General features: G+C 73.8%; 54 protein-coding genes and 1 pseudogene (2 of these 55 only partly in view). 30 read left to right on the top strand and 25 right to left on the bottom strand.

From position 1 onward, the window contains the following. Positions 1-104: the start of an LPXTG cell wall anchor domain-containing protein gene (locus tag Phou_RS36045; RefSeq protein ID WP_173065585.1), read on the bottom strand. Its footprint begins 601 nt before the window's first position; only the first 104 of its 705 coding nucleotides appear in the window; its start codon is at positions 102-104; its stop codon lies off the left edge, out of view. A gap of 278 nt (positions 105-382) precedes the next feature. Here Phou_RS36045 and Phou_RS36040 point away from each other — a divergent pair, with 278 nt between their 5' ends. Genes Phou_RS36040 through Phou_RS36020 form a run of 5 tightly spaced genes read left to right on the top strand, consistent with a single transcriptional unit; the run spans position 383 to position 5042 of the window. After that, complete coding sequence (locus Phou_RS36040) at positions 383-961, top strand: RNA polymerase sigma factor (RefSeq protein WP_173065583.1); 579 nt, start codon at positions 383-385, stop codon at positions 959-961. 34 nt (positions 962-995) lie between these two features. Further along, positions 996-1703, top strand: coding sequence for a hypothetical protein (locus tag Phou_RS36035; RefSeq protein ID WP_173065581.1), 708 nt, complete (start codon positions 996-998; stop codon positions 1701-1703). A 2-nt stretch (positions 1704-1705) separates the two neighbouring features. Further along, positions 1706-2080 carry a hypothetical protein gene (locus tag Phou_RS36030; RefSeq protein WP_173065579.1) on the top strand — a complete coding sequence of 125 codons (375 nt, stop codon included), beginning with the start codon at positions 1706-1708 and terminating at the stop codon, positions 2078-2080. A gap of 12 nt (positions 2081-2092) precedes the next feature. Then, positions 2093-4234 (top strand): bifunctional polysaccharide deacetylase/glycosyltransferase family 2 protein, encoded by a 2142-nt coding sequence (locus Phou_RS36025; protein WP_246274125.1) that lies wholly within the window; start codon positions 2093-2095, stop codon positions 4232-4234. A 10-nt stretch (positions 4235-4244) separates the two neighbouring features. After that, a complete protein-coding gene (locus tag Phou_RS36020) occupies positions 4245-5042 on the top strand; it encodes a class I SAM-dependent methyltransferase (protein ID WP_173065577.1) in 798 nt (265 codons plus the stop codon). A gap of 52 nt (positions 5043-5094) precedes the next feature. Here the strand turns inward: Phou_RS36020 and chrA are convergent, their stop codons facing one another. The 4 genes from chrA to Phou_RS36000 are packed head-to-tail and all read right to left on the bottom strand — an operon-like array spanning position 5095 to position 10790. After that, positions 5095-6246 (bottom strand): chromate efflux transporter, encoded by a 1152-nt coding sequence (chrA, locus tag Phou_RS36015; protein WP_246274124.1) that lies wholly within the window; start codon positions 6244-6246, stop codon positions 5095-5097. A gap of 49 nt (positions 6247-6295) precedes the next feature. Then, positions 6296-6679 (bottom strand): VOC family protein, encoded by a 384-nt coding sequence (locus tag Phou_RS36010; RefSeq protein WP_173065574.1) that lies wholly within the window; start codon positions 6677-6679, stop codon positions 6296-6298. Position 6680: 1 nt separating this feature from the next. Continuing rightward, a complete protein-coding gene (locus Phou_RS36005) occupies positions 6681-7403 on the bottom strand; it encodes an arsenate reductase/protein-tyrosine-phosphatase family protein (RefSeq protein WP_173065571.1) in 723 nt (240 codons plus the stop codon). Between the two features lie 45 nt (positions 7404-7448). After that, positions 7449-10790 (bottom strand): SCO7613 C-terminal domain-containing membrane protein, encoded by a 3342-nt coding sequence (locus tag Phou_RS36000; protein ID WP_173065568.1) that lies wholly within the window; start codon positions 10788-10790, stop codon positions 7449-7451. Between the two features lie 205 nt (positions 10791-10995). On the opposite strand from Phou_RS36000, the gene Phou_RS35995 reads away from it, so the two are divergent. Then, the gene (locus Phou_RS35995; RefSeq protein ID WP_173065565.1) at positions 10996-12075 is read left to right on the top strand and encodes a cellulose-binding domain-containing protein; all 1080 of its coding nucleotides are present in this window, start codon (positions 10996-10998) and stop codon (positions 12073-12075) included. A gap of 50 nt (positions 12076-12125) precedes the next feature. Here Phou_RS35995 and Phou_RS35990 read toward each other — a convergent pair whose 3' ends face one another. Then, positions 12126-12509: a PPOX class F420-dependent oxidoreductase gene (locus Phou_RS35990; RefSeq protein ID WP_173065562.1), complete on the bottom strand. Its 384-nt coding sequence runs from the start codon at positions 12507-12509 to the stop codon at positions 12126-12128. 71 nt (positions 12510-12580) lie between these two features. On the opposite strand from Phou_RS35990, the gene Phou_RS35985 reads away from it, so the two are divergent. Beyond that, a complete protein-coding gene (locus Phou_RS35985) occupies positions 12581-12949 on the top strand; it encodes a tetratricopeptide repeat protein (protein ID WP_173068791.1) in 369 nt (122 codons plus the stop codon). Here Phou_RS35985 and Phou_RS35980 read toward each other — a convergent pair. Continuing rightward, complete coding sequence (locus tag Phou_RS35980; RefSeq protein ID WP_173065559.1) at positions 12918-13970, bottom strand: S66 peptidase family protein; 1053 nt, start codon at positions 13968-13970, stop codon at positions 12918-12920. The genes Phou_RS35985 and Phou_RS35980 overlap by 32 nt on opposite strands. Before the next feature lie 145 nt (positions 13971-14115). Between Phou_RS35980 and Phou_RS35975 the strand changes: the two genes are divergently transcribed. The 4 genes from Phou_RS35975 to Phou_RS35960 all read left to right on the top strand — a co-directional run bounded on the left by Phou_RS35975 (position 14116) and on the right by Phou_RS35960 (position 18635). After that, a complete protein-coding gene (locus Phou_RS35975; protein ID WP_173065556.1) occupies positions 14116-15732 on the top strand; it encodes an alpha/beta fold hydrolase in 1617 nt (538 codons plus the stop codon). 101 nt (positions 15733-15833) lie between these two features. Continuing rightward, positions 15834-16502 (top strand): S1 family peptidase, encoded by a 669-nt coding sequence (locus tag Phou_RS35970; protein ID WP_246274123.1) that lies wholly within the window; start codon positions 15834-15836, stop codon positions 16500-16502. Between the two features lie 75 nt (positions 16503-16577). Continuing rightward, complete coding sequence (locus Phou_RS35965) at positions 16578-16829, top strand: DUF4242 domain-containing protein (protein ID WP_173065550.1); 252 nt, start codon at positions 16578-16580, stop codon at positions 16827-16829. Positions 16830-16838: 9 nt separating this feature from the next. Beyond that, a complete protein-coding gene (locus Phou_RS35960; protein WP_173065547.1) occupies positions 16839-18635 on the top strand; it encodes an AfsR/SARP family transcriptional regulator in 1797 nt (598 codons plus the stop codon). Positions 18636-18642: 7 nt separating this feature from the next. Here the strand turns inward: Phou_RS35960 and Phou_RS35955 are convergent, their stop codons facing one another. Then, a complete protein-coding gene (locus tag Phou_RS35955) occupies positions 18643-19341 on the bottom strand; it encodes a hypothetical protein (protein WP_173065545.1) in 699 nt (232 codons plus the stop codon). 124 nt (positions 19342-19465) lie between these two features. Between Phou_RS35955 and Phou_RS35950 the strand changes: the two genes are divergently transcribed. Next, complete coding sequence (locus tag Phou_RS35950) at positions 19466-20149, top strand: hypothetical protein (RefSeq protein ID WP_173065542.1); 684 nt, start codon at positions 19466-19468, stop codon at positions 20147-20149. A 30-nt stretch (positions 20150-20179) separates the two neighbouring features. On the opposite strand, the gene Phou_RS35945 is transcribed toward Phou_RS35950, so the two are convergent. The 4 genes from Phou_RS35945 to Phou_RS35930 all read right to left on the bottom strand — a co-directional run bounded on the left by Phou_RS35945 (position 20180) and on the right by Phou_RS35930 (position 21970). Beyond that, entirely contained in the window at positions 20180-20572 is a 393-nt protein-coding gene (locus Phou_RS35945; RefSeq protein WP_173065539.1) for a PLD nuclease N-terminal domain-containing protein, read from the bottom strand. A gap of 56 nt (positions 20573-20628) precedes the next feature. Next, positions 20629-21072, bottom strand: a complete 444-nt coding sequence (locus Phou_RS35940; protein WP_173065535.1) for an SRPBCC family protein — start codon at positions 21070-21072, stop codon at positions 20629-20631. Between the two features lie 95 nt (positions 21073-21167). Continuing rightward, on the bottom strand, positions 21168-21509 hold the full coding sequence (locus Phou_RS35935; RefSeq protein WP_173065532.1) for an ArsR/SmtB family transcription factor: 342 nt from the start codon (positions 21507-21509) through the stop codon (positions 21168-21170). Next, positions 21506-21970 (bottom strand): SRPBCC domain-containing protein, encoded by a 465-nt coding sequence (locus Phou_RS35930; RefSeq protein WP_173065529.1) that lies wholly within the window; start codon positions 21968-21970, stop codon positions 21506-21508. The genes Phou_RS35935 and Phou_RS35930 overlap by 4 nt, the downstream gene beginning before the upstream one ends. A 107-nt stretch (positions 21971-22077) precedes the next feature. Here Phou_RS35930 and Phou_RS35925 point away from each other — a divergent pair, with 107 nt between their 5' ends. Further along, positions 22078-23151, top strand: coding sequence for an SAM-dependent methyltransferase (locus Phou_RS35925; protein WP_173065526.1), 1074 nt, complete (start codon positions 22078-22080; stop codon positions 23149-23151). 623 nt (positions 23152-23774) lie between these two features. Here the strand turns inward: Phou_RS35925 and Phou_RS35920 are convergent. Next, the gene (locus Phou_RS35920; RefSeq protein WP_218579422.1) at positions 23775-25049 is read right to left on the bottom strand and encodes a M20 family metallo-hydrolase; all 1275 of its coding nucleotides are present in this window, start codon (positions 25047-25049) and stop codon (positions 23775-23777) included. A 226-nt stretch (positions 25050-25275) separates the two neighbouring features. Here Phou_RS35920 and Phou_RS35915 point away from each other — a divergent pair, with 226 nt between their 5' ends. After that, entirely contained in the window at positions 25276-25803 is a 528-nt protein-coding gene (locus Phou_RS35915) for a hypothetical protein (RefSeq protein WP_173065523.1), read from the top strand. Positions 25804-25857: 54 nt separating this feature from the next. Here the strand turns inward: Phou_RS35915 and Phou_RS35910 are convergent, their stop codons facing one another. After that, entirely contained in the window at positions 25858-27117 is a 1260-nt protein-coding gene (locus Phou_RS35910) for an exo-beta-N-acetylmuramidase NamZ family protein (protein ID WP_173065520.1), read from the bottom strand. A gap of 86 nt (positions 27118-27203) precedes the next feature. Between Phou_RS35910 and Phou_RS35905 the strand changes: the two genes are divergently transcribed. The 6 genes from Phou_RS35905 to Phou_RS35880 all read left to right on the top strand — a co-directional run bounded on the left by Phou_RS35905 (position 27204) and on the right by Phou_RS35880 (position 33636). Continuing rightward, positions 27204-28928 (top strand): serine hydrolase domain-containing protein, encoded by a 1725-nt coding sequence (locus tag Phou_RS35905; protein ID WP_173065517.1) that lies wholly within the window; start codon positions 27204-27206, stop codon positions 28926-28928. Between the two features lie 120 nt (positions 28929-29048). Beyond that, positions 29049-29270, top strand: a complete 222-nt coding sequence (locus Phou_RS35900; RefSeq protein ID WP_173065514.1) for a heavy-metal-associated domain-containing protein — start codon at positions 29049-29051, stop codon at positions 29268-29270. 138 nt (positions 29271-29408) lie between these two features. Continuing rightward, complete coding sequence (locus Phou_RS35895; RefSeq protein ID WP_173065511.1) at positions 29409-31424, top strand: AfsR/SARP family transcriptional regulator; 2016 nt, start codon at positions 29409-29411, stop codon at positions 31422-31424. A 3-nt stretch (positions 31425-31427) separates the two neighbouring features. Then, positions 31428-32159, top strand: a complete 732-nt coding sequence (locus Phou_RS35890; RefSeq protein WP_308784937.1) for a tetratricopeptide repeat protein — start codon at positions 31428-31430, stop codon at positions 32157-32159. Positions 32160-32174: 15 nt separating this feature from the next. Next, complete coding sequence (locus tag Phou_RS35885; RefSeq protein ID WP_173065505.1) at positions 32175-33026, top strand: DUF3626 domain-containing protein; 852 nt, start codon at positions 32175-32177, stop codon at positions 33024-33026. A gap of 55 nt (positions 33027-33081) precedes the next feature. After that, positions 33082-33636: a cellulose binding domain-containing protein gene (locus Phou_RS35880; protein ID WP_173065502.1), complete on the top strand. Its 555-nt coding sequence runs from the start codon at positions 33082-33084 to the stop codon at positions 33634-33636. On the opposite strand, the gene Phou_RS35875 is transcribed toward Phou_RS35880, so the two are convergent. Next, a complete protein-coding gene (locus Phou_RS35875) occupies positions 33620-34363 on the bottom strand; it encodes an AbfB domain-containing protein (RefSeq protein ID WP_218579421.1) in 744 nt (247 codons plus the stop codon). The two genes, Phou_RS35880 and Phou_RS35875, sit on opposite strands and share 17 nt — an antisense overlap. Before the next feature lie 116 nt (positions 34364-34479). Between Phou_RS35875 and soxR the strand changes: the two genes are divergently transcribed. Both soxR and Phou_RS35865 read left to right on the top strand, forming a co-directional pair. Next, positions 34480-34974: a redox-sensitive transcriptional activator SoxR gene (gene soxR / locus Phou_RS35870; RefSeq protein WP_173065499.1), complete on the top strand. Its 495-nt coding sequence runs from the start codon at positions 34480-34482 to the stop codon at positions 34972-34974. Next, positions 34971-36062: a calcium:cation antiporter gene (locus Phou_RS35865; RefSeq protein WP_218579420.1), complete on the top strand. Its 1092-nt coding sequence runs from the start codon at positions 34971-34973 to the stop codon at positions 36060-36062. Before soxR ends, Phou_RS35865 begins: the two co-directional genes overlap by 4 nt. A 20-nt stretch (positions 36063-36082) precedes the next feature. Here Phou_RS35865 and Phou_RS35860 read toward each other — a convergent pair whose 3' ends face one another. The 4 genes from Phou_RS35860 to Phou_RS35845 all read right to left on the bottom strand — a co-directional run bounded on the left by Phou_RS35860 (position 36083) and on the right by Phou_RS35845 (position 40460). After that, positions 36083-36856 carry an SDR family oxidoreductase gene (locus Phou_RS35860; protein ID WP_173065496.1) on the bottom strand — a complete coding sequence of 258 codons (774 nt, stop codon included), beginning with the start codon at positions 36854-36856 and terminating at the stop codon, positions 36083-36085. A gap of 6 nt (positions 36857-36862) precedes the next feature. Continuing rightward, the gene (locus Phou_RS35855) at positions 36863-39196 is read right to left on the bottom strand and encodes an FdhF/YdeP family oxidoreductase (protein ID WP_218579419.1); all 2334 of its coding nucleotides are present in this window, start codon (positions 39194-39196) and stop codon (positions 36863-36865) included. A gap of 170 nt (positions 39197-39366) precedes the next feature. Continuing rightward, complete coding sequence (gene cpt / locus Phou_RS35850) at positions 39367-39900, bottom strand: chloramphenicol phosphotransferase CPT (protein WP_173065493.1); 534 nt, start codon at positions 39898-39900, stop codon at positions 39367-39369. Positions 39901-39920: 20 nt separating this feature from the next. Continuing rightward, entirely contained in the window at positions 39921-40460 is a 540-nt protein-coding gene (locus Phou_RS35845; protein WP_173065490.1) for an acyltransferase family protein, read from the bottom strand. A gap of 150 nt (positions 40461-40610) precedes the next feature. Here Phou_RS35845 and Phou_RS35840 point away from each other — a divergent pair, with 150 nt between their 5' ends. From Phou_RS35840 to Phou_RS35825, 4 genes are all read left to right on the top strand, one after another. Continuing rightward, a complete protein-coding gene (locus Phou_RS35840) occupies positions 40611-41087 on the top strand; it encodes a MarR family winged helix-turn-helix transcriptional regulator (protein ID WP_173065487.1) in 477 nt (158 codons plus the stop codon). Beyond that, positions 41023-41511 carry an aspartate carbamoyltransferase gene (locus Phou_RS35835; protein ID WP_173065484.1) on the top strand — a complete coding sequence of 163 codons (489 nt, stop codon included), beginning with the start codon at positions 41023-41025 and terminating at the stop codon, positions 41509-41511. Before Phou_RS35840 ends, Phou_RS35835 begins: the two co-directional genes overlap by 65 nt. A gap of 40 nt (positions 41512-41551) precedes the next feature. Continuing rightward, on the top strand, positions 41552-42448 hold the full coding sequence (locus tag Phou_RS35830; RefSeq protein ID WP_173065481.1) for a hypothetical protein: 897 nt from the start codon (positions 41552-41554) through the stop codon (positions 42446-42448). A 147-nt stretch (positions 42449-42595) separates the two neighbouring features. Further along, on the top strand, positions 42596-43069 hold the full coding sequence (locus tag Phou_RS35825; protein WP_173065478.1) for a DUF6924 domain-containing protein: 474 nt from the start codon (positions 42596-42598) through the stop codon (positions 43067-43069). A 235-nt stretch (positions 43070-43304) separates the two neighbouring features. Here the strand turns inward: Phou_RS35825 and Phou_RS35820 are convergent. Beyond that, a pseudogene (locus Phou_RS35820) lies at positions 43305-44629 on the bottom strand (UDP-glucose dehydrogenase family protein); the annotation flags it as partial. Positions 44630-44763: 134 nt separating this feature from the next. Between Phou_RS35820 and Phou_RS35815 the strand changes: the two are divergent. After that, complete coding sequence (locus Phou_RS35815) at positions 44764-45894, top strand: 2-dehydropantoate 2-reductase (protein WP_173065475.1); 1131 nt, start codon at positions 44764-44766, stop codon at positions 45892-45894. On the opposite strand, the gene Phou_RS35810 is transcribed toward Phou_RS35815, so the two are convergent. From Phou_RS35810 to Phou_RS35795, 4 genes are all read right to left on the bottom strand, one after another. After that, positions 45878-47233: a GH1 family beta-glucosidase gene (locus Phou_RS35810; RefSeq protein WP_173065472.1), complete on the bottom strand. Its 1356-nt coding sequence runs from the start codon at positions 47231-47233 to the stop codon at positions 45878-45880. The two genes, Phou_RS35815 and Phou_RS35810, sit on opposite strands and share 17 nt — an antisense overlap. 26 nt (positions 47234-47259) lie before the next feature. Continuing rightward, a complete protein-coding gene (locus Phou_RS35805) occupies positions 47260-48099 on the bottom strand; it encodes a carbohydrate ABC transporter permease (protein ID WP_173065469.1) in 840 nt (279 codons plus the stop codon). Beyond that, on the bottom strand, positions 48092-49063 hold the full coding sequence (locus tag Phou_RS35800) for a carbohydrate ABC transporter permease (protein WP_173065466.1): 972 nt from the start codon (positions 49061-49063) through the stop codon (positions 48092-48094). The genes Phou_RS35805 and Phou_RS35800 overlap by 8 nt, the downstream gene beginning before the upstream one ends. 131 nt (positions 49064-49194) lie before the next feature. After that, positions 49195-50478 (bottom strand): ABC transporter substrate-binding protein, encoded by a 1284-nt coding sequence (locus Phou_RS35795; RefSeq protein ID WP_173065463.1) that lies wholly within the window; start codon positions 50476-50478, stop codon positions 49195-49197. Between the two features lie 402 nt (positions 50479-50880). Between Phou_RS35795 and Phou_RS35790 the strand changes: the two genes are divergently transcribed. The 3 genes from Phou_RS35790 (at position 50881) to Phou_RS35780 (ending at position 55597) form a co-directional block, all read left to right on the top strand. Further along, positions 50881-52173, top strand: a complete 1293-nt coding sequence (locus Phou_RS35790; protein WP_173065460.1) for an ROK family transcriptional regulator — start codon at positions 50881-50883, stop codon at positions 52171-52173. 169 nt (positions 52174-52342) lie between these two features. Then, a complete protein-coding gene (locus Phou_RS35785; protein ID WP_178134996.1) occupies positions 52343-55000 on the top strand; it encodes a discoidin domain-containing protein in 2658 nt (885 codons plus the stop codon). Between the two features lie 96 nt (positions 55001-55096). Continuing rightward, positions 55097-55597 (top strand): class I SAM-dependent methyltransferase, encoded by a 501-nt coding sequence (locus Phou_RS35780; protein ID WP_173065454.1) that lies wholly within the window; start codon positions 55097-55099, stop codon positions 55595-55597. 14 nt (positions 55598-55611) lie between these two features. Here the strand turns inward: Phou_RS35780 and Phou_RS35775 are convergent, their stop codons facing one another. Beyond that, positions 55612-55970 carry the 3' portion of a YunG family protein gene (locus Phou_RS35775; protein WP_173065451.1) on the bottom strand. Its footprint extends 46 nt past the window's final position, so only the last 359 of its 405 coding nucleotides appear in the window; its start codon lies off the right edge, out of view; the stop codon is at positions 55612-55614.

Raw genomic sequence — 55970 nt, 5'->3', positions numbered from 1 at the left:
ATGCCGACCGCCGTATCCGCCCACGCGGGCGCCGCCGTCGCCAGCGCGACCGCCGCCACTGTCCCGGCCACCGCGGCCAGCCGCCCCACCCACTGCGATCCCATCGCGGATCCCTCCACACCAGACAGCGCCCACCCGGCGCCTCGACGCCCGATCGGAACAGACCGGGGGCCGCCCGCGCGACCGGTCGATCAGGCCGACGCCGAAGGCGAAGGGACGCACGTCCCCGACGTCCGGGCACACTCCGCCTGCGGCCCTGAAATCGAGTAACACGGCACCCGCGAACCTGCGCCGACCGCACTCAAGTACGCGCTCTCCGCCCCAGGTCAGCACCGTTGTAGCCTGCTGCCTCGGCACATCGGGGACGCGACGGGACGGTGCTTTGGAGGACCAGGAACTCGCGGTGACGCTCGCCGCGGCGGTGCGCGGAGACGCCTCGGCCTTCGCCGTGCTGTGGCGGGCGCACCAGCCGGCGCTGCTGCGCTACCTGCGGGTGATCGTAGGCGAGAACGCCGAGGACGTGGCGTCGGAGACGTGGCTGCAGACGGCACGCGACCTGCGCGGCTTCAGCGGGTCGGCGGCGGGGTTCCGGGTGTGGCTGTTCACGATCGCCCGCAACCGCGCGATCGACGAGCGGCGTCGGGCGCGGCGCCGGCCGGAGGAGCCGCACGACCTGTCCGAAAAGGACCTACCCGGCCGCCGGCCCGATGTCGCCGACGAGGTGGTACGGCAGTCCGAAACTGATTGGGCGCTCAGCGTGATCGCCACCCTGCCGAAGGACCAGGCGGAGGCCGTGACGCTGCGCATCGTGGCCGGGCTCGACGTGGCGCAGACGGCGCAGGTGCTGGGCAAGCGCGCCGGCGCGGTGCGGGTCGCGGCGATGCGCGGGCTGCGCCGCCTCGCCGAGCACGCCGAGGTGCGGGCCCGCTGGCAGGAGTCCCGGCGTGGAGAGGGGGTGTAACGCGGTGCGACCTTGGAACGCATTTTCAAGCGCCATGCGTACGTCACGGAAGAACCGGCTCGGGCCGGACACGGCCGAGCGGCTGCTCACCACCGGCCGCGATCCAGCGTTTCCGCAGCTGAGCCGGCTGCACGCCGCCGCCTCCGCCCCACCCCGGCCACACGAGCTGGTCGGGCTGGACGCGGCTCTGGCCGCCTTCGAGGAGGCGGGCCGGGTGAGGCATCCGGCACCGGCGAAGCCGCGCCGCCGGCTGTCCCGCCCATTCGCGGTGTCCGTCGCGGTGGCGACGGCACTCGTCGGTGGTGTCGCCGTGGCCGCCGAGACCGGCAGCCTGCCGGTGGGCCGGGCCCCCCGCGGCGACCACGCCACGACCGCGGGGGCGTCCCCGGACGGCACGCGGGCCACGCCGGGCGGCAGCGCCACCCCGGCCACCCCGCCGGCGTCCGGTCCCGCCGGCCGGACCTTGAGCCCGACAAGTCCGGCCGTGACCGCGCTTTGCGTGGCCTGGGACCGCCACCGCCGCAACGGCGGCGGTCCACCGGTGAAGGCGGAGCAGATGCGCGAACTCGCCACGGCGGCGGGCGGCGCGGACCGGATACCGGCGTTCTGCGCCCCGGTGCTCCCGGCGACCTCGGCTCCGGCCACCACGCGCCCGGGCACGGTCCCGCCGACACCGAGCCACCCCGCCGGCAAGAGTCCCACCAAGCCACCACCACCGAGCGCCGGCAGGAAGGGCCAGTAGCGTTGAAGCCGGTCTTCGTTGACCGTTCCGGACGGCGGCGCCGCCTCGTCCGGGCCGCCGGCACCGCAGCCGGACTGGCGCTCGCCCTGGCCTCGGCGCTGCTCGTCGCGGGCTTCACCGGCGCCGGGCCGGACCACCTGCCGCTGCTGCCGGATCCCGCCGGCGGCCGGATCGGAAACGTGCCGGCCTCCGCGCGCCCCTCGGTCACCCCGGCGCCCGCGCCGCCGTCGCGCTCCGCGCCGCCCAGCGGGCAGCCGACCTCGCGCGCGCCGTCGTCAGCCGTGCCGGCCACGACCGCGGCACCCACGCCGAGCCGGACCAACCACCGCCGGGTGCCGACCCACACTCCCGGCAACAAGCCGTCCAAGCCGAGCTGAGCGGGTCGAAGGGTGTCCCTGCACGTACGGCGGCGCGCGCCACGGGCCCACTGGGTCCTGCTGACGCTGCTGATGCTGGTGCTGCTCGGCGGCCTGTGCCTCAACGGGTACGTCTCGCACGCCGGCGCGGAGGGCGACGGCCCCGACCTCACCGGCGACACCAGCGGGCCAGCCGCTGACACGGTGACCGGTGCGGGACCGGTCCTGCGCATCGACGCCGCCGGCACCGTCGCCAGCCGCACGATGCCCCGCAGGACGATCGCGCTGACCTTCGACGACGGCCCCGATCCACAGTGGACGCCGAAGATCCTGGAGGTGCTCGCCCGGCACCGCGCGCACGCCACCTTCTTCCAGGTCGGCTCCCAGGTCAACGCCCACCCCGAGCTGGCCCGCCGGGTCGTGGCGGAGGGGCACGAGATCGGTTCGCACACGTTCAGCCACGCGTGGCTGACGGACACCCCCGGCTGGCGGCGGGGCCTGGAGCTGACCCTCACCCGCAACGCCATCGCCGCCGCCACCGGCCGCACGCCCGTCCTGGTGCGGCCGCCGTACTCCTCGACGCCCGACGCCGTGACCGCCGCCGAGTACACCGCGCTGCGCCAGGCGGCCGGCGCCGGCCACCTGGTCGTGCTGACCGACCTCGACACCGAGGACTGGCGCCGCCCGGGCGTCGAGGCGATCGTGGCCAAGGCCCGCCCGGCCAAGGACGCCGGCGCGGTGGTGATGCTGCACGACTCCGGCGGCGACCGCGCCCAGACCGTGGCCGCGCTCGACGTGCTGATCCCGCAGCTACAGGCGCGCGGGTACCGCTTCACCACCGTCTCGGCGGCGCTCGCCCTGCCACCGGCCGCGGAGGCGAGCGCGGCGCAGCGGATCCGCGGCCACGCCCTGCGCTGGGCGCAGGCCGGCAGCGCGGGGATGAGCCGCGCGCTGACCGCGCTCATGGTGGCCGCGGTCGCCCTCTCGGCCGTACGGCTGGCTGTCCAGCTCGTCTGCGCCCGCGTGCACGTGCGCCGGGTCCGCCGCCGCGCCCGCCGGCCGCTGCGCTACCTGGGCCCCGTCTCCGTCGTCGTACCCGCCTACAACGAGTCGGCCAACATCGCCGCCACCGTCCGTTCGCTGGTCGCCAGCGACTACCCGTGGGTGGAGGTGATCGTCGTCGACGACGGCTCGACCGACGGCACCGCCGGTATCGTCGAGCGCCTGCGCCTGCGCGGGGTGCGGGTGGTCCGCCAGGCCAACGCCGGCAAGCCGGCCGCGCTCAACACCGGCATCGCCCACGCCCGCGGCGACATCCTCGTGCTCGTCGACGGCGACACCGTCTTCGAGCCGGACGCCGTCGGCCGCCTGGTACAGCCGCTGCAGGACCCCGACGTCGGCGCGGTCTCCGGCAACGCCAAGGTCGCCAACCGGCGCGGGCTGCTCGGCCGCTGGCAGCACCTGGAGTACGTGATCGGCTTCAACCTCGACCGGCGCATGTTCGACGTGCTGCGCTGCATGCCCACCGTGCCCGGCGCCATCGGCGCCTTCCGGCGGGCGGCGGTGGTCGACGTGGGCGGCGTGTCCAGCCAGACGCTCGCCGAGGACACCGACTTCACGATGGCCCTGATCCGCGCCGGCTGGCGGGTCGTGTACGCGCCGGACGCCGTCGCCTGGACCGAGGCGCCCGCCTCCCTCAAGCAGCTGTGGCGGCAGCGTTACCGCTGGTGCTACGGCACGATGCAGGCGATGTGGAAGCACCGGCGCTCCCTTGTCGAGCCGCGCGCCGCCGGTCGCCTGGGCCGGCGCGGCCTGTCGTACCTGCTGCTGTTTCAGGTGGCGCTGCCGCTGTGCGCCTGCGTGGTCGACGTGTACGGCATCTACGGCCTGCTCTTCCTGCCCCCGGCCAAGGTCGCCGCGGTGTGGATCGGCTTCACGCTGCTGCAGGTGGCCACCGCCGCGTACGCGCTGCGCCTCGACGGCGAGCGCTACGGACCACTGTGGAGCCTGCCGTTCCAGCAGGTGGTCTACCGCCAGCTGATGTACCTGGTCGTCATCCAGTCCACCGTCATGGCGCTGGTCGGCGACCGGCTGCGCTGGCACCGCATGGTCCGCACCGGCGCGGTCGCCGCCATCCCACACAAACCGCTCGATGGGCGGTTGACGCGCGGCTAGCATTCGGCGCATGAGCGAGATCGACGACCCCGTCGCCCACAACCGCCGCGCCTGGGACCGCGAGGTGGAAAGGGACAACGAGTGGTCGCGGCCCGTTTCCCCCGAGGTCGTCGCGAAGGCGCGGGCCGGTGAGTGGTCGATCGTGCTCATCGGGTACCAGCCGGTCGACCCGACCTGGTTTCCGCCGGACATCGCCGCCTGCGACGTGCTCTGCCTCGCCTCCGGCGGCGGGCAGCAGGGTCCCACGCTCGCGGCCGCCGGCGCGCGGGTGACGGTCTTCGACAACTCGCCCCGCCAGCTCGCGCAGGACCGGATGGTCGCCGAGCGCGAGGGGCTCGACCTGCGCACGGTGCTCGGCGACGCCCGCGACCTCAGCGCGTTCGAGGACGCCTCGTTCGACCTGATCGTCCACCCGGTCTCCAACCTCTTCATCCCCGAGCTCGCCCCGGTGTGGCGCGAGTGCCACCGCGTGCTGCGGCCCGGCTGCACGCTGCTGTCCGGCTTCCTCAACCCGGACGTGTACCTCTTCGACGGCCACGTGCTGGACACCCGCGGCGAGCTGGTGGTGCGGCATCGCCTGCCGTACAGCGACCTCACCCACCTCGAGCCGGGCGAGCGGGAGCGCAACTGGGGTGTGGACGCGCCGGTCGAGTACAGCCACACGCTCACCGAACAAATTGGCGGCCAAACCGCGGCCGGGTTCGCGATCACCGGCTTCGCGGAGGCCCCACACCACTCCGACGCGACGGCCGGCTGGATGTCCGGCTACTTCGCCACCCGGGCGCTAAAACCCCCTCAAGCCGGTTGATCAGGGAGTTGGCGGGCGTGCCGGCTGGCGTGTCCACCCACGAAGTCCCTGATCAACCGCCCGCGAGGGTGAACACCACGCCGGCCACCGCCGCGCACAGCAGGGTGGTCACCACGCCGCGGCGGGCGGCCAGGAGCAAAACGGCGGCGCCGGCCATCACCGCGTACTGCCACCAGTCGGTCAGCGCGGCCGCGAGCGGGATGACCGAGCCGAGGATCGAGCCGATCGCGGCCGGCCCGGCACCGTCGAGAAACGCGCGCACCGTCGGGTTGCCGCGCAGCCGGTCGAAGCGGTGCGCGCCGAGCAGCACGAACGCGAACGACGGGCTGAACGCCACTGCCGCCGCGAGCAGGCCCCCGCCCACCCCGGCGGCCGCGTACCCGACCGCGGCGACGGTGTGCACGACCGGCCCCGGCGTGATCTGGCCGAGCGCGACCGCGTTGAGGAACTGCGCGTCGGTCATCCACCCGTACCTGTCCACCGCGTCCGACTGCATCAGCGGGATGATGACGAAGCCGCCGCCGTACGAGAGGGCGCCGACCTTCAACGCCACCCACGCCAGCGGCAGCAGCGCCGCACCGCCGAACGCGCCCGCCGCCAGCAGCGGGGACAGGTGCGCGCCCGCCGTCGTGCCGCTGCGCCGGCGTACCCGCTGCGCGGCCACCTCGACCAGCCCGCAGGCGAGCAGCAGCAGGACAAGCCACGGTCCGACGAGCGCCACGCCGGCGAACCCGACCGCGAGGTAGGCCACCCAGCGCCAGCGGTGCGTGCTGCGCCGCCAGCTCGGCTGGATCAGGCCGGCACCCGCGTGCAGCGCAACGGCCGCGACCGCCGCGCCGGCACCGGCTCCCGCACCGTCGACCCAGAGCGGCGGCGAGCCGGCGAGAAAGAGCGCGGAGAGCGCGAGGATCGCCACAAGGCCCGGCGCGATGAACGCGAACCCGCCCACCACCGCGCCGAGCCGCCCCCGCACGTGCCACGCGCAGAAGATGGCCAGCTGCGTGGAGGCCGGGCCGGGCAGCAGGTTGCAGGCGGCCACCGCGTCCTCGAACGCCTTGTCGTCCAGCCACTTTCGCCGCTGCACGCACAGCTCGCGCAGCATGGCGATGTGCGTAGGCGGCCCGCCGAACCCGATGCAGCCGATCCGCCCCCACTCCTTCAGGACGGTGCCGACACCGACCCCGGAAGGCCGCACATCACTCACCGGGCCACCGCGCCCGCCCGAGAGCACTCACGCCGGAAGAACGCCGCGCTCACGCCGGCTGGAACAGCTCGACCGGGTTGCCGGACGGGTCGTCGAAGACGATCTGCTGCCCGCCCGGCCCGCTGATCACCTCGCTGCGGAAGGTCAGCCCCGCCGCGCGGAGCCGGGCCACCTCGGCGGCGATGTCGGGCACCCGCAAATGGATCCTGTTCCACCCGCCGGGCCCGGGCTGGCTGCCGTCCGGCAGCGCGCGCCCGGCCGAGCTGGCCGGCCCGGACAGCAGCAGCCGCAGGTGCCCCCGGGACACGTCGGCGAACGGCGGGAAGCTCGCCCGCACCGTGAAACCCAGGTGCTTGGTGTAGAAGTCGACCGCGGCGGGCACGTCGTCGACGAGGTAGCGGACGTAGACGTCGTCGTCGATGGGCGTGGACATCTCAGGCCTCCATGCGATGCAGCAGGTAGTGGATCCGGACGCTCAGCTCGTCGGCCGTGCGCGCGAACGCGGCCGCCCCGTCCCCGGCGCCGGCCGGGTCCGGGATGCTCCAGTGGACGCGCTCCGGGTCGCCCGGGAAGTCGGGCGCGACGAGGCGGACCTTGTCGCAGAGCGTGACCACGTGTCCGAGCCGCCGCCCGGCGAACTCGTCGAGGTGCTTGCTCCGCAGCCCCGAGGTGTCCAGCCCTCGCTCGGACATCACCCGCACCGCCTGCGGGTGCAGCGGCTTGGGGTGGCTGCCCGCGCTGAACACGGCCAGCCGCGGCCGGGCCCGCCGCAGCAGCGCCTCGGCGATCTGGGAGCGGGCGCTGTTGCCGGTACACAGGAAAAGGACCGCGTCCCCCGGGCCGTCACCCGGCGGCGGCGGTGGCGGGACCAGCGCGAGCGCCGGGTGCAGCGCGGCGCCCGCCGCGGAGAGCAGCTCGCCGCAGCGGGCCAGGTCGAGCGCGTAGAACACCACCCGGCCGTCGGCGGCGCTGCGCCGCACAGACACCAGCCCCGCGGTGCGCAGCCGCGCCAGATGGTACGAGACGAGGTTTTGCGGCTCGCCGACCAGATCGGACAGCTCGTGCACCTGCCGGTCGCTGCGGGCCAGCGCGGTCAGCAGTCGCCACCGCACCGGATGCCCCGCCAACCCGAGAAACTCCGGCGGCACCTCGTCCACACCCCGGACGATACATCAAACCGGTTTGATAGATCTACCAGGGTCCTACGTCATGCGCGCGATCGCCCCGCGCAGCCGGCGCAGGTCGCGCAGCCGCCGTTCGTAGGTCATCGCGACCGCGATCAGCACGAGGCCGCCGATCGCCAGGTACGCCCAGCGCGGCAGCAGGTCCCACACCAGCACCTCGTGCAGCGCCACCACGACCAGCACCGCCCCGCCCACGACGAGCGGCGCCTGCCGCTTCTCGTACGCGCCGCCCAGCACCGCCAGCAGCGCGCCGAGCCCGAGCAGCAGGCGGCGTACCCCCTGACCCTCGGCGACGAGGATCGACGCGAGGCTGGGCAGCAGCGCGACGCCCAGCCCCGGCGCGTACGCCACCCAGCTGCCGATTCCCGGCCGGCCGCGCAGGGCGAGGTGGCCGGCGGCGAGCGCGAGGACGGCGGCCGGCAGCGTGTACGCCTCGGTCAGCGCCACCCGCTCCGCACCCAGCAGCAGCCACCAGGCCAGCAGCACGCTCGCACCAGCGACCAGCGCGAGCGGCCGGCGGGCGGTCTCGCCGGGTGCGACGGCCCGCGCCGCGACCGCGGCCGCCCACAGCGTGCAGAGGGCGGCGGCGTGCCGCGCGTCGCCGATGGTGAGCAGCAGCGCGACGGCGGCGGTCGCGTACGCGGCGGCGTCGACAGCCACCCGCTCGACGGCCTTCGCGGGCCGGCGCCGCAGCAGCGCGGCAAGGCCCAGGGCGGCGGCCGCCACCGCGAGCACGGGGTACGCGGCGCGCCCCAACGGCAGCCCGGCCGCCAGCGTCGAGGTCACCGCGAGCGCGCCGCCCGACACCGCGGCGGCGAGCCAGCCGCCGATGCGCACGGCCGAGGTCGCGCCGGCCGCCCCCACGACCGCCGCGGCCACGACCACGAATCCCAGGCCACCGAGCGTGGCGGCCTCCGTCGGCAGCAGGCCGGCGAGTCCGGGCGCGGCCATCAGGCATCCGACGGGTACGCCCCACACGCGGCCGCCGTCCCGGACCGTGACCGCCAGGACGAGCGCGGTGCCGAGCGCGAGCAGCGCGGCCGGCACCAGCGGCCACGGCACCTGCGCGGCGGCGGCCACCGCGACGAGGCCGGCAAGCCCGGTGACGGCGGACGCGGCGTACCGGCCGACCATCGCGAGCGCGGCGGCGAGCAGCAGCACGGCGACCGGCCCGCCGCCCGGCAGCGCGTACGCCTCGCCGGGCACCCCGGTCCACGCCTCGCCCAGCCACCGGTACGGCTTGACGAAGAGCACATAGGACAGTGGAATGAGGACGACCAGCAACACCACCCCGTGCAGCGCTGTCGCGGCGGCCAGCGACACCCGGCCGGACGGGCGCACCGCCCGGTACCCGGCGGCCAGCACCAGCAGCCCCAGCGCCGGGTAGAGACCTGTCGGGTCGCCCACGCCCGCCCGGTCCGGCCACAGCGTGGCACCGGTGACCGCGACAGCCAGCGCGGCGACCGCGTAGGGACGCACCGGCCGGGCGCCGAGCACCGCGACCGGCAGCAGGAGCAGCGCGGCGGCGACCAGCCCGGCGCGCGCCGGCCACGGCTGGTCCACACCGGACGCGAACACCGCGCACGCGGCCGCGGCCGGCCAGGCGGCGAGCCCGGCGGCGAACGCGACCCGCCGTACGACGTCCGCGCCGGTGGCCGTCGCGGGTTCGCCGGCCGCGGTCCGTTCCCCGGTGGCGAGGGCGGCCACACCGATCGCGGCGAGCGCGCCCAGCGCGGCGGTGGCCGGCCACGGCCGGATCAGGCTCACCGCCACCGCGTGGGCGGCGAGCACCGCGGCGGCCGGCCCGGCGACCGCCGCCACGCGGCGGGACAGCGCGGCACCGTGGCCCGGGGCGAGCACGAGCAACGCCGCGGCGGACAGCTCCAGCGGCACCAGCGCCCACCACGGCACCGGCAGCCCGAGCAGCGTGACCGTCCCGCCCGCGACGGCGAGCCCCCGCCGCCAGCCGGCCGGTGCCGCGAGCGCCAAAGCCGCCGTGCCGAGCGCCACCGCGACCGGCACCTGCCAGTCGAACGGCGCGCCGGTCCCCGACCCGCCCCGCCAGGCCGGCAGCGACGCGGCCAGGCTGCCGACCGCGTTGGCGGCGGCCATCCCCACTGCGAACGGCGCCAGCAGCGCGGCCGCGACCACCGCACCGATCCGCGCACCGACCGCCTCCGGCTCGGCGGCGATCCGGGAGCCCACCACGGCCGCGGCGGCGCCCAGCGCGAGCACGGTCGCGGCCGCCACCGCCAGAAAGACCGAGGGCGTGAGCTGGGCGAACGGCCGCACGACCGCGCCGCCGACCGCGAGCGCGGCAAGCGCCGCACCTACCGCTCGCAGCGGCACCCGGCCGGTGAGCCGCCCGGCCGCCAGCAGCGTGGCCGCGGACAGCAGCGCCGGCACGCCGACGACCGCCACCCACGCCACCGGCCCCGGCGTGAGCAGCGCGTAGAGGGCGCACACCCCCGAGAGCACCTGCGCGCACCCGTACACGACCCAGGCCGCCACCCGCAGCTGCCGGCCGGCGAGGCGGACGACCGCGAGGTTCGCGACCGCCGCCACCGTGAAGGCCAGCGACCAGCCGCGCATGCCCGCCTCCCACTCGGCGGCCAGCAGGGGCGCCGCCGGCTGGATCGCGACGAGCGCGGCGAACCGGGGCGCGGACAGCCCGGTCGCCAGCCCGTACCCCACGCCGGCGGCCGCGGTGACCGCGCAGACCCCGGCCGCGTAGCCGGCGCCCGGCACCGCGCCGAGCCCGAACAGGTCGACGTACCAGGCGCCGTACCCGTCCAGCACCACGAGCAGCATCGCGATCGCCGCGAACGTCTCCGCCGTGCCGCGCAGCCCCCGCCGCACGGCCAGCGGCGGCACGGCGAGCGCGAGCAGCGTCACCACACCGAGGGCGAGCGAGCGGCCGACCGCGCCGTACGTCGCCCACGCCACTCCGGTGAACACGACCGCCGCCGCGCCCACCAGCAGGCCACCGAGCACGAAGAGCAGGTTTTGCACGGTGACCGGACGCGCCTCGGGCCCGGCCGCGCGCTCCCGCGGCGGGACGGCCGCGGGCGCCTCAGGTGGCGCTCCGGGTGGCACTCCGGCCGTACCGGCCCGCGCGTACGCCGCCGCCTGCCGCACCCGCACGGCCAGCACGTCGCGGCGCCGCTGGGCGGCGTGGAACTCTGCGGCGAGCGCCTGGTACCCGGCCAGCGCCTCCCGCACCCGCGGCCCGAGCGCACCCAGCTCCGCGTTCAGGCGCATCACCTCGGCGGCGTCCGGGTCGGGCGCCCGACCGCAGCCGCCACAGCCCGCGGTGAGGTCCGCGGGTGCTCCGCACACCGGACACGGGTACGTCGTCATACGCGCATCCTGCCAACGCGGTCCCACCCCGGCCCAGAGTGCCCGTACTCAGCCCCGATACTCAGCCACCGCCCCACGGATTGACAGTCATCTACTCGTGAGGGATCATCGGCCCTGGTCACTTCGCGTCACCGGGCGGGGCGTGAGGCATTCCCGCCGCGCCGGCGGCCTCCCCGCGCCGGCCGTTCCCCCGGAGGAGACGCGCATGCACCGACGACCACCCCGAACCCGGCTGTTCGCCGCCGCCCTGGCCGCCACGCTCGCGGTTGTCGCGGCGGCCACCACGACGGCCGGCTACGCGGCCGCGGCGGGCTGCCGTGTCGCGTACACGATCGGCTCGCAGTGGTCCGGCGGCTTCACCGCCAACGTCAACGTCACGAACATCGGCGACCCCGTATCCGGCTGGACGCTGCGGTGGTCGTTCACGGCCGGGCAGAGCGTGTCCCAGGCCTGGAACGCCACCGTGACGCAGAGCGGAAGCACGGTCACCGCGGTCAACGCCGGCTGGAACGGGAGCCTGCCGACAAACGGCAGCGCCGGGTTCGGCTTCAACGGCGGCTGGAACAACTCCGCGAACCCGGTGCCCACGAGCTTCACGCTCAACGGCGTCACCTGCACCGGCTCGGTCGGACCCACCACCTCGCCGACCGTCGCGCCGACCACCGCCGCGCCGACCACGCCGCCGCCGGGCGGGGTGCCGCCGCAGCGCACCGTCCGCGTGTACTGGCTCAAGCCCACGGACGTCGCCTACGACCAGCGGTACCCGGACGGCATCGCGAACGTGATGCGCGAGGCGCAGCGCTACTACCGGCAGGAGCTGGGACGGACGTTCACGCTGAACAACCCGGTGGTGGAGGTGGTCAACGGCGACCACCCGCGCGCCTGGTACGAGAACACCCCGAACGGCAACGAGTGCTACTGGTGGGTGGTCTTCAACATGCAACAGGAGCTGATGCGCAAGCTCTCCCTGCGCGCGCCGGACACCCGCTGGATCAACGTGGGTGAGATCAGCGCCGAGGCGTCCTGCTCCGGCGGCGGTGGCGGCGGCGGCTGGGTGATCCTGAGCGGTCACGACGCCGACGGCGCGGCCGGCATCGGCGGCACCATGAACCGCTGGTACGGCGGCATGGTGCACGAGCTCGGCCACGCGTTCGGCCTGCCGGACTCCACCTCGACGGACGGCACACCGATGTCCGCCTCGTTCTACAACTACCCCAACACCCACTTCAGCCAGGCGCAGAAGGACCGCATCCTGAGCGGACCGTACGGCAGCTTCCTGTCCTGAGTGGACCCACGCACCGGCTCGTGGGCCGCCCGCTGGCCCACGAGCCGGGCCTAGGCCTCGAACGTGATCCGGATGCCCACCGTGCCGTCGCGGCCCCGGCGGATGCGGCTGCCCAGCATGGTGATCCGGCCGACCAGCCCGTACTTGCGGGCCATCAGCCGGCGGATGTGCTCGTCCGCGTGTGCCGAACCGGTCAGCGTGGCGTGCCCGGACACCGCGTCACCGCGCGGGTTGCCCCGGAAGTCACACGGCGCGACGGTCACCGCCCCGCTGCGCCGGATGCGCTTGACCTTGCCGGCGTCCGCGACGCTCCACACCGCGAGGGCGTCACCGTCGCGGACGGACCAGACCGGGGTGGCCACCGCCCGCCCATCCTTGCGGAACGTCGTCAGCAACACGTAGCTCTCGTCCGCGAGGCGGTCCAGGGCGCTCATGTCCAGCCAGGCTACCCGCCGCGGCGGACCGGGCCGGAATGCCGGCGGTCGCCCGCGCGTTGACCCACCTCGTGAACATGCTCGAGCAGTACCGGCAGGCCCTCCTGTACCTGGAGATGGGCCTCCCGGGCGACGCCGCCCGCCTCCTGGCACCCATCGTGACGGCCGAGCCGGCCAACGCCGAGGCGCGGCTGCAGCTGGCCCTGGCCTACTACGCGTCGGCTCAGCTCAACCGTGCCCAGGCGGAGCTGCGCGTGCTTGTCGAGCGCGACCCCACCGACCACTACAGCCACCACCTGCTCGGCCGCACCCTGGAGCGCCTCAACCGCCCCACCGAGGCGCTCCCCCACCTCCGGCTCGCCGCCGCGATGGCCCAGGTCCCCGAGTACGGCACCGCCGTCGACCGGGTCAGCTCCCACCTGGGCCGGGCCCGCCCGTAACGACCGCCGGCTCCTCGAACAGCAGCTCATCTCCGTCGACTGTGGACCGCACGCCGAGCGGAAACGTCGGCAGCGGGTCGGTGTGGCCGCCCTCGACCCGCGCCAGCACCGGGTAGTCGTGGCCGGCCACGTGCTCCAGCACGAGCTGGTGCAGGCGGTCGGTGTCGGCGGCGGTGAACCGGTACGGCCGGCACAGCACCAGCGCGGCGAGGCTGTCCAGGCCGCCGGCGTTGCGCAGGTGGGTGAGGTCGGCGTCGGCCTGCGCCAGGTCGTACGGCGGCTCGGGCGTCTCCAGCACCAGGACCCGCCCGCGGTAGTCCGGCTGCCACGGCGTGCCCAGCAGGTGGCGGGCGCTGGGCAGGCAGGCGGCCAGCAGCGGGCCGGTGCCCCGGCCGGCGCGCAGCACCTCGCGGGGTCGTGACGGGCTGCGGCGCAGGGGCGTGCCGGTGGCCTCCGCGGCGTCGAAGTCGCCGTCGTGCACCTCGACGTCCGCGCGGGGCAGCGCACCGGCCGCCTCGGCCCGGCCGGCGACCGCCTGGAAATGATCCACCGTGTACCCGAACGGGCCGCCGACCGCGCCCCACTGCGGGATCAGCGCCGGGCCGTAGAACGTCACCAGGCCGGTCGCGCGGTGGATGCCGTGGTGCAGCGACGTGATGTCGGAGTAGCCGCAGAAGACCGTCGGGTTGGCGGCGATCAAATCCATGTCCAGCAGCGGCAGCAGCTGCGCGGAATGGTCACCGCCGATGCCGCAGACGATCCCGCGCACCTCCGGGTCGGCGAACGCGGCCAGCAGGTCCTCGGCCCGCTCCTCGGCGCTGCCGGAGACCCACTCCCACTGTGAGCGGCCGGCGGCGTGCGGCATCACGCGCACCTTGTAGCCGAGTCCTTCGAGCACCGCCACGCCGCGCCCGGTCGCCGCCGGCAGCTCGCCGACCCCGCCCCACGCGGGCGAGACGACGGCGATGACGTCGCCGGGCCGCAGCGCCGGCGCCAGCAGCGGATTCACGTTGTCCCCCATGCCAAGGCAGGGTACCGGCGGTGGTGTTTTGCGGCGATGTCATTTGCGCGTCACCGTTTCCGCTTACGCCGCGCGTACACGCGGGTCGATGTAATTCAGCGCGTCCATCTCCGGTCCTTTTCGCAGGAGAGTTGGAGGTCCCTGAATGACTCGACACGAGTCGCCGACCGGCCGCGCGTCCCGCCTCTGCGCGGCCGCGGTGGCGGTGGTCACCGGGCTCGGGCTGGTCCCGGCCGCGCCGGCCGCCGCCGCGCAGCGCACACCCTCGACGGCCGACTGGAAGCCCTGCCCCGCCTACTCCGACGAGGCGCTCGAGGCGATGGCGCCGCCGCGGGCGCTGGAGCGGTTCAAGCAGCTGCTGGCCCGGCTGGAGTGCGGCACGGTCAGCGTCCCGCTCGATTACCGCCGGCCGAAGGGCCGCCAGATCACGGTCGCCGTCACCCGGCTCAAGGCACAGGACCAGGCGCGCCGGCTGGGCAGCCTCGCGCTCAACCCGGGTGGGCCGGGCGGCAGCGGGTACCTGATGCCGGTCGAGCTGCTGACCATGAGCGACGCCATCGCGGGCCTCAACGAGCGGTACGACCTGATCGGCTTCGACCCGCGCGGCGTCGGCTACAGCACCACAGTGGACTGCCCACCGCCGGACGGAGGTCCCGGCGAGCGCCCGGTCGGCCCGATCACCGAGGCCGCGGCCCGGCAGCTCTACGACCTGGAGGTGGCCGCCAACGCCGCCTGCGGCCGGTCGGATACCGCCTTCCTCGGCCAGCTCACCACCGCGAACGTGGCACACGACCTCGACCGCGTCCGCGCCGCGCTGGGCGAGCGGAAGCTGAGCTTCCTGGGCGTCTCGTGGGGTACCTGGCTCGGCGTCGTGTACCGCAGCCTGCACCCCGACCGCGTCGACCGCATGTTCCTGGACAGCGTCGCGATCCCCCGCTTCAGCATCCCCGCGTTCGAGGACGGGCGCGCCGCGGCGGCCGAGCGCAACGCGCTGCGGATGGCCGCGTGGATCGCGCGGCACCACGGCACGTACGGGTTCGGCACCACGGCCGACCAGGTACGGGCCGCGATCATCGCGCTCCGCGCCGACTACGACGCCAACCCGCGCCGCTTCACCGACCTCGACCTGCCGGTCGACGGCTCGATCGTGGCCCTCTCCGCGGCACAGGGCGCTGAGATCTGGCCGGTGGCCGCCACGGTGCTGGCCGAGCTGCGCGACGCGACCGGACCGACCGCGCCGCCGACGGTCAAGGAGGTGCTCGGCGGCGGGCCGGCCGAGCCGCCGCCGTCCGAGCCGCCGGCCGACCTGCCGGAGCGGTTCAACCCGACGATGAACCGCGCGGCCTTCTGCAACGAGGACCCGAGCCGCCTCGACTTCGCCGCGGCGTGGGAGTCGTACCAGCGGCGCCTCGCCGACAACCCGCTGACCGGGCGGTCGGGCGGCTTCTCCGGCGGCTGCGCCGGCTGGCCGCTGCCGGTGCAGACCGTCCAGCTCCGCCCCGGCGGCGGCTCGCTGGTGCTGTCCGGGCACCGCTACGAGACCCCGTCGCCGTACGAGTGGACGCTGCAGACCAGGTCCATCGTCGGCGGCCGGGTGTACACAGTGGACGACGACGTGCACGGCTCGGCCCCGCTGGAGCCGGCCTGCGCCGCCGACGTCGTGGCGTTCTTCGACACCGGCCGCATCGACGGCGGCTGCCCGGGCGCCCCGGTGCCGTCCGGCCCGGACGACCGGTCCCCGCGGGCCTCGTTCCGGGCGTGAGCCACGCGGTGCCGGGGCGGCCGCCCGCCGTCCCGGCACCGCACGCGTGATACCCCAAATGCTATTTATCCAGCTCGATGTCGCCCGCCTATCCTTGGGTGATGCCGCGCCGGATCGCCCACCTCGCCGCCGCCTCCCTGCTGGTCGCCGCCGGACTGCTCGGCGTGGCCAGCCCTTCGCACGCCGCACCGCTCGGGACCGTCTACGGCGGTGACCCGTTCCGGAGCACGGCGGGCGGGCGGTGCACGGTCTCGTTCACGGTGGTCGGCGGCTTCCTCACCACACGGCAGTGCGCCAGCCGGGTCGGCGACGTGGTGTACACGCCCGGCGGCGAGCGGTTGGGCCAGGTCGCGGCGGTCGGTCCGGCCACGGCCGACTACGCGTTCGTGCGGCTGGACGCCGGCTGGACACCGGTCGGCAGGATCCGCGCCGGCGGGACGCTGATCGCGGTGACCGGCGCGACCCCGGCCGCTGTCGGCGCGGCCGTCTGCCGGTACGGCAGCACGACCGGGTGGCGCTGCGGCACGCTGCTGGCCAAAAACGTGACCGTCCACTTCGCCGGCGGCGTCGTGTACGGGCTGACCAGGACAAACGTCTGTTCCGAGCCGGGCGACGCGGGCGGCCCGTTCATGGCCGGCGGCCAAGCGCAGGGCATGACCTCCGGCGGATCCGGCAACTGCACCACCGGCGGCGCCACGTACTTCCAGCCGGTCGCGGTACCCCTCGCCGCGCTCGGCCTGACCCTGCTCACGTCGCCCGCGCCCGCCTGACGCCCGTCAAACCCCCTGTCAAACGCGGCCGTGGTTGCCTGCGGTCCTCAGGCAACGACGAGATGGGGAGCGGTCATGGGGCTGTTCATGGACGTGCACACGGTCGAGGGCGGGGTGTCGCGGGACGACGTCGCCGCCGCGCACGAGAAGGACCTGGCCACCCAGGGCGCGCACGGGGTGAGCTACCTGCGCTACTGGGTGGACGAGCAGGCGGGAAAGGTCTTCTGCCTTGTCGAGGCGCCCAGCGCCGAGGCGGCCAACACCGTGCACCGCGAGGCGCACGGGCTCGTCGCCGACGAGATCTACCCGGTCAGCGAGCACTCGTAGGCTGAGCACGTGCTCGCCGTCCACCTGCTCGGTCGGCCCCGCGTCGACCGCGGTGGCGGCCCGGCGGCGTACCAGTTCCGCAGCCGCAAGAGCTGGGCGCTGCTGGCGTACCTGCTGCTCAGCGAGAGACCGCCGACGCGCGGCCAGCTCGCGACCCTGCTGTTCGCCGGCGCCGACGACCCGCTGCGCGCCCTGCGGTGGAGCCTCACCGAGATCCGCCGCGCCCTGGGCGACGACGGGACGGTCGACGGCGATCCGGTGACGCTGGTGTTGAACGGGGACGTGCTGGTCGACGCCGCGGTGCTGGCGCGCGGCGCGTGGGGGGAGGCCGTCGAGCTGCCCGGCCTCGGTGCCGAGCTGCTCGACGGCATCACGATCCGGGGCGCCGAGGGTTTCGAGACGTGGCTGCTGTCCGAGCGGCGGCGCCTGGCCGCGGCCACCGAGGCGGTCCTGCACGAGGCGGCGCTGGGCTGGCTCTCCCGCGGTGATCCGGAGACCGCGCGCGGCTTCGCGGTGCGGGCGGCGGCGCTCAACCCGTTCGACGAAAACCACCAGGCTTTGCTGATCCGCCTGTACCGGCTGGTCGGCGACGACGCGCGGGCCCGCGCGCAGTACGCGAGCTTCGCCGAGCTGCTCGCTGCCGAGGTCGGCACCGCGCCCGGCGCCGCGGTGGAGGCCGCCCTGCGGGAGGAGCCCGACCGGGGTGAGCCGGTGGCCGACGCGGTCTCCATCGAGGCGGTGGTGGAGGCCGGCACGGCGGCGATCTCGGCCGGCGCTGTGCCGGCGGGGATGCGGTCGGTCCGGACCGCCATCCGCCTCGCCGACGGCGCCGGCCACGCACGGCTGCGCGTGGCATCGCGCCTCGCCCTCGCCGAAGCGCTCATCCACTCCGTCGGCGGCTTCGACGAGGAGGGGCAGGCCATCCTGCACGAGGCCGACCGCATCGCGAGCGCCGGCGGCGACCTGGCGGCCGCGGCGCAGGCGCGCGCCGAGCTCGGCTACGTCGACTTCCTGCGCGCCCGCTACGACCGCGCCGAGCTGTGGCTGACCGACGCGCTGCGGACGGCGCCGGACTCACCGTCCATCGTGGCCAAAGCCACCACGTACCTCGGCGTGGTCGAGTCCGACCGGGCCAGCTACCCGCGCGCCGAAAGCCTCCTCGCGGACGCGGTCACCCTGTCGCGGGCGGCGGGCGAACCGCGGCGCGAGTCGTATGCCCTGTCCGGGCTCGGCCGCATCAGCCTGCTCCGCGGTGACCTCGACCGGGCGCGGGACGCGCTCACGGTCTCGATCGAGCTGGCGCAGCGCCATCACTGGCTCGCGTTCCTGCCGTGGCCGCAGTCGCTGCTCGGCGAGGTGCACCTGCTGCGCGGCGACATCGCGGCCGCCGCGGAGGCGTCGCGGCAGGCGTTCGCCCGCGCCTGCCAGATCGGCGACCCGTGCTGGGAGGGCATAGCCACCCGCGGGCTGGCCCTTGTCGCGGTGCACGCGGGCGAGCCGGAGCGGGCGTTCGCGCTGCTGACCGACGCGCGTGCCCGCTGCAACCGGCTGGCCGACCCGTACGTGTGGCTCGACGCCTACATCCTCGACGCGATGTGCACGCTCGGCCGCCGGTACCAGCATCCGTCCACTGAGGACTGGATCGCCGCGATGTGCGAGCTGGCGTCCCGTACCGACATGCGCGAGCTCGTCGTGCGGTCGCTGCTGCACCGCGCCGCGCTGGGCGACCACGGCGCCACGGAGGCCGCCGCCCTGCTCGCGGCGGCGATCGACAACCCGCGGCTGCGACCGCTGCTGCCGTCGTGAGCGCCGGTCAGCCGTTCGTGCGCAGCCGCTCGACGGCCTTGGCGGCCAGCTGCCGCACGTACTCCTCGTCGCCGCTGGCCGACTCCCAGCCAAGGTCCGCCACGACGGTGATGTAGTCGCCGACGCGGGCCACCACGACCGGCGTGGTGGTGGTGACCTCGCTGCCGCCGTACTCGAACCGGTCGGAGACCCGCAGCAGCATCGACTCGTCGCCGGCGACGTCCGTGCCGGCCGCCCGCCACTCGTGCTGTCCGGCCTTCAGGCTGCCGGGGCAGCTGCTCACCGCGGCGGCGATCTCGGCGAACGCGGCCGCGGCGTTCCCGGGGTGCAGCCCGACGTACTGCAACACGATCAGCGGCGTCTGCCCGGCGCCCGGGCTGACCTGCGCGCGCATGGCCACCGCCGCGGTCCGGGTGGCGTCGCTGGGGTACCGCGCGCCGCACGGCCGGGCCGGGCGCAGGTGCGCGCTCTGCCCGGCGCCAAGGGGCTCGAGTGCGGCGCCGGACAGGTCGTCCGGCTGGAGCAGGGCCGACGAGGCGATCACCCGTTCCTTCAGCGGGGACGGTGACCCGGTCGGTGCCGGTGTGGCCGGTGCCGCCGTGACCTGCCCCGCCGTCGCGGCCGGCTCAGCCGGATCGGCGGTGGAACAGCCGGCCACCGCGAAGACGGTCGCGCCGGCGAGTGCCAGCAGCCGGGTGCCGCGCATGGCATCCCCTCCCCAGTCCTGCGCACCGACTGCCCCGCACGCGCCACCGACAAACCTCGCGGGCACCGCGGCGCAGGAACCCAGCACCCGGCGCACGCCTCGTCATCAGCGGAGGTGACGCACGATGCCTATCGCGATCCGCCGCGTACTCGCGGTGACCCTGGCCAGCCTCGTGGCGCTGGTCCTCGCCCCGGCGCCGAGCCAGGCCGGCGGCTGGGCGCTCACGGTGCTCGACCCGCTGCCCGACCGGGTGGAGGCGGGCCGGACGTACACCGTGGGGATGTGGCTGCTGCAGCACGGATTCCACCCGTACACGGGCGGCGACCTCGGCGCGGTCGAACTGCACCTCGTCGGCGCCGACGGGAAGAGCAGCGGCTACCCGGCCGTCGCGCTCAAGGACCCCGCGCACTTCGCCGCCACGGTGGTGGTGCCGCGCGACGGCCGGTACACGGTGGTCGCCAAGCAGGGCTGGTTCGCCGACTACCGCATCGGCACGCTCACCGTGCCCGGCACGCTCGCCGTGCTGCCGGTGCCGGTCGAGCTCACCGCGGAGCACATCGCCAAGTACTGGACGGGCGCCGCCCACCCGCCGATCCTGCCGGTCGACACGAGCCGGGACGTCTTCAACGAGCCGGCGGCCGCGCCGCCGCGGGCCGAGCCGCCGGTGCAGGCGGCCGCCGCGCAGGCGGAGCCGATCTCGCCCAGCACCTCGCGGCTGACCGTGCTCGCCGGGGTGGCCGCGCTGCTGGTGGTGGGCACGGTGCTGCTCAGCCGGCGCCGCCTGATGGCCCGCCGCCGCCCCACCTGAGCCGCAGGTCAGCCGGCCGCCGCGGCCCGGTCAGGTCGACGGGTCGCGGCGGCGCAGCTCCTCCTCGCGGCGGCGCAGGTCGGCCTCCCACGTGCGCAGCAGCTCCTCGTCCTCGCGCCGCTCACGGGCCTTGCTCCGCAGAAACTCCGGGTCGTCGTCGGGCGCGAGCGGGCGGGGCCGTTCGTACTCGGGGAAGCCGCTGCCGGGACGCCACGCGCCGGCGCGGCCCACCCGCTGGCCCTGCGGCCGGCCGGCGACGAACCACACGATCGGGCCGATCGGCGGAAACAGCAGGATGATGAACACCCAGGCGACCTTCGGCAGGTTGCGCACCGCGGCGTCCTCGCTGGACAGACAGTCGATCAGCGCAATGACGACGAGCACCAGGTCGACCAGGAACAACAGGCCGTAGAGACGAATCACGCCGGACATCATGCCGTGCGGGCGTGCGGCCGTGTGTCCCGTACGGCGCCGCTGACTCAGTGCCAGTCGCTGATCCGCACGTCGTCCGGGTCCGGCGAGCCCTTGCCGGTCTCCACCAGCTGCTTGAGGCTGAGCAGGAAGGTCGCCCACTTGGTGCTGCAGTGGTACATGAACTCGACCGGCTCGGCCCAGCCCCGGTGCTCGAAGAGCACGATCGTGTAGTCGCCCTCCTGGCGCAGGTCGAAGTTGACCTGCGTACCGATCCACTCGGCCGGCCCTTCGACGACCTCCCAGAGCACGCGCTTGCCGGGCGCCAGCTCGACGACCTTCATGTCGAAGCCGCCGGCCACGAAGCGGAAGGCGATCACGCCGCCGACCTCGGTGTTGCCCGTCGTGTCGCGGGTCCACCACCCGGAGAGGCCGTCGAGCGTGGTCAGAGCGGCGTATACGGCGTCCGGCGACGCCTTCTCGACGCCGATCCGGTGCAGGATGTTCACCATTTTCCTTGTCCTTTCACGGGTGCGCGCGGGGCGCACGGATCCCTCCCACCGCGAGTACGCGGCGGGCTGTGCGATATCTGGCGGCGAGCGGGCGGTCAGGCCTCGCGCTCGCGCTGGATGGCTTCGGCGATCCGCTTGATGCGGTGCAGTCGGGCGTCCCAGCTGGCCCCGACCGAGGCCAGCTGCGCGGCGGCGCGGGCGAGCTGCGCCCGGTCGACGTGGTAGCGGCGCTCCCGCCCGGCGGTGGTGCCGTGCACGAGCCCGACCTGGTCGAGCACCTGCAGGTGCTTGGCCACCGCCTGCCGGGTCACCGGCAGCTGTTCACTCAGCGACGTGGCGGTGCCGGAGCCGGTGGCGAGCAGCACGTCGAGCATGCGCCGCCGGGTGGGGTCGCCGATCGCCGACCAGAGGTCGTCGTCGACCGCTGTGGCGCTCACCGCGCGGCCACCCGCTGCCCGGCGTACCGCGCGAGCCGCGGCAGGAACCGGTCCCACGACGTGGCGTGCTCGCGGTACGCGGCCTCCAGCGTGGCGACCTCCCACCCGCGCTCGCGGAAGCCGGTCTCGGTCAGCCGCAGCGTGGTGCCGGCGCCGGAGGGCACCAGCTCGAGCGTGACGAGGAACGAGTTCGAGGGGTCGGGCACGTCGTCCGGCTCGTACGCCCAGCGGAAGGAGAACAGCCTCGGCGGCACGGCCTCGACGACCGTCATCGGCACCACCATGGCCCGCTCGGGGCCGTCGCCGTGCCACACCAGCTCCCCCACGCCCCCGGGCGTCGGGTCGAGCGTCGCGTCGTCCGGCCACCACTCGCGCAGGTGCTCGGGGCGGCTGACCACCTCGTACACGACCTCGGGCGAGGCGTCCACGTGGATCTCGCGCTCGATCTTGCCGTACTCCATGTGCTCCACCTTGATCACGCAACGTTCGGTTGCACATCAGCCTATGCCGCCCTTCGGCGAAGTGCAACCAGTGGTTGCATCACATGACGTGATGAGATCATCTCTTCATGGACGACCCGACCGAGGCGCTGGCCGACCGCCTCTTCCGCGACGCCCTCGGCGCCCTCGAGCTCTTCACCGTCTACCTGGGCGAGCGGCTCGGCCTCTACCGCGCGCTGCACGACGGCGGTCCCGCGACCTCGACCGAGCTGGCGGCACGCACCGGCACCGCGGAGCGGTACGTGCGCGAGTGGCTCGAACACCACGCCGCGAGCGGGCTCGTCGAGGTCGACGACGCCACCGCCGCTCCGCTCGAACGCCGGTACCTGCTGCCCGCCGCGCACGTCCCGGTCCTCGCCGACCATGACGACGTACGGTTCGCCGCGTTCCGCGCCATCGACATCGCCCGCGCGGCCCGCACGCTGCCCGACCTTGTCGACGCCTTCCGCACCGGCACCGCTCCCCCGCCGTTGCCGTGGGAGCCGGAGGGCCGCGCCGCCGAAAACCGCGTCGTCTACCTCACCCACCTGGGCACCGACTGGCTGCCCGCGATCCCCGACGTGGACCGCCGGCTGCGCGCCCAGCCGCCCGCGCGCGTGGCCGACCTCGCCTGCGGCATGGGCTGGTCGAGCATCGCCATCGCGCGCGCCTACCCACTGGCCACAGTGGACGGCTTCGACCTCGACGCCGCCGCGATCGCCGACGCCCGCCGCAACGCCACGTCCGAGGGCCTCGCCGACCGCGTGTCCTTCGAGGTGGCCGACGTCGCCGCCCCCGGGCTGTCCGGCCGCTACGACCTGGTCACGATCCTGGAGGGCTTCCACGACATGGCCCGCCCCGTCGACGCCCTGCGCGCCGTCCGCACCATGCTCACCGACGGCGGCTCTGTCGTGATCATCGACGAAAACGCCCTCGACGACTTCACCGCACCCGCCCCCGACATGGAGCGCTACCACTACGGCTGGAGCGTCGTCTCCTGTCTGCCCGGCGCCATGGGCGACCCCCGCACCGCCGCCACCGGCGCCGTGATGCGCACCGCCACGCTGCGCCGCTACGCCGAGGAGGCCGGCTTCGGCACCGTCGAGGTGCTCCCGATCGAAACCCCGGCCTGGCGGTTCTACCGCCTCCACCCCACCAGATAGCTCTACCCCCGCCCGCCTCACCTGCGGACCGCACGCTCCCGCGGGCACCGCTCCGGCCGGCGCCCCGCGATCCTCGCCGAGCCGACCGTCGCCCCGCGACGAGACCTCATTCCTCCGTGACCATGGCTTACGCGGCGCAAATCACCCAAAACCGCTGGCCAGACCATGGTCAACGCAGCCGACGCCATGATCACGTCATGCGGGACGCGGGATCCGGCGTGTTGTGGCCCCGGCGGCGGCCGCGGTCGGGCCACAACTGGCATCGCGATGGCCCATCTGTCTGCGCTGTGGGGCGCAATGTGCAGCGCCGGGTCGAGCATTGTCCCGAAAACCGCGCTCCGGCCGGCGTGTCGCGCAGGTTTCGGGACAATGCTGAAGCACTGGCGCGAGGCGGTCAGCCGCAGACGGCGAGATCGCAACACGAGTGGGTCAGCCGCAGGGCGAGATTGCGCCTCAGGCCCCGCGCGCGGCGGGGCTGGTTCGGGTTGTGCGGCGGGTTCGTTTGCGTGCTGGGTGAGGGTCGTGGGTTTTGGGGTGAGCTGGGCGAACGCGGAGGGTGAGGCCGCGGGAGCAACGGTCTGGACCACGGCGGGCGTCGCGGTAGCTCGCTGTCTATTGTGGAGCTACTTGGGTGACCGGCCCTCCCTCGGTGATCGGCTCGGCGAGGGTGAGGACGGCGTTGGCGAGGATGTCGATGCCGTTGCCGCAGGCGTCGGGGCGGGAGTACTCGCGGGGGTGTGGCTGATCCCGCCGTACTCGCCGGCGACGAAGACCATCGCCGTGGGGCAGGTCGCGGCGATCTCCTGGGCGTCGTGCCCGGCGCCGGACATGGCGCGCACGTAGCGGAGGCCGAGCCGGTCGGCGCTGGCGGCGATGACCTCCTGGATGCTCTCGTGGAACGGGACCATCGCGGTCTTGGCCATCCGCTCCCAGGTGGCGGTCACGCCGTGCCGCCGCCGCAGGTCGTCGACGAAGCCGGCCAGGTGCTTTTCCGCCTTGGTCATCAGGGCGTCGTCCGGGTTGCGCAGGTCGACGGTCAGCACGGCCTCGGCGGGGATCACGTTGGTCTGTGCGGGCCGCACCGCGAAGTTGCCAACGGTGCCGCGCAGCTGCCCGAAGTGCCCGCTGTCGCACATGCGGCGCACCTCGACCACGACCTCGGCCGCGGCGAGGCCGGCGTCGTGGCGGGCCGCGATCGGCGTGGTGCCGGCGTGCGCCGCCTCGCCGCGCACGGTCAGGCGCTGCCACGAGATGGCCTGTACGCCGGTCACGATGCCCACGTCGACGCCCGCCTCGGCGAGGATCGGGCCCTGCTCGATGTGGCACTCGATGTACGCGTGCGGGATCGGCCGGATCTCCGGCGTGGGGCCGTCGAAGCCGATGCGCACCAGCTCGCCCTGGACGGTGGCGCCGGTGGCGTCGGTGAGGTTGTGCGCGTACTCCAGCGTGAGGCGGCCGGCCGTGACCGCCGACCCCAGCATGTCGGTGCCGAAGCGGACGCCCTCCTCCTCGGTGAAGAAGCCCACCTCGATCGGGCGGCGGGTGCGGATGCCGGCCTCGTTGAGCGAGCGCATGACCTCGATGCCGCCGAGCACGCCCAGCGTGCCGTCGAACGCGCCGCCGGTGGCCACCGTGTCGATGTGGCTGCCCATCAGCACGCAGGGCAGCGACGGCTCGGTGCCGGCCCGCTCGGCGTAGACGTTGCCGATCCGGTCGACCCGCACGGCCAGCCCCGCCTCGCGCATCCAGGAGACGACCAGGCGGCGCGCCTCGGCGTCCTCGTCGGTCAGCGCCAGCCGCCGCACGCCGCGCAGCCCGGTGGCGTCGTCGTCGTAGCCGCCGATCTCCTTGAGCCGCATGAGGTCGGCCCACAGCCGCTCCCGGTTGATCCGCACCACGGTCCGGTCTCCTCTCAGCGTCGGCCGGTCGCATCCACCGTAGACGCGGCGTCGGCGCACGTCGATGTCGCGCACCCCCCAGTGTGGGTAGATCGCCACAGGTCCCGCGCCCGCCTGGGTATCCCGCTTGCTCACGACCGCCGGCCGCGCCGGCCGTACGTTCCAAGCGTCGGCCGGCCGTGGCGGGTACCGCCCCGGCCGGGACATCGCCAGAACGGAGTCCACAGTGGACAAGTTGACCGAGCAGCGCGCGCCTCGCCGGGGCGCCACGATCACTCGCCGCGCCGGGCTGACGCTCGGCATGGCCGCGGCGCTGGCGGGCGCGGGCGTGGTGGCCGCGGCCAGCCCCGCCCTGGCCGGCCCGCCGGTGTGCGGCCAGGAGCGCGCCTACGTGTACCAGACCAACTCGGGCGGCACCTGGAACGGCCCGAGCATCGACAGCCTTTACAACCCGGGCGAGTTCAACATCAGCCAGACCGCCGAGGACGTGCGCTACGTGTTCGCCGCCGGCGTGCACCGGCCGCGCCGCACGATCAAGTTCACGTTCCGCAACCAGGACGACGCGGTCGTGAAGAGCTACGAGACCACGGCGTCGGACAACGGCGGGGTCGTCCGCCAGGAGTCGAACGTGTTCAAGTACGACTTCACCACGGTCGGCTCGCGCGTGCGGGTGTACGCGGAGATCCGCACCCGCTGCGGCGGCGACGACGTCCCGCGGACCGTCTACGTCGGAGCGATCAACACCACGCCCTGACCCCGGACGGCACGGCCTGGCCCGCCAGCCTCCCCGGCGGGCCAGGCCGCGGGGCTACCGCGGGTAGAGCAGGTACGGCCGGCGGCGCGCGGTGAACGCGGCCAGCTCGGCACGCCACGCGCCCACCGCTTCGTCCACTGTGGCGCCCGCGTCCAGCATCGTGCGCAGGCGGGGTGAGCCGGTGAGCTTGTCGATCCAGTACGGCCGCTGCGGGTCCCACGCGTCCGCCCGCCACACGAACGACGGGTACCTGCGGGCCTCCACCAGCATGGCCACGCCGGTGCGGACCGCGTCGTACGAGCGGGGATCGGTGACCTTCACCTCGACGCCGGCGCAGAGCACGCCGGTGAACTTGTTGAACGTCGGCGTGAAGTACGCCTCGCGGAACTCCACACCGGACAGTCCGAGCGCGTTGAGGCGGTCGCTCCAGTGGTGGTCCATCTCGGGGCCGCCGACCAGCTCGAAGGGGCGGGTGGTGCCGCGGCCCTCCGAGATGGAGGCGACGCCCTCGAACATGCCGGTGCCCGGGTAGACCAGCGCGGTGTCCGGCGTCGGCATGTTGGGGCTGGGCAGCACCCACGGCACGCCGGTGTCGGCGGCCACCTCGCGGCCGTGCCAGCCGCGGCAGGCGATCACCTCCAGCTCGACCCGCGCGCCGGCCTCGGTGGGCAGGAACTCGCCGTTGTAGAAACGGGCCAGCTCACCCACCGTCATGCCGTGCTGCTGGACGATCTCCTTCTTGCCGACGCCCGAGGTGTAGCCGGCGGTCATCATCGGCCCGTACGCCGTGCCGCCGATGGGGTTGGGCCGGTCCAGCACCACGAAGCGCCGCCCGCTGCGCGCGGCGGCCACCATCGCGTCGTAGAGCGTCCAGATGTACGTGTAGAAGCGGGCGCCGACGTCCTGGATGTCGAAGACGACGGTGTCGACGGCGGCGGTCGCGTAGAGCTGCTCCCACTTGGCCTGGCTGGCGCCGTAAGCGTCGTAGACCGTCAGCCCGGTGCGGGCGTCGACGCCGGTCCCCTCGCTGCCGCCGGCCTGCGCGGAGCCGCGGAAGCCGTGCTCCGGGCCGAACACGCCGCCGATCTCCACCCGCCCGCTGGCGTGCATGAGGTCGACGAGATGCCGGTATCGCCGGTCGACGCCGGTGGGGTTGGAGATCACCCCGACCCGCTGGCCCTCCAGTGCCGCCCAGCGGCTCTCCACGAGGCGGTCGAACCCGGTGCGCACACCGGAGCGGGCCGCCGCCGGCTCGGCGGTGGCGAGCACGCCGGCCGCACCCAGGCCACCGGCGAGAAGATGGCGACGTCGCATCCTCGCAACGTAGTCCCACGTCTCGATGGATGGCAAGAACCTCCTGGGTACTTGATGTGTACGAAAATTAGTTCCATGCTGGGCGCATGTGGAGAGCGCTGGCGCTGGTCCCGTTGTTGGTCGGAACCCCACCGACCGTGACCCCCGAGGACGTCCACTTCGCGCACGACGCGCTGCGCCGTGGCACGCCGGCCCAGGTCGGGCTCGACGCCGAGCCGATCGCGCGGATGGTCACCGACGCCGCGGCGTACCTGGTGCCCACGCCGGACCACCCCACCTGGCCCACGTACGCCGGCGCGGTCGTGCTCGCCGCCAAGGACGGCGTGATCGTCCAGCACGCGGCGGTCGGCGACGCCGTGCGGTACACCGCGGTGGGTCCGCCGCCCACCCGCACCGGCGAGGAGCTGCCGCCGGCCGAGCGGATCCCGATGCGCCCGGACACGATCTTCGACCTCGCGTCGATCTCGAAGCTCTTCACCACCGTCGTCGTGCTGCGCCAGGTGGAGGCCGGCCGGGTCGACCTCGACGCGCCGGTCGCCCGCTACCTGCCGGAGTTCGCGGCCGGCGGCAAGGAGTCCGTGACCGTGCGCATGCTGCTGACCCACACGTCAGGGCTGCCGGCGTTCCTTCCACTGTGGAGCAGCTACCCGACGCCCGGGGAGCGGCTCGCCGCCGCGCTCGCCACCCCGCTCGCCGCCGGCGCCACGCCCGGCAGCCGGTACGTGTACTCCGACCTCGGCCTCATCGCGCTCGGCGCGCTCGTGCACCGGGTCACCGGGCAGCCGCTTGACGTGCTGGTGCGCACGCAGGTCACCGGACCGCTCGGCATGCGCGACACCGGCTACAACCCGCCCGCGTCGGCGCGGCCGCGGATCGCGGCGACCGAGTACCAGCCGTACGCGGGTCGCGGCATGGTGTGGGGCGAGGTGCACGACGAGAACGCGTGGGGGCTCGGCGGCGTCGCGGGCCACGCCGGCGTCTTCTCCACCGCCGCCGACCTCGCGGTCTTCTGCCAGATGCTGCTCAACGGCGGCCAGTACAAGGGCCGGCGCGTGCTGCGCTCCGCGACCGTGCGGGACATGCTTGTCAACTACAACGCGGGGCTCGAGCAGGCGTACCCCGAGAGCGACCGCGGCCTCGGCCTGGAGCTCAACAAGCACTGGTACATGGGGCCGCTGGCGTCTCCGGTCGGCTTCGGGCACACCGGGTTCACCGGTACGTCCATTGCGGTCGATCCGCTCTCGCACTCGTTCGTCATCCTGCTGAGCAACCGCGTGCACCCGGACCGCGGCTGGGGCGGCAACAACCCGGCCCGCCGCGCGGTGGTCCGCGACTTCGGCGAGGCCATGCCGGTGCGGCCGCCGTCGCGGTCCGCGTGGCGCGCGCTGCCCGGCGACGCGGCCACCGCGACGATGACGGCGCCGCTGCGCGAGGCGGCCACGTCGGGGGTGCTCACCTTCGACCTCTGGTACGACACGGAGCCTCGCTTCGATGTCGTACGGCTCGAGTCGAGTGTGGACGGTGCGGTGTGGACACCGCTCGCGGTGACGCTCCGCCGCGGCGCGCACCGGTGGTCGGCCGACGGCCTCGTCACCGGTTACGGCGGCCGCGCCTGGTGGCACGCGAGCGCCGCCCTGCCCGACGGCACGACCGCGGTCCGCTGGGCGTACGCGACGGACGTGAGCGCGCAGGGCCGCGGCGTCTACGTGGACCGCGTCCTGGCGGCCGGCCGCGGCGGCCTGCTCTTCGCCGGCGAGGGCCCGGACGCCGACCGCCTGGTGCCCGACCGCTGGGTGCAGAGCCGCCGCTGACCCTCGGCCGCGCCGCCGGATCGATCAAGCGCTCGTGTGACGGCCGTCTAATCCCTGTTGCATACCCTTACCCCGTACCCCTATCTTGACAGTGACAGGACGGGTACGGGAGGAGCAGGGATGCACACCGCGACATACGCCGTCGAAGGCATGGTCTGCGGCCACTGCGTGGCCGCTGTCCGGGCGGAGCTGGGGCGGGTGCCGGGCGTGACCGGGGTCGTGGCCGACCTCGCCGCCGGCACCGTGACGATCACCGGAGAGCGGCCCGTGGACCCCGCGGTCGCGCGGGCCGCCGTGGAGGAGGCCGGGCTCCGGCTCGGCGACCCGTGCGCACCGCCGTGACCTGCGGCGAAAGCGTGGTGAAACAGGGATGAAGTCGCGGCCTGGTTACGTCGCCGGCAGGCCGCTCCGTGACGAAGGCGGAGGAGCCGGGGGGACTGCATGCGTGCCGCGGGGTTGCGGGGACCCGCCGACGGGAGCGTGGCGCTTCACGTCGGTGTGCTGGGCCCGCTGGACGTACGGGTGGGCGGGCGGCCGGTGCACGTGGCGACCGGCCGCCTGCGGGCGCTGCTCGCCGTCCTGGCGATGTCGGCCGGCCGGGCCGTGCCACCGGACCGGCTGGCCGGCGCGGTCTGGGGCGACGAGCAGCCGGACCACGCGCGGCGCAGCGTGCAGCTCTACGTCACCCGGCTGCGGCGGGCGCTCGGCGCCGGCGCCATCCGGACGCGCACCGACGGGTACCTGCTGGTCGCCGATCAGGTGGACGCGGTGCGCTTCCTGCGGCTGCTGGACACGGCGGCCGCGGCGGCGGACAGCGGCACGGAGCGGGCCCGCCTCGTGGCGGCGCTGGAGCTGTGGCGGGGCACGCCCTTCGACGGCATCCGCGCCGCGTGGCTGGACCGGGTCGAGGGGCCGCGGCTGCTCGACCGGTACCTCGCCGCCGTGGAACGCCGCATCGACCTGGACCTGGCCGCCGGCGCGGAGGGTGAGGTGGTCGGGCAGCTGCGGGAGCTGACCGCGCGGCACCCGGTGCGCGAGCGGTTCTGGGAGCAGCTGATGACCGCCCTCTACCGGGCCGGGCGGCGGGCCGAGGCGCTGGAGGCGTACCGGCGGCTGTACCGCCTCCTCGCCGACGAGCTCGGCGTCACGCCCGGCGCCGCCGTGCGGGAGCTGCACCGCCGCATCCTGGCCGGGGACCCGGCGCTGCGCGGGCCGGCCGGCCGCGGCGGTGCACCGGTGCCGCGGCAGCTGCCGGCCGCGGTCCGGGGCTTCTCCGGCCGCGCGGGCAGCCTGGACCGGCTCGACGCGGTGGCCGGGCGGGCGGGCGACGCCGCCGCGGTCGCGGTGATCTCCGGTGGCGGCGGGGTCGGCAAGACCAGCCTCGCGGTGCACTGGGCGCACCGGGCCGCCGGCCGCTTCCCCGACGGGCAGCTCTATGTGGACCTGCGCGGCTTCGGGCCGTCCGGGCAGGCGGTGCGCCCCGCCGACGCGGTCCGCGGCTTCCTGGAGGCGCTCGGCACCGCCCCGGCCAACGTGCCCACCGACCTGCCCGCACAGGTCGGGTTGTACCGCAGCCTGACGTCCGGCAAGCGGGTGATCGTTCTGCTGGACAACGCGGCGGACGCGGAGCAGGTGCGCCCGCTGCTGCCCGGCGCGGCCGGCTCTGTCGCGGTCGTCACCAGCCGCCACCAGCTGCCCGGCCTCGTCGCCGAGGGCGCGTACCCGGTGACGCTGGACGTGCTCCCGGCGGGCGAGTCCCGCGCGCTGCTCGCCGGCCGCCTGGGCGCCGACCAGGTCGACGCCGAGCCGGACGCGGTCGCGCGGATCGTCGCGATCTGCGCCGGCCTGCCGCTCGCGCTGGCGATCGTGGCGGCCCGGGCGACCACCCCGCCGCTGCACAGCCTCGACGCGCTCGCCGCCGAGCTGGGCGAGTTCCGCACCTGCCTGGACGCCCTCGCCAGCGCCGACGCCGCCACCGACCTGCGGGCCGTCTTCTCCTGGTCGTACTGCCGCCTCGGCCCGGCGGCCAAACGCCTGTTCCGGCTGCTCGGCATCCACCCCGGCCGGGACGTCGGCGCGCTCGCGGCGGCCAGCCTCGCCGGGACGACCGCGGCGGCCACCCGCCCCGTGCTGGCCGAGCTGTGCCGCGCCCACCTGCTGACCGAGCACGCGCCGGGCCGGTACGCCTGCCACGACCTGCTCCGCGTGTACGCGGCCGAGCTCCTCGACAGCCACGACGCCGAGGCCGACCGGCGGGCCGCGCGGCGCCGCCTGCTTGACCACCTCCTCGCTACCGCCGCCGCGGCGGCGCTGCTCATCGAGCCGCTGCGCGACCCGATCGCCGTGGTGCGGCCGGCGCCCGGCGTGACGCCCGAGCCGTTCGGCAAGCGGGAGGACGCGCTGGCCTGGCTGGACGCCGAGCGCCCCGCCCTGCTCAGCGCGGTCGAGCTGGCCCGCGACGACGGGCTCGACGCGCACGCCTGGCAGCTGGCCTAGTCACTGGCCGACTTCCTGCACTGGCAGGGCCGGTGGCACGACCGGGTGGCCACGCTGCGCACCGCGCTCGCCGCGGCCCAGCGGCTGCGCGACCGCGCCGAGCAGGCCCGCGCCCACCGCTGCCTCGGGCTCACGTACACCCGGCTGGAGCGGTACGAGGACGCGCACGCGCACCTGCGCCAGGCGCTCAAGCTGTACCTCAGGCTGGACGACCGGGCCGGCCAGGTGCGCACCCACCAGAGCCTGTCCACCGTGCTGGAGCGGCAGGGCCAGCCGCACGCCGCCCTGCGCCACGCCGAGCGGGCCATCGAGCTGTACGCGCACAGCGGCTCCAAGGCGGACCTGGGGCGGCTGCTCAACTCGGCCGGCTGGTGCCACGCCCAGGTCGGCGACATGCGCGAGGCTCTCGCGCACTGCCAGCGGGCGGCCGCGCTGGCTCGGGAGGCCGGCGACCGGGTCGCCGAGGCGGCCACCTGGGACAGCCTCGGGTACATCCGGCACCGCCTGGGCCAGCACGCACCCGCCCTCGCCGCGTACCGGCACGCGCTCGACCTGCGCCGCACGATCGGGCACCGGTGCGGCGAGGCGAACACGCTCGCCCGCATCGGCGACACCCAGGACGCGATCGGCGACCGTACCGCCGCCCGCGCCTCCTGGCGGGACGCGCTCGCGATCCTCGACGGCATGGACGAGCCGGGCGCCGACGCCGTGCGGGCCAGGCTCGGCGCCGGATGACAGATACTGGCCTCCATGCCCCTGCCACATGACCACGCGCTCGCCCATGTCGCGTCGCTGGCGACCGGCGGGCCGGTCGACCCGTCGTACCGGGTGACGCTGCACTTCCACCCCGACCGGTTGGTTGGTGGCCCCGGCGGCACGCACATCCTCGCGATGATGGCCCGCGACGGGCGGTACCGCTCGCAGTTCGAGACCGGCACCAGCAACGGCGGTCTCACCGCGCACGAGGGCGGCGACCGGTGGCTGTGGGAGAGCCGCATCTTCGCCGCGGCGTACGACAGCGGGCCGGCCGCCGACCGTCCCAAGTACGGCTCGCTCAACTTCCGCCACCGCGCGGTCGGCGGCTCGCCCCGCTTCGGCTCGGCGCACCTGCGCGCGTCGGTGGAGACGCTGTCCCGCACCACGTTCTGCTACCCGGACAGCCACCTGGAGCCGGCGCACTTCGGCGTCGCGACCGGGGTGTCGACGCTTGTCGCGCTGGCCGAGGCGGACGACCAGGACGCGCTCGACGACTACGTCGAGGCGCACGTGCACGGCCCGGTCGACCTCGCCCGCGACGTGGAGGCGCTGGTGCTGGACCCCTGCTACCGGGGCACCGAGGTGGAGGTGCTCGCCGGCAAGCTGGGCTGCCCGGTGCAGTGGCACGGCGGCTTCCGCCTGACGGTCGACGAGCTGCGCCGCCACCCGGGGTACCGGGGCCCGGAGTTCGTGCGGCTCGGCGAGCGGATCGCCCGCGACGGCCTGCTCGACCCGGCGATCATCGGCGACGCGTCCCGCACCGGGCGGTACGACGAGCAGTCGCTCAAGCGCGTGTGGCACTACCTCGCCCGCTTCGGCAGCCCGGAGATGCGCGGCGGATCCTGATCCGACCGGCCGCCCGCTCCGTACCCAAGGGGTAGGAGCGACGCTGGGAGCGGCCATGCACCTGCGACCTGGACGCCTGCTGCCGTGGCTGCCCACCTACGCCGCGGTGGCGCTCTTGCTCGGGCTGCTGGTCTTCGCACTGGTCAGCCTGCGGCCACCGGAGCCGCGGCGGGACGTGGCACCGGTCCCGCCGCCGCCGGCCGCCACGCCGCCGTTTCTGGCCGGGCCGGCCCCGCCGTCGACGGCACCCGCACCGCCGCGCCGGACCGCGCCGCCGCCGGAGGTCACCGGCCGCTACCGGGTGATCGACACGTACCGCGACTCGTTCATCGGCGAGGTGCGGGTGGCCAACGCCGCGAGCCGGTCGCGGACCTGGACCGTCCGGCTGCGCTTCTCCTCGACGGACACGCTGCGCGCCTTCTGGGTCGAGGGCGCACCCAAGCCGGAGCTGGCCCGGTCCGGCGACACGTTCACCTTCACCGGCGCGGCGCCGGTGGCGGCGGGCAAGGCGGCACCGCTGCGCTTCCACTTCGACCGCGACGGGCCGGTGCCCACCCTGACCGCCTGCTCGGTCAACGGCCGCGGCTGCACGCTCACCACGGGGTCCTGACCGCGAACGTCATCGCCGCGCCGTCGCCGGAGGTCGCGATGAAGAGCCGGGACCGCTGGTGGTACAGGTGGCGGTCCGGGTAGTTGTACGACCGCAGCGAGATGTCCCGCCCGCCCGCGCCGGGTCGCGGGCAGAACGTGGCGTCCGCCGCGAAGATCGCGCTCGGGTCGCGCCGGTGCAGGTGGATGGCGAAGTCCTGGTGCCGCAGGTAGAAGCCCGGGTAGTTGACCGCCTCCAGGGACACGCAGCGCCGGTCGGCGAGGCCGGCCCGCACGGTGAACGTCGCGTCCGCCTTGTCCACCGCCGGACTGCTCGCGCCGACCGGGTCGATCCGGCCGAGGAAGTCCCGGTGCCGCACCCGGTAACCGGGATGGGTGACCGGCTCCAGCCCGATCCGGGCGCCCGGGGCCAGCGCCGGACCGGCGGGGCTCGGCGTCGCGCTCGGGACCCTCGGTGACGGGCTCGCCGGGGTCTTCCGCTGCGCGGGCGTGGTGGCCGAGGGCTCGGGCTGCGGGCTCGCCGCGGACGTGCGCGGCGGGTCCGGCGTGACGGCCGACGACCAGTCCAGCGGCGCGGGCGGCGCACCGCCGCGCGCGGCCGGCGGCTGGTCACCGCCGCGCGTGACGGCGCTGCCGAGCGCCACGAGCCCGACCATGGCCACCGCCACCAGCGCGGTGCGCGACTGCCACGACAGGACCCGGCCGTGCCGCCGCACCGCCGTCCTCATCGGAGTGATCTCCCCGAACATCCGGCCTACTCTGTCACCACCGCGCCGCCGGTACCAGCCCCTGATCTGCGGGAAGCTCAAGGAAACTTGAGATCACGCTGGTATCGTCGATCAACGTGTCCAAGGAGCCCGACGACGCGCTCACGATCGGCGATGTGGTGCGCCGCACCGGTGTCGCCGCGTCCGCGCTGCACTACTACGAGCAGATGGGCCTCATCGCCGCCCACCGCACCTCGGGAAACCAGCGGCGGTACCCGCGGCACATGCTCCGGCGGATCTCGCTGATCCTCGTCGCCAAACGGCTCGGGATCGGCCTGGCCGGCGTGCGCGAGGTCTTCGCCACGCTGCCGATGGACACGGTCCCCACCGTCCGCGACTGGCAGCGGGTCTCCCGGCGCTGGCACACGCAGCTGGAGGAGCGCAAGCGCGAGATCGAGCAGCTGGAGCGGGAGCTGACCGGCTGCATCGGCTGCGGCTGCCTGTCGCTGACCGTGTGCCAGCTGCTCAACCCCGAGGACGAGCTGGGCGCGCAAGGGCCCGGTCCGCGCCGGCTGGGCCCGTCCGCCCACCGCCCGGTACGCCAGCGGCGCGAGCTGGACGTGCTCCAGTGACGCGCCTGCTATCCCGGCTGCGCTCGTGGACCACGTCGGTGCCGCTTGCCGCGGCGGTGCTGCTGGCCGCCGTGTGGGGGCGCCACCCGGGCGTGTTCCTCGCCGTGGTCATCGCGATCGCCCTCGCCGGCGCGGTGCTCGCCGCCGTGCACCACGCCGAGGTCGTCGCGCACCGGGTCGGTGAGCCGTTCGGCTCGCTGGTGCTCGCGGTCGCGGTGACCGTCATCGAGGTCGGCCTGATCGTCACGCTCATGATCTCCGGTGGGCCCGAGACGGCGTCGCTCGCCCGCGACACCGTCTTCGCCGCCGTGATGATCACGGTGAACGGCATCCTCGGCCTCTGCCTGCTCGTCGGCGCCATCAAGTCAGGGCTGGCCGTCTTCAACGCCGAAGGCACCGGCGCGGCGCTTGCCACCGTGGCGACGCTCGCGACGATGTGCCTGGTGCTGCCGACGTTCACCACGAGCGAGGCGGGGCCGGAGTTCTCCACCGCACAGCTCACGTTCGCCGCGATCGTCTCCCTGCTGCTGTACGGCCTGTTCGTCTTCACGCAGACCGTGCGCCACCGCGACTTCTTCCTGCCGGTGGAGGACGAGGCCACCCGGCCGGACGCGCACGCCGCTCCCCCGTCCGCCCGCAAGGCCGCGGCCAGTGCGGCGCTGCTGCTCGTGGCGCTGGTCGGCGTGGTCGGCCTGGCCAAGGTGGAGTCCAAGTCCATCGAGGACGGCCTGGCCGCGATCGGGCTGCCGCACGCGTTCGTCGGCGTGGTCATCGCGCTGCTGGTGCTGCTGCCGGAGACCATCGCCGCGGTACGGGCCGCGCAGCGCAACCAGATCCAGATCAGCCTCAACCTGGCGCTGGGGTCCGCGATGGCCAGCATCGGGCTCACCATCCCGACGATCGCGGTGGCGACGATCTGGCTGGACGGGCCACTGGTGCTCGGCCTCGGCGCCACCCAGATGGTGCTGCTCGCGCTGACCGTCGTCGTCGGCGTGCTCACGGTGGTGCCCGGACGGGCGACCCGGCTGCAGGGCGGCGTACACCTGGTGCTGATGGCGGCGTTCATCTTCCTGGCCATCAACCCCTGAGCCGGCCGCGGGCCCGCAGGTCAGGCGCGCGCCGACCACACCTCCTGCTCGAAGTCCTTGTCCTGCTGCAGGCTGACGTCCGGGCACACGACCCGGTACGGGTGGTCGTCGGCGGGGATGACGCGGACCATCGTGTCGATCATCTCCGCCGGGTCGTACTGGTTGTCCAGGTACGCGCCGAAGTCCGGCCGGTCCAGCAGCGCGGTCTCCGGGCGCCACCACTGGTACATCGCCTCGACGCCGCTGTCGTTGAAGCCGGTGTGGTAGGGGCCCGGGTTGATCGTGGCGACCCGTACGCCGCGCGGGCCCAGCTCGCCGCGCATCGCCCAGGCGAGGGCCTCGATGGCGTGCTTGGTCGCGGCGTAGACGCCCACCCACGGGCGGGTGCGGATGCCGACCGCCGAGGAGACCCACACGATCTTGCCGCTGCCGCGCTCCAGCATGCGCGGGGCGACGGCGCGGACCAGCTCGAGGTGGCCGAAGACGTTCACCTCGAAGGAGCGGCGCACGCGGGCCATCGGGATCTCCACGACCGAGCCGGCCTCCTGCACGCCGGCGTTGAGCACGAGGATGTCGACGTCGCGCTCGGCGGCGTGTGCCCGGTCGAGCCCGTCGGTCACGTCGAGCTTGGTGACCTCCAGTGCCGCGTGCTGGCGCCACGCCTCGGCGCGCAGGTCGCGTACCTGCGACCACACCTCGGCGCCGGCGACGACGTCGTGGCCGGCGCGGGCCAGTCCGAGCGCGGCGCCGCGCCCGAGCCCGCTGCCGGCACCGGTGATCAGGATCCGTGCCATGCGTGGCTATCTCCCCGCTCGGGTCACCTCGACGACGAGGTGCTTGGTCACCGGCTGGCCGCTGTCGGCGCTGCGGTCGGCGAGCCCGCACAGCACGTTCAGCTCGGGCATGTACCCGGCCGCGCAGCCGCGCGCGATCTCGTACCGGACGGCGCGGTAGCCGTACACCCGGCGGGTCGTGCCGTCCCTGGCGAAGCTCGTCACGTCGACCAGGTCGAACTCGCCGATGCCCCGCTCGCGCATGTCGTCGTCGTTCATGAACACGACGGTGCGCAGGCCCTTGAGCCCGCGGTACCGGTCGTCGTTGCTGTAGATCGTGGTGTTGAACTGGTCGTGTGACCGCACGGTCGCCAGCAGCAGCCGGCCCGCGCCGGGGTCGACGTCGTCCGGCAGCGGCGCGTGCGAAAACTCGGCGCGCCCGGACGCGGTCTGGAAGACGCGTTCGCGGGCGAGCTGCCGGATGCGGAAGCCGTGCGGGTGGCGGGCCCGGCGGTTGAAGTCCTCGAAGCCGTCGAGCACGCGCGACATGGTGTCGCGGATGCGGTCGTAGTCGTCCACATAGGACTGCCACGGGGTACGGCTGTCCGGCAGCGTCGCGCGCGCCATGCCGGACAGGATCGCGCACTCCGAACGCAGGTGCCGCGACGGCGGGGCCTTCATCCCGTACGAGATGTGCACCATCGACATCGCGTCCTCGACCGTGACGCCCTGCGGGCCGCTGGCCTGGACGTCGGTGTCGCTGCGGGCGAGGCAGGGCAGGATCAGCGCGCGCTTGCCGTGCACGAGGTGGCTGCGGTTGAGCTTGGTGCTCACCTGCACCGTCAGGTCGCAGCCGCGCAGCGCCTCCGCGGTGGCGACGAGGTCGGGCGCGGCGAGCGCGAAGTTGCCACCCAGCGAGACGAACACCCGTACGTCGCCGCGGCGCATCGCCTCCACCGTCTCGACGACACCGAGGCCGTGCGCGCGCGGCGGGTCGATGCCGCACACCTCGGCGAGGCGGTCGAGAAACGCCTTGTCCGGGCGGTGGTTGACGCCGCAGGTGCGGTTGCCCTGCACGTTGCTGTGGCCGCGGACCGGGCAGGGTCCGGCGCCCTCGCGGCCGATGTTGCCGCGCAGGAGGAGCACGTTGACGATCTCGCGCACGGTGTCCATGCCGTGCTCGTGCTGGGTGAGCCCGAGGCACCAGGCGATGATGAGCCGCTCGGACCGGCGGTACGACTCGGCGAGCGCGCGGATCCCCGCCTCGTCGACGCCGCTGTCGCGCACCAGGTCCGCCCACGGCGTGGCTTCCACCAGCTCCCGGTACTCCTCGAACCCGTGCGTGTAGCGGTCGATGAAGTCCTGGTCGAGCGCCTCGGGCGTTTCGAAGAGCGCCTTCGCCACGCCGCGCAGCAGGGCGAGGTCGCCGCCGATGCGCACCTGCACGTTCATGGTGCCGATGCGGGTGGTGCGGAACGTGGCCATGTCCGCGTACTCGTGCGGCACGATCGTCCGCCGCGACGCCGCCTCGATGAGCGGGTTGATGTGCACCAGCTGCGCGCCGCGGCGGTCGGCCTCGGCGAGCCAGGTCAGCATGCGGGGCGCGTTGGAGGCGGCGTTGTCGCCCATGAGCCAGATCGCGTCGGCCTGCTCCCAGTCGTTGAGGTCAACAGTGCCCTTGCCGCTGCCGATGGCGGGCGTGAGCGCGCGGCCGCTGGCCTCGTGGCACATGTTGGAGCAGTCCGGCAGGTTGTTGGTGCCGAACTCGCGGACCCACAGCTGGTACAGGAACGTGGCCTCGTTGCTCAACCGCCCGGACGTGTAGAACGCCGCCCGGTTGGGATCGTCGAGCCCGCGGAGCGCCTCTCCCACCAGCGCGAACGCGTCGTCCCAGGAGATCGGCCGGTACATGTCGGTGTCCGGGTCGTAGCTCATCGGCTCGGCCAGCCGCCCCACCGCCTCCAGGTGGTGGTCGGTCCACGCGCGCAGCTCGCTGACGGTGTGGCTGGAGAAGAACTCGGCGTCCGCGTGCGGCGGCGTGAGCTCCCACGACACGTGCTTGATGCCGTTTTCGCAGATGTCCAGGCGCAGCCCGCTCGGGTCGTCCGGCCACGCGCAGCCCGGGCAGTCGAACCCGCCGTCCTCGTGGTTCATCACCAGCAGCGCGCGAAACCCCTCGACCGGCTCGCCGGCCCTGGCCAGCACGCGCTCGACGCTGCGCGCCGCACCCCAACCGGCGGCCGCGTGGTGGTACTCGTGCCGCGAATGCCGGCCGCCCGGCAGCGGGCCCCGCCCGAGCGCCGGCACGCCCGGTGTCGACCCGAGCATGCGTTCCTCGTCGTTCGCCTCCGGTGCGCCCATCGTCCCCCACGGCGTTGGGTTCGGCCGGGCTCGAACGTATTACGGATCCTCCCGGCCCCGGGCGGCTTCCGGCATCGCGCCGCGCGGGCTCACCCGCCGCGGAGGATCGCGGTGCGCCGCACGCCGTCCAGCTTTCGCGCGGAGAGCGCGCCGCGCTCGCGCCCGGGCCGTCAGGCGAGGTGGGCGGCGATGGCCCGCGCGCACGCCAGCGACTCGGTGTGCGTCGTGTCGACCTCCAGGTCGTACGCCACGCCCTGGTGCACCAGCTCCGCCTGCGCGGCCGCCATCCCGGGGACCCGGTCGCCCCGGGCGACCTCACGCCCGGCGGCCACCTCGCGGTCGCAGCGCACGCCGACCCACAGCACGCCGAGCCCGCCCAGCGGGCCGCGCCACCGCTGCTGCGATCCCCCGCCGCCCAGGAACACGTCGTCGACGATGACCCGCGCGCCGGCCCGCACCATCGCGGCGACGCCCTCCATCCACGCGGCCTGCAGCGCCCCGAACGCCGGACCGACGCTCACCCCACCGTCCGGGGCGAACGTGATTCCCGCGTCCGACGCCCGCATGGCCGCCGGCATCGCGTCGACGAGCGTGTCGACCCCGATCGCGAGCCAGGGATCCGGCAGCACCGCCTGCAGGCACCGGACGATCCCGGACTTGCCCGAGCTCGACCCGCCGTTCAACACGATCACTTGCGTCACCACGGCTCCACAGTAGAGGCCACTCAGTCGCGCATGCCGAAGAGGAAGCGGGTCACGCGGGTGCGGCGTACGGCCAGGTCGTAGACGGCGAAGATGACCGCGAAGGAGATGACCACGATCGCCGTGTACTTGACCGGGATCGGGGCGTGCCAGCGGACCACGAAGTACGCGACCGCGACAAGGATCGGCTGATGCAGGATGTAGACGGGCAGCGCGGCCGCGGCCAGGTAGGCGACCAGGCGGCGCGGCGGGCGCCCGGGTCGCGGCGGGCGTGGACGGCGGCGGTCGAGCAGGCCGAGGATCGCGACCAGCCAGCACCAGCCGGCCAGGCCGAAGAGCACGCGGGCGAGGATCGCGAGCGGGTTCATGTCGGTGAAAGGTTCGCCGCCGGCCAGGCCGAGCGCCGCGCCGGAGCCCAGAAGGAGCAGGACGCCGACCACCGCCGCCGGTACCGCGTCACGGCGCATCGCGGTCCGGAAGCGGTCGTCAGCGGCGAGCGCGAACCCGTACAGGAAGAACAGCAGGTAGCCCCAGCGGCTCCAGCCGGCGTACGCCTCCTCCATGCCGTGCAGTGCGGCGTATCACCGCCAGCGGTACCGCCGCCAGCAGCACCACCCGCGCCGCGCCACCGCGGCCGCCAGTGCCTCCCGCACGCGGCCGGAAAAGGACGCCGATAGTTGCATAGCCGAACCATCTGGTTGTACGGTCGAACCATGTCGGAGGAGGCGCAGGACGCGCTCATGCGCTTCGTGCGCAACTTCGGCCTTCACCAGCCCGACCGCACCCCGTGCGGGCAGCCGCTGCCGGTCTCCGAGGCGTACGCGATGGCCGAGCTCGCCCGAGACGGGCGCCTGCGGCAGGTGGAGCTGGCCCGCCGGCTGCGGCTGGAGAAAAGCAGCGTGAGCCGCCTCGTCACCAACCTCGTGGGCCGCGGCTGGGTGCGCCGCCACGCCGCCGGCGACGACGGGCGCGGCGTGCTGCTGGAGCTGACGGACGCGGGCGTCACGGCCGCCGCACGGCAGGCCGAGGCCCGCCGCGACCGGCTCGCGGCGTTGCTGGCCCGCGTCCCCCACGACCAGCGCGCGGCGGTCGTCGCGGCGCTCGAGATATTGGCGGAGGCAGCCGATGCACCTTCGGAGGAGGCTGGCGGCGCTCGCCGCGGCGACGGCTCTGGCCGCGGGCTGCGGTGACGCCGCGCCGGCGCGCCCGGACCGGCAGGCGGAGGTGGCCAGCCGCGGCGCGTCGGTGATGCCGTTCGACCTGGAGCGCACCACCCACCACTTCGCCAAGACGGCCGACGGCGGCGTGCAGACCGTGGTGGCGGACGACCCGACCGACAGCGGCCAGGTCGGGCTCATCCGCGAGCACCTGCGGACGGAGGCGGAGCGGTTCCGGCGCGGCGACTTCGCCGATCCCACCCGCATCCACGGCACCGCCATGCCCGGCCTCGATCCGCTCAAGGGCAGCGCCGGGCGGATCGACATCACGTTCGCGCAGACCGCCGACGGCGCCCAGATCACCTATCGCACCGCGGACGCCGCGCTGGTCACCGCGCTGCACGCCTGGTTCGACGCGCAGGTCAGCGACCACGGCGCACACGCCACCGGCGGCTGAGCGCGCCCGGGGTGGCGCCGACCTGGTTGGATGGACCTCCGTGAACGGGGTTGCGGCGAAGGCGTTTCCCGGGCCGGTCGCGCTGGCGGCGTGGATCGCGGTGACCGTGCCGCTTCCGCTGCTGTTCTTCGGGGCGACCCACCGCTGGGAGGAGGACCAGAGCGTCTCCTCGGCGCTCACCTGGCCCCTTGCCGCGCTGCCGGTGCTCGCCGCCACCGTCGCGGCCCGCTGGACCCGCCGCGCGACGCGGCGCGGCGCCCTCTCCGACCTCCTGGTGGCGCTCGGCGTCGCGACCGGCGTCGGCGCGCTCTTCCTCGCCGCGTCGCTGGCCTTCTACCGGTGGGTGATCCCGCTGGGCGGCGAGGCCGGCTGGGCCGGCGCGTGGTGGCTCGGCCTGCTGCTCGCGGCCGCCGGCGCCGCGGTGGGCCACATGGCCGGGCGCCGCGGCTCCGACCGGGCCGGCCGCTGGGCGCGGCCCTCGCTGCTGCTGGCGGCGGCGGTCGCCGTCGTGGGCGCGGTGCTCGCGCCGGTCACCGTCCGACTCGGTGCCGAGGACAGCACCATCCGGTACGACGAGGGCAGGTACGGCGGCGTCGGACCGGTGGCCGCCGCGCCGGGCCGGTCGGGGGTGCTCGCCCTTCCGGCGCCCGGCCGTTACGCGATCCTGGCGGTGGGCGATGCCCCGCGCCGCCCGACTGCCGGGTCACCGGGCCGGGCGGCGAGGAGGTGGCGCGGTCCGAGCCGGTCGGCATCCCGCCACGCGACTACGGCGGCGACTTCGCCTCCTACAGCTGGGTGGCCACATTCACCGTGCCCGCACCCGGCCGGTACACATTGGAATGTCGCAGCAGCGACGCGGAGGCCAACTACACGGTCGGCGACCTTCCCCAGATCCGCGGCGCGGTCGGCGCGCTCATCCACTGGCCGCCGCCGCTGATCTGGCTGCTCGGCACCGTCCCCGGCCTGTGGATCCTCGCGCACGCCCTCCCGCTGCGCCGCTCCCCGCACCCGCCCGCGAGCCGCGCGCCTGACTCCGCCGCGTCGCGCCGCGGATCCACCCACCCGGCGCGCGATACTGTCCCGCATGCTACCGACGATCGAACGCGGCGAGGACGACGAGTTCATCGCCCTCGTGGTCCGGGTGGACTACACCGATGACGCCGCCTGGCGCACGGTCGTCGACCGGCTCGACGGGGACGAAGACTGGACGGTGGACGCGCAGGTGGTCGACGACCCCGCGTACGCCGGGTCCACCGTGGACGAGGTGCTCGCCGCGGTCTCCGGCGACAAGATGCTGCGGGTGCTGTTCGTGGCGGACGCGGCCACCATGCGCGACCCGTACCCGCTGATCGCGGTCTCCACCCTCACCCGCGAGGCGTGCCTGGACGAGGAGCAGTTCGCGGAGGAGATGCGGTTCGGCCGCGAGTTCCGGCTGACCCCCGCCGCCGTGGCCGAGGTGCACGGCAACCTCGCGATCGCCAACATGGGCTTCGACGAGTTCGCCGAGGCCGCCGCCGGCGACCCGGAGCGCATCCACCGCGGCTTCGCCGCCGACTGACAGCCCGCGCTGGCGGGAAGGGCACCCTGGGCCACCCCTCCGGGGGTGAGCGGCGGCCCAGGGTGGTCTAGGCCCTGTTTCAAAAGGTTTGTCGAGGCGAGCCGGGATCCAGGCGGCGATCCGGCAAGTCGGGCGCAAGGTCGCATACCGGTGTTGTATGCGGCCTTACGCCCGGCGCCGCCGGTCGTCGTCTGGGCTCGGCGCAGCCCGGCAAGGATTTTGGAAACAGGGTCGGGGGACGGCCGAGTGCCCGGTACTCCCAGCCCGCGGCCCGCCACGCGGCCGCGTCGAGCGCGTGCCGGCCGTCGACGATGCGCGGGTGCGCGACCACGGCGGCGAGGGCGACCGGGTCGATCTCACGGAACTCGGCCCACTCGGTCAGCAGCACCACCACGTCGGCGCCGCGCGCCACGTCCATCGCACTGTCCCCATAGGACAGCTCGGGGTGCGTGCGCCGCGCGTTCTCCATCGCGGCCGGGTCGAAGACCCGCACGGCGGCGCCGGCCGCGTGCAGGGCCCTGGCCACGTCGAGGGCCGGCGCGTCGCGCACGTCGTCGGAGTTGGGCTTGAACGCGGCGCCGAGCGCGGCCACCCGCACCCCGGCCAGCTCGCCGCCCACCACCTCGCGCACCAGGTCGACGGTCCGCGCCCGGCGGCGCTTGTTGATGTCGTCGACCTCGCGCAGGAACGACACCGCCTGGCCCACGCCCAGCTCTTCGGCCCGGTGCAGGAAGGCGCGGATGTCCTTGGGCAGGCACCCGCCGCCGAAGCCCAGCCCCGGCTTGAGGAAGCGCCCGCCGATCCGGTCGTCGTACGCGAGGGCTTCGGCGAGGTCGCGCACGTCGGCGCCGGTACCCTCGCACACCTCGGCCATCGCGTTGATGTACGAGATCTTCGTGGCCAGGAACGCGTTGGCCGCCACCTTCACCAGCTCGGCGGTGGCCAGGTCGGTGACGACGGCGGGGTGCCCTGCGCGAGCACCGGCGCGTACGCCGCGCGCAGCCGCTCCTGCGCCCACGGCGACGCGACGCCGAAGACCAGCCGGTCGGGCCGCATGGTGTCGTCGACCGCGTACCCCTCGCGCAGGAACTCCGGGTTCCACGCCAGCTCGACCCGGTCGCCGGCCGGCGCGAGCCGCCGCACCATCTCGGTGAGCCGGGCGGCGGTGCCGATCGGCACGGTCGACTTGCCGACGACGAGCGCGCGGCGGTGCAGGTGGTGCGCGAGCTCCGTGACGGCCGCGTCCACGAAGCGCAGGTCGGCCGCGTACGAGCCGGGGCGCTGCGGCGTGCCCACGCACAGGAAGTGCACGTCGCCGAAGTCGCCCGCCTCCGCGTACGAGGTGGTGAACCGCAACCGTCCCGACTCCAGCGCCTTGACCAGCAGCTCGGGCAGGCCCGGCTCGAAGAACGGCACCTCGCCAGAGGCGAGCCGCGCCACCTTGGCACCGTCGACGTCGACGCCGAGCACCTCGTAGCCGAGCACGGCCATGCAGATGGCGTGCGTCGCGCCGAGGTATCCGGTGCCGATGACGGTCAGCCGGGGCATGCTGCGCTCCATGGCTGCCCAGGCTAGGAGCGGCGAACCCGCGGTCCACCGCCTCTGTCCGGTAGCTGACCGCCACTTCGGCCTGACGGCCCCGACCAGGTCAGCCGGTACGCGGCATCGCGCCCACCGCCTGGTTGAATGGCGCCGTGACGCGCGTATGTGTGGTCGGTGCCGGCGCTGTGGGTGGTTTGATCGGCGCACGGCTCGCCGCCAGTGGATGCACCACCGCCGCCCTGGCCCGCGGCCGCACGCTGGACGCGCTGCGCACCCACGGCTGGCGACTGCGCACCGCCGGCGGCGTGATCGGCGGCCCGGTCACCGCGAGTGACGACCCCTCGGCGCTCGGCCCGCAGGACGTGGTGCTGCTGACCGTCAAGGCGCACGCCCTGCCCGCGCTGGCGCCCACGCTCGCGCCGCTGCTCGGGCCGCGGACCACGGTCGTGCCGGCGATCAACGGGGTGCCGTGGTGGTTCTTCGACGGCGCCGGCGGCGAGTTCGACGGGCTGCGGCTGCGCGCGGTCGACCCGGACGGCACGGTCGCCGCCGCGATACCGACCGCGCGGGTGGTGGGCTGCGTCGTCCACCTCAGCGCCAGCGTCGAGGAGCCGGGCCTGGCCCGCCACCACGCCGGCGACAGCCTGATCCTCGGCGAGCCCGCGGGCGGCACCTCCGGCCGCCTGGAGGCGCTGGCCGCCGTCGTGGGCGAGGCCGGCTTCAACGTCACCGTCTCGACCCGCATCCAGCAGGACATCTGGTACAAGCTGTGGGGCAACATGACGATGAACCCGATCTCCGCCCTCACCGGCGCCACCGCCGACCGCATCCTCGACGACGAGCTTGTCAACGGCTTCGTGCGCGCGGTCATGGGCGAGGCGGCCGCGATCGGCGAGCGGATCGGCTGCCCGATCGCCCAGAGCGCCGAAGACCGCAACCAGGTGACGCGGCGGCTGGGCGCCTTCCGCACGTCGATGCTCCAGGACGCGGAGGCGGGCCGGCCGCTGGAGCTGGACGCGATGGTCACCGTGGTCCGGGAGATCGCCCAGGCCACCGGCACCCCGACGCCGCACATGGACGCCCTGCTCGGCCTCACCCGCCTGAACGCCCGTGTCCGCGGCCTCTACCCTAGAGACCTCGATTCGGCGCCGACTCCCCACGATCCGCGGCAGCGGTGCCGCGCGGGCCGGGGTTGCCGCCGCTCAGGTGCCACGGCAAGCGGCGGGCCCCGGCCCCGCTCTCATCCCCCGGAGAGGGAACCCTTCCTCAGCCGACCGCCGTGACCTGGCGGTGCTGGGCGATCAGGTTGGCGTACCGGTGGCCGCTGGCCTTGATCGTGCGGCGCTGGCTGTCGTAGTCGACATGTACGAGGCCGAAGCGCTTGTCGTACCCGTACGACCACTCGAAGTTGTCCAGCAGCGACCACACGTAGTAGCCGTCGATCGGCACGCCCTGCGCCGCCGCCGAGGCGCAGGCGTCGATGTGCTGCTCCAGGTAGTCGGTGCGCTCCTTGTCCTGGATCTCGCCGTCCGGGGTGAGCTCGTCCCGCCAGGCCGAGCCGCTCTCGGTCACGATGACGCGCGCCGGCCGGTAGGTCTCCGACACGTTGACGAGGATCTGCTCCAGGCCGGAGGGGTACATCTCCCAGCCCATCGCGGTCTCCATCGAGCCGGGCACCGGGATCTGCCGGGCGTACGGCGCGGGGCCCTCGGGGTCGTCCACGACGAGCTGGCGGAAGTAGTAGTTGAGCCCGAGGAACTCGGTCGGCGTGGCGATGAGGTCCAGGTCGCCGGGCTGGACGGGCGGCTCGTGGCCGTACGTCTCGACCATGTCGGCGGGGTACCCGCGGCCGTACAGCGGGTCGAGCCACCAGCGGTTGGTGTGCCCGTCGGCGCGGCGGGCGGCGGCGACGTCCTCGGGGCGTTCGCTGCCGGGCGCGCACGGGCTGGGGTTGAGCACGATGCCGACCTGCGGGGGTCGGGCCGCCGCCGCGCGGATCGCCTGGGTGGCCAGGCCGTGGCCGAGCAGCGTGTGGTGGCTGGCGCGCACGGCCTGGCCGAGGTCGCGTACGCCCGGCGCCATCCGCCCCTCCAGGTGGCCGATCCACGAGACGCACAGCGGCTCGTTGACCGTCACCCACTCGGTGACCCGGTCGCCGAGCGCGCCGGCGACCACGGTGGCGTAGTCGGCCAGCGCCTCGGCGGTCGCCCGCTCGGGCCAGCCGCCCTTGTCCTGCAACGCCTGCGGCAGGTCCCAGTGGTAGAGGGTGACCATCGGCTTGATGCCCGCTTCGAGGAGCCCGTCGACGAGCCGGTCGTAGAAGGCGAGGCCCGCGGCGTTGACCTGGCCGACCCCGTCGGGGATGACCCGCGGCCAGGCCACCGAGAAGCGGTACGCCTGGACGCCGAGCTTGCGCATCAGCGCGACGTCCTCCTCCCACCGGTGGTAGTGGTCGCAGGCGACGTCGCCGTTGTCCGCGTTGTCGATGGCACCGGGTACCCGGCTGAAGGTGTCCCAGATGGACGGTTTCCGGCCATCCTCTCCCACGGCGCCTTCGATCTGGTACGCCGCGGTGGCGACGCCCCAGGTGAAGTCGGGTGGCAGCTTCGACAGGTCGGGCACGGTGTGGTTCCCCTCTGGTAAAGAGTTCACTTAACAGCCCCGGCGGTCAGGCCGGCGACGAAGTAGCGCTGGAGCATCAGGAAGCCGGCGACCACGGGGATGCTCACGACCAGCGACGCGGCCATAACCTGGTTCCAGTAGACGTTGTACTGGGTCGCGTAGCCCTGCAGACCGACCGCGAGCGTGCGGCTGTTCTCGTCGGTCATCACGGAGGCGAAGAGCACCTCGCCCCAGGCGGTCATGAAGGCGTACACCGTCACGGCCACCACGCCGGGGACCGCCGTCGGCAGGATGACCTGAAACAGTGTCCTCATCGGACCCGCGCCGTCCACCTGTGCCGCCTCGTCGAGGCCGCGCGGGATCGAGTCGAAGTAGCCGACCAGCATCCAGATGGAGAAGGGCAGCGAGAAGGTCAGGTACGTGATGATGAGGCCGGTGCGGCTGGCGTAGAGCTCGATGCCGGTGGCGTTGCCGAGGTTGACGTAGATGAGGAAGAGCGGGAGCAGGAAGAGGATCCCGGGGAACATCTGCGTCGACAGCACGGTCACCGAGAAGATCTGGCGGCCGCGGAAGCGGTACCGGCTGACGGCGAACGCGGCGAAGATGGCGATGGCCACGGAGATGAGCGCGGCCACGCTGGAGACCAGCAGGCTGTTGAGCAGGTACCGGCCGAGCGGCACCGTGCTCCACATGTCGATGAACGCCTGGAAGCTCGGCCGCGACGGTATCCACGTGAACGGGCCCTGCACGTCGCGCAGCGGCTTGAGCGCCGAGCTGACCATCACGTAGAGCGGGGTGATCGTGAACAATGTGAGCAGGGTCAGCACGACCCGCCGCGACCAGCGCTCCGCGGTCGTCTCACGCATGTTCCCTCCTCCGGTTGGTGACCAGCAGGTACGCCGCCGTCACGAGCAGCAGGAAGAGCAGCAGCGCCACCGACATCGCGGATCCCTGGCCGAAGTTCCAGGTGATGAACGAGCTGCGGTAGATGTGGATGGAGATGAGGTCGGCCTGTTCCGGCGCGGACCCTCCGAAGAGGACGAACGGCGTGTTGAAGTCGTTGAACGTCCACAGGAACAGCACCAGGATCAGCACCTGGTTGACCGGCCGCAGCATCGGCAGCGTCACGTCCTTGAGGCGGCGCCAGAAGCCGGCGCCGTCGATCGCGGCGGCCTCGTACATCTCGGTCGGCACGTTCTGCAGGCCGGCCATGATGCACAGGAACGCGAACGGCCACGACCGCCACACCGACACGACCAGCAGGGCCCAGAAGCTGTTGCCGCCGATCAGCCAGAAGGGGCGGTCGTCGGCGAGGCCGGTCGTGGTGAGCAGCTCGTTGAGCAGGCCGGTGTCGCGCTGGTAGATGAAGGTCCAGGTGATGACGGCCGCGTAGACGGGCAGCGCGTACGGGGTGAGGAAGAGGGTCCGCAGCAGTGACCGCCCGGGGAACGGCCGCTGCAGGAACACGCCGGCGAAGAGCCCGAACAGCCACGACAGGCCGACGGAGAACGTCGTGTACAGCACGGTCACCCAGAACGAGTGCAGCAGCTCCTCGCCGACCGGGCCGTTGATGTCCAATGTGGCCCGGTAGTTGTCCAGCCCGGCGAACGGGGCCGCCGACCAGTTGCGGATCTGGAACTGGGTCAGCTCCAGCAGGCTCATCCACACGCCCACCACCATCGGGATGACGTGGACGAGCAGTTCGAGCGCGATGGCCGGGAGCAGGAGCAGGTACGGCAGCTTGGAGCGGGGCAGCCGGGGCTTTTTCTTGCGGCCGGCGCCGGGTGTGGACGGCTCGGCCCGGACCGGAGCCGTCGTGGTGGTCACCATCGTGGTCCTCTCAAGGATGGGCCGTGGAGGGGTCGGCGTTCCCCTCCACGGCCACGCTGTGTCCTCCCGGACTGGCCGCCGCGTCGCGTGGCCGCGACGTGGCGGCCAGCCTCAAGGAGCAGTTGACGTGCTCAGCTGCCCATCTGCTGCTGGGCGTTGCTGAGCTTCTCCTTGATGGCTTGCTCGGTGACCGGCTTGCCGCTGGCCGCGTCCGCGAACAGCTCCTTCATCGCGGTACCCACGAGGGTCTCGAACTTGCTCTCCTCCGCGACCTGGGGCAGCGGGGCGGCGCTGGTGGCGAGCACCTGGGCGAGCACCTTCTGCTCCTCGGCCTGGAACGCCGCGTCCGAGGCGACGGTGGTGACCGACGGCAGCGAGCCGTAGGTCTTGTTGAGCTGGACCTGCTCGGCGTCGCTGGTCATGAACTTGACGAACTGCAGCGCGGCGTCCTTGTCCTTGGTGTGCTTGAACACCGCGATGTTGATGCCGGCCACCATGCTGTTGACCTTCTTGCCGCCGGCCGGGGCGGTGGCCGGGAACGGCACGGGCGCGACGCCGTACGCGTCGGCCGCCATGCCCTGCGCCTTGAACGCGTTGCCGGCCGCCTGCCACAGCAGCATGGCCGCCTTGCCGTTGGCGAAGTCGGCGACCGACTGGTTCTGCGCGTACTCGGCGTTGCTCGGGTTGACGATCTTGTCAACGGCCATGAAGTCGATGTACCGCTTGACCGCCGCCACGTTCTGCGGGGTGTCGAAGGTCGGCTTGCCGGAGGCGTCGAACCACTCGCCGCCCCACTGCTGGCCGAACGCGAAGGCGTGGTGCGCGTTTTCCGAAGGGTTGGCGCCCTCGACCGCGAGGCCCCACTGCTGGCCCTTGGTCAGCTTCTTGCCGACCTCGATCAGCTCTTCCCAGGTCGTCGGCGGCGCGGTGACGCCGGCGTCGGCGAACATCTTCTTGTTGTAGTACAGCGCGTACGCGAGGCTGTACAGCGGAACGGCGGTCGGCGGCTGGCCGGGTGCGCCCGCGGCGGCCAGCGCGGCCGGCACGAAGCGGTCCTTGCCGCCGACGGAGTTGAGCGTGGCGTCGTCGAAGGGGACGAAGGCGCCGGTCGCCTGCAGCGACGCCGACCAGGTGTTGCCGATGTTGACCACGTCCGGGCCCTTGCCGGAGGTGGCCGCGGCGAGCAGCCGGTTGAGCAGGTCGGACCAGGGCACGACCTCAACGTTGACCTTGATGCCGGTCTGCTGCTCGAACTTGTCCAGCTCGGGCTGGAGCGTCTGCTTGTCGAAGTCGATGCTGGCGCCCTGGTTGCTGGCCCAGTAGGTGAGCGTCTTGGCACCGCCGCCCGAACCACTGTCCGAGTCGTCGCCACACGCGGTAATCGAAGCGGCCAGCATCACAGCCGCGGCAGTCATAGCTAACAGTCGTCGAGACACGATCTGCCCTTCTGGCGTGGGTATTACATCAGGGCTTAAATTACGTCGTCATTAAAGTGACTTTGCGGTGCGGCGTCAAGGGATCGCTCTCACGATGCTGGCCGCGGGCGCGAGAGCCTTACAGTTATCTGCCGGTAGGCGGGTTGATCGAGGTGGTGCATGAGCGGGAGCCGTGAGGCTACGGACCTTGACCACGACGGCGGACGAGCGCCGAGCGGCGGAGCGAGGTAGGCATGAGCGGGAGCCGTGAGGCTACGGACCTTGACCACGACGGCGGACGAGCGCCGAGCGGCGGAGCGAGGTAGGCATGAGCGGGAGCCGTGAGGCTACGGACCTTGACCACGACGGCGGACGAGCGCCGAGCGGCGGAGCGAGGTAGGCATGGCCCTGGAACGGACGACGAACCGCACGGTGCGGCTGCGGAACCGGGCGGCGCTGCTGTCGAAGCTCTTCCTGGAGGGTCCGCTGACCCGCCAGGACCTGGCCCGCGACACCGGGCTGAGCCAGCCCGCGGTCAGCAACGTGGTCGCCGACCTGATCGCGGCCGGCCTGGTGGTGGACGCCGGCGCACTGGAGTCCGACGGCGGCCGGCCGAGCATGAGCCTGCGCGTGGCGCCCCGGTTCGCGCTGGTCGCGGGCGTGGACGTCGGCGAGACCCGGGTGCGGGTGGAGCTGTTCGACCTGTCCATGGCGCTGCTGGCCAGCGCCGACTACCCGATCGACGCGACCCGCCCGCCCGGGGCGATCGGCGAGCCGGGAGTGGCCGGCGAGCGGGGCGAGCCCGCCCAGCAGAGCCCCGACCCGGCCACGGTGGTGCGGCACATCGTCGCGGGCCTCTCGGCCGTGACCGAGCGGGCCGGCGTTTCCCGCACCGACCTGCTCGGCGTGGGTGTGGGCGTCTCCGGCGTGGTCGTGCAGGACTCCGAGGCGGTCGTGTACGCGCAGACGCTCGGCTGGGACGGCGTGCCCCTCGAGCGGATGATCCGGGCCGAGGTCGACGTCCCGCTCTACATCGACAACGGCGCCAAGACGCAGGGTCAGGCCGAGATGTGGTTCGGCGCCGGGCGGGGCGCGCGGCACGCGGTGTTCGCGCTGGTCGGCTCGGGTGTCGGCGCCACGGTGGTCAGCAACGGCGCGACCTACCGCGGGGTGGCCAGCAGCGCCGGCGAGTGGGGCCACACCACGCTCGTGTACGGCGGCCGGGACTGCCGTTGCGGCGCCCGCGGCTGCCTGGAGGCGTACGTCGGCGCGGAGGGCATCATCGAGCGCTACCGGGAGGCGCGGCGGGGTCGCGCGGTGCCCGGCGTGGACGAGGAGTCGCAGATCAACGCGCTGCTGGCGGCCGCCGACCGCTCCGAGACCGCCCAACGGGTGCTCGAGGAGACGGCCGGCTACCTGGGCGCCGGCGTGGCCAACCTGATCAACCTGTTCAACCCCGAGCGGGTGGTGCTGGGTGGCTGGGCCGGCCTGGCGCTGGGCCCCCGACTGCTGCCCGCGATCCGCGCGGCGGCGGCCGCCCAGGCACTGCGCAAGCCCTTCGAGCAGGCCACCATCGAGCTGGGCCAGCTCGGTGTGGACGCGGTGGCGCTGGGCGCGGCGACGCTTCCGGTGGCCCACCTGCTGACGGCCGGCGGCGTCCGCGCTGACAACGTCGTCACCGCGGCTGCGGTCTGATCTTCCGCCACTTCCGGCATTCAGGATATATAACGTTGTAATAAATTGATGTCTTGACGTGGATGTGACCCGGGCGCAACACTCGGGCCCGAGCGAGAGCGCTCTCCCCCACCCCACGGCAATGTCCCGGTTTCGGCGTCCGGGCCCCACCCCACGGACAGGCAGGGTCATGATTTTTCGTGGTTTCCCGTCCCGTACTCCCCTTCGCCGGATCAGACGTCGGCCGCTCATCCTCACCGTCGTCGCGGCGGTCGTGCTCGCCCTGATACCGCTCGGCGCGATCCCGTTCGCCAGCGCCGCGCCGACGCTCATCTCGCAGGGCAAGCCGGTAACCGCCTCGTCGAGCGAGTCCGCCGCCTACCCGGCGTCCGCGGTCGTCGACGGAAACACCGGCACCCGCTGGGCTTCCGCGTTCAGCGATCCACAGTGGATCCAGATCGACCTGGGCACGACGGCGACGATCAGCCAGGTCGTGCTGCGCTGGGAGGCGGCGTACGCGTCGGCGTACCAGATCCAGACCTCCGGCAACGGCACCACCTGGACGAACATCTACTCGACGACCACCTCGACCGGCGGCACCCAGACGCTCAACGTGACCGGCACCGGCCGGTACGTGCGGATGAACGGCACCGCCCGCGCCACGGCCTGGGGCTACTCGCTGTGGGAGTTCGAGGTGATCGGTGAGTTCGGCGGCCAGCCGAACGCGTGCGGTACCGCCAACGCGGCCGCCGGTCGCCCCGCGACCGCCTCCTCCACCGAGTCCGCCACCGCCTACCCCGCGTCCGCCGCGGTCGACGGAAACACCGGCACCCGCTGGGCCTCGGCCTTCAGCGATCCACAGTGGATCCAGGTGGACCTGGGCACCAGCCAGTCGATCTGCCAGGTGGTGCTGCAGTGGGAGGCGGCGTACGCGACGGCGTACCAGATCCAGACCTCCGCCAACGGCACCAGCTGGACCACCATCTACTCCACGACCACCTCGACCGGCGGCACCCAGACGCTCGACGTGAGCGGCACCGGCCGGTACGTGCGGGTGAACGGCACCGCCCGCGCCACCGCATACGGGTACTCGCTCTGGGAGCTGCAGGTCCGCACCGGCACCACCTCGACCCCGCCGACCACGCCGCCCACCACGGGCCCGGTCGACCCGGTCGAGCCGACCGACCCGCGCAACCCCAACTTCGGGCCGAACACGTTCGTCTTCGACCCCTCCACACCCACCTCGACCATCCAAAGTCGACTGAACACCATCTTCGCGCAGCAGGAGACGGCGCAGTTCGCGCCCAACCGGTACGCGGTGCTGTTCAAGCCCGGCAACTACACGGCCGACGTCAACCTCGGCTTCTTCACCCAGGTCGCCGGCCTCGGCATGTCGCCGGACGACACCAACCTCAACGGCCACGTGCGCGCCGAGGCGTTCTGGATGGGCGGCAACGCCACCCAGAACTTCTGGCGCTCGGCCGAAAACCTCTCCGTCACGCTGCCCGCCGGCACCATCGTGGAACGCTGGGCGGTCTCCCAGGCCGCGCCGTACCGCCGCATGCACCTGCGCGGCGCCGGCAACCAGATCCAGCTCTGGAACGGCGGCGACGGCTGGTCCTCCGGCGGCTTCATCGCCGACACCAAGGTGGACGGTCAGGTCGTCTCCGGTTCGCAGCAGCAGTGGTACTCGCGCAACAGCGAGTTCGGCAGCTGGAACGGCGGCGTGTGGAACATGGTGTTCCAGGGCGTGTCCGGCGCGCCGGCGGCCAACTACCCGAACCCGCCGCACACCGTCATCGGCACCACGCCGGTGGTCCGCGAGAAGCCGTTCCTGTACATCGACGGCACCGGTGAGTACCGGGTGTTCGTGCCCGCGCTGCGCACCAACTCCTCCGGCACCACCTGGTTCAACAAGACGCCGGCCGGCTCGTCGATCTCGCTGAGCCAGTTCTACGTGGTCCGCCCCGGCACCACCGCGGCGACCATCAACAACGCGCTCGCCGCCGGGCGGCACCTGCTGTTCACGCCGGGCCTCTACCAGACCGACCAGCCCATCCGGATCACCCGCCCCGACACGGTGGTGCTCGGCCTCGGCCTCGCCACGATCCGGCCCACCAACGGCTCGACGGCCATCTCGGTCGCCGACGTCGACGGCGTGAAGGTCGCCGGCCTCATGATCGAGGCGGGCACCGTCAACACCAACACGCTCATGGAGGTCGGCCCGGCCGGGTCGTCGGCGAGCCACGCCGCCAACCCGACGTCGCTGCACGACGTGTTCTTCCGCATCGGCGGCGCGGTCGCCGGCAAGGCCACCAACTCGCTCGTGGTCAACAGCGACAACGTGATCGGCGACCACATGTGGCTGTGGCGCGCCGACCACGGTGACGGCGTCGGCTGGACCGTCAACCCGGCCGACACCGGGCTCGTCGTCAACGGCGACAACGTCACCATGTACGGCCTGTTCGTCGAGCACTACCAGAAGTACGAGGTCATCTGGAACGGCAACGGCGGCCGCACGTACTTCTTCCAGAACGAGAAGCCGTACGACCCGCCGAACCAGGCCGCGTGGATGAACGGCAGCACGCGAGGGTACGCCGCGTACAAGGTGGCGAGCGGCGTCACCACGCACGAGGCGTGGGGCGTGGGCAGCTACTGCTACTTCAACGTCAACCCCGCGGTGGTCAACGAGCGCTCGTTCGAGGTACCGGACACGCCCGGCGTGCGTTTCCACAACCTGGTGACGATCTCGCTGGGCGGCGTCGGCACGATCAACCGCATCATCAACAACAGCGGCGGTACCGCCAACACGGCGACCCAGCGGCAGACCCTGAACAACTACCCGTAAGTCCCTTGTAGACCGCAGTTTCCCCACGAAGAGACCGTGGCCACGGACCGCCTCCGCGACGGGCGGCCCGTGGCCACGGTCCGTTAAAGTCCGATCATGAACGTGCCGGACCGGCTCCGGTGGGCGGTCGAGCGGCTGGACGTGGCACCCACCGACCACGTGCTGGAGATCGGCTGCGGCCCCGGCGTGGCGGCGGACCTCGTCTGCCAACGCCTCGACGGCGGCCACCTGCTCGCCATCGACCGCTCACCGGTCGCCATCGACCGCGCCACGCGGCGCAACGCCGCGCACATCACCGCCGGCCGGGCCGACTTCCGCGACACCGCGCTGGAGGAGCTGGCCACCGACGAGCGCTTCGACACCGCGTTCGCCGTCAACGTCAACCTCTTCTGGACCCGCTCCCCCGCGCACGAGCTCGCCCTGATCCGCGGCCTGCTGCGCCCGGGCGGCGCGCTGCACCTGTGCTACGAGCCGCCCGACCCGGCCCGCCTCACCGACCTCGCCGCGACGCTCCAGGCCGCGCTGACCGCGCACGGCTTCCACCCCACGACCACCACCGGCGCCCGCTTCCTCGACGTCAGCGCCACCCCCGCCTGAGCCCACCACACCCGTCACGCGTGGGACGGCAGCGGCCCCAGCCGGGCGGCGACCCGCTCGCGAAGCATCTGGTACTCCCTGAGCCGGCGGGGTGGCGGGCCGGGCGGGCGGGCCACCGGGCGCGCCCCGACCACCTGCTGCCCGTCGACGAACTGTGACCGCGTCAGGTCCAGCTCGACGCCGCTCGCCAGCCTGTTCCACCAGTGGTAGCCGTGCTGCTCGGCACCGTGCCACACCTCGCCGAGCATGAGCTCGCCGCCGAGCAGGTCGTGCAGGACGAGCGCGGTGACGTCGCAGTGGCCCCAGGCCGGGTTGTCCGGGTGCCAGGGGCTGCGGGCCACGTCGTCCGGCGAGCAGGTGTCGGCGGACCAGC

Source organism: Phytohabitans houttuyneae (assembly GCF_011764425.1).
In the GTDB taxonomy this organism is placed as follows: domain Bacteria; phylum Actinomycetota; class Actinomycetes; order Mycobacteriales; family Micromonosporaceae; genus Phytohabitans; species Phytohabitans houttuyneae.
The sequence above is the reverse complement of the archived record's forward strand: the minus strand, read 5'-3'. Positions and strand labels throughout refer to the sequence as shown.

What these genes read in the sequence shown, in the direction of transcription:
- Phou_RS35880 (WP_173065502.1), top strand. Translation starts at nt 33,082, where the DNA reads ATGCACCTGCGACCTGGACGCCTGCTGCCGTGGCTGCCCACCTACGCC.
- Phou_RS35990 (WP_173065562.1), bottom strand. Translation starts at nt 12,509, where the DNA reads ATGAGCGCCCTGGACCGCCTCGCGGACGAGAGCTACGTGTTGCTGACG.
- Phou_RS35855 (WP_218579419.1), bottom strand. Translation starts at nt 39,196, where the DNA reads ATGGGCGCACCGGAGGCGAACGACGAGGAACGCATGCTCGGGTCGACA.
- Phou_RS35785 (WP_178134996.1), top strand. Translation starts at nt 52,343, where the DNA reads ATGATTTTTCGTGGTTTCCCGTCCCGTACTCCCCTTCGCCGGATCAGA.
- Phou_RS35835 (WP_173065484.1), top strand. Translation starts at nt 41,023, where the DNA reads ATGCACCTTCGGAGGAGGCTGGCGGCGCTCGCCGCGGCGACGGCTCTG.
- Phou_RS35980 (WP_173065559.1), bottom strand. Translation starts at nt 13,970, where the DNA reads ATGGGGGACAACGTGAATCCGCTGCTGGCGCCGGCGCTGCGGCCCGGC.
- Phou_RS35805 (WP_173065469.1), bottom strand. Translation starts at nt 48,099, where the DNA reads ATGCGTGAGACGACCGCGGAGCGCTGGTCGCGGCGGGTCGTGCTGACC.
- Phou_RS36035 (WP_173065581.1), top strand. Translation starts at nt 996, where the DNA reads ATGCGTACGTCACGGAAGAACCGGCTCGGGCCGGACACGGCCGAGCGG.
- Phou_RS35910 (WP_173065520.1), bottom strand. Translation starts at nt 27,117, where the DNA reads ATGCGACGTCGCCATCTTCTCGCCGGTGGCCTGGGTGCGGCCGGCGTG.
- Phou_RS35930 (WP_173065529.1), bottom strand. Translation starts at nt 21,970, where the DNA reads ATGGAGTACGGCAAGATCGAGCGCGAGATCCACGTGGACGCCTCGCCC.
- Phou_RS35950 (WP_173065542.1), top strand. Translation starts at nt 19,466, where the DNA reads ATGCCTATCGCGATCCGCCGCGTACTCGCGGTGACCCTGGCCAGCCTC.
- Phou_RS35975 (WP_173065556.1), top strand. Translation starts at nt 14,116, where the DNA reads ATGACTCGACACGAGTCGCCGACCGGCCGCGCGTCCCGCCTCTGCGCG.
- Phou_RS35925 (WP_173065526.1), top strand. Translation starts at nt 22,078, where the DNA reads ATGGACGACCCGACCGAGGCGCTGGCCGACCGCCTCTTCCGCGACGCC.
- Phou_RS35845 (WP_173065490.1), bottom strand. Translation starts at nt 40,460, where the DNA reads ATGGAGGAGGCGTACGCCGGCTGGAGCCGCTGGGGCTACCTGCTGTTC.
- Phou_RS35940 (WP_173065535.1), bottom strand. Translation starts at nt 21,072, where the DNA reads ATGGTGAACATCCTGCACCGGATCGGCGTCGAGAAGGCGTCGCCGGAC.
- Phou_RS35825 (WP_173065478.1), top strand. Translation starts at nt 42,596, where the DNA reads ATGCTACCGACGATCGAACGCGGCGAGGACGACGAGTTCATCGCCCTC.
- Phou_RS35800 (WP_173065466.1), bottom strand. Translation starts at nt 49,063, where the DNA reads ATGGTGACCACCACGACGGCTCCGGTCCGGGCCGAGCCGTCCACACCC.
- Phou_RS36020 (WP_173065577.1), top strand. Translation starts at nt 4,245, where the DNA reads ATGAGCGAGATCGACGACCCCGTCGCCCACAACCGCCGCGCCTGGGAC.
- Phou_RS35905 (WP_173065517.1), top strand. Translation starts at nt 27,204, where the DNA reads ATGTGGAGAGCGCTGGCGCTGGTCCCGTTGTTGGTCGGAACCCCACCG.
- Phou_RS35780 (WP_173065454.1), top strand. Translation starts at nt 55,097, where the DNA reads ATGAACGTGCCGGACCGGCTCCGGTGGGCGGTCGAGCGGCTGGACGTG.
- Phou_RS36000 (WP_173065568.1), bottom strand. Translation starts at nt 10,790, where the DNA reads ATGACGACGTACCCGTGTCCGGTGTGCGGAGCACCCGCGGACCTCACC.
- Phou_RS35795 (WP_173065463.1), bottom strand. Translation starts at nt 50,478, where the DNA reads ATGACTGCCGCGGCTGTGATGCTGGCCGCTTCGATTACCGCGTGTGGC.
- Phou_RS36010 (WP_173065574.1), bottom strand. Translation starts at nt 6,679, where the DNA reads ATGTCCACGCCCATCGACGACGACGTCTACGTCCGCTACCTCGTCGAC.
- Phou_RS35840 (WP_173065487.1), top strand. Translation starts at nt 40,611, where the DNA reads ATGTCGGAGGAGGCGCAGGACGCGCTCATGCGCTTCGTGCGCAACTTC.
- Phou_RS35900 (WP_173065514.1), top strand. Translation starts at nt 29,049, where the DNA reads ATGCACACCGCGACATACGCCGTCGAAGGCATGGTCTGCGGCCACTGC.
- Phou_RS35860 (WP_173065496.1), bottom strand. Translation starts at nt 36,856, where the DNA reads ATGGCACGGATCCTGATCACCGGTGCCGGCAGCGGGCTCGGGCGCGGC.
- Phou_RS35970 (WP_246274123.1), top strand. Translation starts at nt 15,834, where the DNA reads ATGCCGCGCCGGATCGCCCACCTCGCCGCCGCCTCCCTGCTGGTCGCC.
- Phou_RS35995 (WP_173065565.1), top strand. Translation starts at nt 10,996, where the DNA reads ATGCACCGACGACCACCCCGAACCCGGCTGTTCGCCGCCGCCCTGGCC.
- Phou_RS35965 (WP_173065550.1), top strand. Translation starts at nt 16,578, where the DNA reads ATGGGGCTGTTCATGGACGTGCACACGGTCGAGGGCGGGGTGTCGCGG.
- Phou_RS35875 (WP_218579421.1), bottom strand. Translation starts at nt 34,363, where the DNA reads ATGAGGACGGCGGTGCGGCGGCACGGCCGGGTCCTGTCGTGGCAGTCG.
- Phou_RS35955 (WP_173065545.1), bottom strand. Translation starts at nt 19,341, where the DNA reads ATGCGCGGCACCCGGCTGCTGGCACTCGCCGGCGCGACCGTCTTCGCG.
- Phou_RS35790 (WP_173065460.1), top strand. Translation starts at nt 50,881, where the DNA reads ATGGCCCTGGAACGGACGACGAACCGCACGGTGCGGCTGCGGAACCGG.
- Phou_RS35885 (WP_173065505.1), top strand. Translation starts at nt 32,175, where the DNA reads ATGCCCCTGCCACATGACCACGCGCTCGCCCATGTCGCGTCGCTGGCG.